The organism is Simplicispira lacusdiani, from assembly GCF_003604195.1.
In the GTDB taxonomy this organism is placed as follows: domain Bacteria; phylum Pseudomonadota; class Gammaproteobacteria; order Burkholderiales; family Burkholderiaceae_C; genus Simplicispira; species Simplicispira lacusdiani.
This window is the reverse complement of sequence record NZ_QXGR01000009.1, coordinates 111,925-153,801: the sequence shown is the minus strand read 5'-3', so window position 1 is coordinate 153,801 and position 41,877 is coordinate 111,925. Positions and strand designations below refer to the sequence as shown.

Genomic DNA, 41,877 nt, shown 5'->3' with positions numbered 1-41,877 from the left:
CTGGAAGTCTCCGTACCAAGCATTCCAGCAGTTCATGCAGGCCATTGCGCAGCGCCAGGGCGCTACCATTCGCTGATTCTCAATGGTGGTGTTGCACTTCAGATTTGAGACCGCCAAGTATAAAAATTCTGCGAAACCCGGCACGCGTCAACTCAGCAAACTATAGCTTGCCAGTAGGCAGAGACCGGGATTTCCAACAGCACGTTTGGGACTGTGGGCCAGCGGGCAGCAAATCAATGGCAGCTTCCGGGTGGCGCTTCTCAACGGTGGCTCAGGGTCGATTTGCGCCAATCAACCTAGCACCGTTACCACTTCCGCTGCCTACACCCCTTCCATCTCCCACCGCCCCGCCAGATTCTTCAGCAGCGCATTCACCGCAACCAACCGCCGGTTCCGCACATCAATCAAACTGCGCCGCGCCGACAGCACCGTCGCCTGCGCGCTCAGCACATTGAGGTAGCCCACCGTCCCGGCGCGGTACTGGTTCGTCACCACGTCCAGCGCGCGCTGCGCGGCGGCCACGGCCTCGGCTTGCAGTTCCTGCTCGCGCTCCAGTGCAGCGGCGGCGGCGAGGCTGTCTTCCACTTCCTGCAGGGCGGTCAGCACGGTCTGGCGGTAGGTGGCAACGGCCTGGTCGTGCGTGGCGCGGGCGGATTCCACGGCGGCGCTGCGGGCGCCGCCGTCGAACAGGGCGGCGGCCAGGGCCGGGCCGAGCGACCAGAAGCGGTGCGGGGCGCTGAGCAGATCGCCGAGCTGCGAGCCCCGGAAGCCCGCCGTGGCCGACAGGGTGATGGCGGGGAAGAAAGCGGCGCGGGCCACGCCGATCTGGGCGTTGGCGGCGGCCACGCGGCGTTCGGCGGCGGCGATGTCGGGGCGGCGCTCCAGCAGGCGCGAGGGCAGTTGCGCGGGCACGGCGGGCGGCGCGGGCAGCGTGGCCGTGGTGCCCAGGCTCACGGCCGCCGGGGCCTGGCCGGTGAGCGCGGCCAGGGCGTGCTCCAGCTGGGCGCGGCTGGTGCGCGCTTCGAGCAGCTGCACCTGGGTGGATTTGTACTGCGCCTCGGCCTGGGCCACGTCGGCTATCGAGACCACGCCCGCGCGCTGGCGATTGCGCGTGAGTTCCCAGCTGCGGTCGTAGGTGGCCAGGGTTTCCTCCAGCAGTTGCTGCTGCGCCTCGGCGGCGCGCAGGGCAAAGTAGGTTTGCGCCACCGTGGCCTGCACCGACAGGCGCATGGCGGCCAGGTCGTCGGCGCTGGCCTGGGCGTTGGCGCGCGCGGCGTCCACGCCGCCCGACAGGCGCCCCCACAGGTCCAGCTCCCAGCCGGCGCTCAAGCCCAGCGCGTGGCTGCTGGTGGTGCGCGCCGTGGTGCTGCCGTCCTGGGCGATGCTGCCGCTGCGCGCGCGGCTGCTGCTGGCGTTGGCACCCAGGCTGGGCAGGGTGGCGGTGCTGGCGCCGTCCACGGCCGCGCGGGCGGCGCGCAGGCGGGCCACGGCCAGGGCCACGTTCTGGTTGCCGCTGGCGGCGCGCTCCTGCAGGGCGTCGAGCGCGGGGTCGGCGAACAGGGTCCACCAGGCGTCGGGCACGCTGTCTTGCGGCTGGGCGGTTTGCCACATGGCGCTGCCGGGCGCGCCCTCCTTGTAAGCGGCGGGCACGTCCATGGCGGGGCGCTCGTGCGGCGGCTGCAGGCTGCCGCACGCGGCCAGTAGCGCCACATTTGCAAGCAAAATCGGCCTAAAGCCCTTATGGAAAAAGCGCGAGCAGCTATCAAAACAGGAGTATTCAAAAGGCATCAGGTATCTCCTTGCAGCGCGGGCGCCGGGGCGTGCGCCAGGCGGCGGCGCGCCGTGGCGCGTTGCACGCGGGCGCGCAGGCGGTCGAGGGCCACGTACACCACGGGCGTGGTGTAGAGCGTGAGCCATTGGCTCACCAGCAGGCCGCCGACGATGGCGATGCCCAGCGGCTGGCGCAGCTCGGCGCCGTCGCCCCGGCCCAGGGCCAGGGGCAGCGCGCCGAAGATGGCGGCCATGGTGGTCATGAGGATGGGGCGCAGGCGCAGGTGGCAGGCGCGGTAGATGGCCTGAGCGGCGCTCACCGGCCCCTTGCGTTGCCGCGCCAGGGCGAAGTCGATCATCATGATGGCGTTCTTCTTCACGATGCCGATGAGCAGGATGACGCCGATGAACGCGATGAGCGAGAACTCGGTCTTGAACAGCATCAGCGCCAGCAGCGCGCCCACGCCGGCCGAGGGCAGCGTGGAGAGGATGGTGATGGGGTGCACCAGGCTTTCGTACAGCATGCCCAGCACGAGGTAGATGGTGAGGATGGCGGCCAAAATCAGCAGCGGCTGCCCGGCCAGCGCCTGCTGGAAGGCCCCGGCCGTGCCGCTGAAGGTGCCCCGGATGGACACGGGCACGCCCAGTTCGGCCACGGCGTTGTTCACCGCCTCGGTGGCCTGCGAGAGCGAGACACCCTGCGCCAGGCTGAAGCTGATGCTGCTGGCCGGCGTGCCGCGTTCGTGGCTGACCGACAGCGGTGTGTTGGTGGTGGTGATGCGCGCGAACGCCGTGAGCGGAATCTGCTGCCCCTGGGCGTTGACGAAGAAGAAGCCGCGCAGCGTCTCGGGGCTTTGCAGGTAGCGCGGCGCGGCCTCCATGACCACGCGGTACTGGTTGAGCGGGTTGTAGATCACGCCCACCTGGCGCTGGCCGAAGGCGTCGTTGAGCGTGGCGTCGATCTGCGCCATGGCGAGGCCCAGGCGCGTGGCGGCGTCGCGGTCGATGACCAGCGTGGTCTGCAGGCCGTAGTCCTGCACGTCGCTGTTCACGTCTTCCAGCTCGGGCAACTGGCTCAGCGCCTGGCGGATGCGCGGCTCCCAGGTGCGCAGCTCGGCAATGTCGTCGGCCTGCAGGGTGTAGTCGAACGAGGCGCTGCTCTGGCGCCCGCCGATGCGCACGTCGCGCTGGGGCGTCATGAACAGGCGCGCGCCCGGCTCGTTCTTAAGCTGCTCGCGCAGCCGCGCGATGACCTTCTCGGACGGCTCCTGCCCCGGGCCGCGCTTGAGCGTCATGAACATCTGCGCGGCGTTGCGCTGCCAGCCGCCGGTGAAGCCGGTCACATGCTCCACGGCCGGGTCCGCCTGCACGATGGCCAGGAAGCGCTTCAGCCGCTGCTCCATGGCCTGGAACGAGGTGGCCTGGTCGGCCCGGATGAAGCCCGAGATGCGGCCGGTGTCCTGCTCGGGCATGAAACCCTTGTCGATGGCGGTGTAGAGGGTCACGTTGCAACCCACCACGCCCGCCAGCGCCAGCAGCAGCACGGGCTGGTGGCGCAGGCACCAGGCCAGGCTGCGCCGGTAGCCGCGCAGGCCGCGCGCGGCCAGCCGGTCGAACCAGCGGTTCACCCGGTGCAGCAGCCGCGCCCACGGCAAGCCGCCGGCCTGCGCCGCCGGCCCATGGGTTTTCAGCAGCGCCGCGCACATCATGGGCGTGGTGGTGAGCGAGACCACCATGGACACCAGGATGGCCGAGGACATGACGACGGCGAACTCGCGGAAGAACCGCCCCACGATGCCGCCCATGAACAGGATGGGCACGAACACGGCGATGAGCGACAGGCTCATGGACACCACGGTGAAGCCGATCTCGCGCGCGCCGTCGAGCGCGGCGCGCAGGGCCGTTTTGCCGCGCTCCATGTGGCGCATGATGTTCTCCAGCACCACGATGGCGTCGTCCACCACGAAGCCCGTGGCCACGGTGAGCGCCATGAGCGAGAGGTTGTCGAGCGTGTAGCCCGCCAGGTACATCACGCCGAAGGTGCCCGCCAGCGACACCGGCACCGCCACGCTGGGAATGAGCGTGGCGCGCGCGTTGCGCAGGAACAGGAACACCACCAGGATCACCAGCGCCACGGCGACGAGGAGCGCGCGCTCCACCTCGCGCACCGAGGCGCGCAGCGTGGGCGTGCGGTCGGAGACGATCTCGACGTCGATGGCAGGCGGAATGGACGCCTGGAGCTGCGGCAGCAGCGCGCGCACCCGGTCCACGGCCTCGATGATGTTGGCGCCCGGCTGCTTGTAGACCTGCAGCAGGATGGCGGGCTTGCCATTGGCCACGCCGTAGTTGCGCACGTCCTGCACCGAATCGACCACCTCGGCCACGTCCTGTAGGCGCACGGCGTTGCCGTTCTTCCAGCGCAGCACCAGCGGCGCGTAGTCGGCGGCCACGCGCGCCTGGTCGTTGGCGGCGATCTGCCAGTAGTGCTGATCGCGCTCCACGGCGCCCAGCGGCCGGTTGGCGTTGGTGCTGGTGATGGCCGCGCGCACCTGCTCCAGCGAGATGCCGTGGCTGGCCAGGCGCACCGGGTCCAGCTCCACCCGCACGGCGGGCAGCGCGCCGCCGCTCACCGTGGCCTGGCCCACGCCCTCGACCTGCGAGAGCTTTTGCGCCAGCACGGTGGAGGCGGCGTCGTACATCTGCCCGCGCGTGAGCCGGTCGGAGGTGAGCGCCAGGATCATGATGGGCGCGTCGGCCGGGTTGACCTTGCGGTAGGTCGGGTTGCTGGGCATGCCCGTGGGCAGCAGCGTGCGCGCGGCGTTGATGGCGGCCTGCACGTCGCGCGCGGCGCTGTCCACGTCGCGGCTCAGGTCGAACTGCAGCGTGATGGAGGTGCTGCCCAGGATGGAGCGCGAGGTGATCTCGTTGACGCCCGCGATGGCGCCGAGCGAGCGCTCCAGCGGCGTGGCCACGGTGGCGGCCATGGTGTCGGGGCTGGCGCCGGGCAGGCTGGCGCTGACGGAGATGGTGGGGTAGTCCACCTGCGGCAGCGGGGCCACGGGCAGCAGGAAGTACGACACCGCGCCGGCCAGGGCCAGGCCCAGGGTGAGGAGCATGGTGCCGATGGGGCGGTGGATGAAGGGGGTGGAGAGGCTCATTTTTCGCCTCTTTTGATATGTTTTTGGGGTCTAGCGCTTATGGGTGTTGCGCTGGTAGCTATCATTTTTGATAGCGTGCTTTGTTGGAGGGGAGAGGCCGGGATGTGCCCCCGGCAGGGCAGTAACTTTCTTTTGCTTCGCCAAAAGAAAGTCACCAAAGAAAAGGCGCCCCCCAGTCTGCGACCCCTGCGCTGCGCTCCGGGGCAAACCTGCGGCGGTGCGCTTGCGGGGTGCGCCGTGGAACTCGCTACGCGCTGGCGCGCTGCGCTCGAACAACCACGGCGAGTCAGTTCACGAAGCATGCGCGCTCCGACGCGCATGCCCACCCCACAACCGCCCCGCCGCAGGCGCAGCCAGCAGGGGGTGGACAGCCGAGCAGCCCCACGGGCCATCGCTACGCTCGGCCCGGTCTCGCGGGCGCACGCGCCTCGCGCTGCGAAAGCCAGGCCGAGCGCAGCGATGGCCCGTATGGCTGTCCGATCCCCGGGTTCCCTTCTGTGCGTGCCGAGAAGCGCAGGGCGCGGGGTGGCGGGTGTGCCGAAGGACACACCCGCTTCGTGAACTGACTCGCCGCGTTTGTTCGAACGGAGCTGCGCAGCAGCGCAGTGAGTTACGCGGCGCACCCCGCGCATGAGCATCGCAGGTTGCCCGCAGCGAAGCGGAGGGACACGCACAGCAGGGTCGCCTTTCTTTTGCTTACTTTTCTTTGGCGAAGCAAAGAAAAGTGAGTCGCCCGCCGGGGCGACATCCCGGCCTCTGCTCTCCGCAAAAGCACGAGAGCATGCTTCCAAAAACATAGCTGCCAGCGCGCATAAAACAAGCGCTTCAGGCACTTTTCACCTCAACCCGCCGATCCCGCCACCGCTGCGCCCACCCCTCGAACGTGAGGTAGATCACCGGCGTGGTGAACAGCGTGAGCAACTGGCTCAGGATCAGCCCGCCCACCATCGTCACCCCCAGCGGATGCCGCAGCTCGCTGCCCACCCCCGTGCCCACCATCATCGGCAGCGCCCCCAGCAATGCCGCCAGCGTGGTCATCAAGATCGGCCGGAACCGCAGCAGGCAGGCCTGGAAGATGGCGTCGCGCGCGCTCAGGCCCTCCTCGCGCTGCGCTTCGAGCGCAAAGTCGATCATCATGATCGCGTTCTTCTTCACGATGCCGATCAAGAGCACGATGCCGATGATGGCGATGATGTCCAGGTCCAGCCCCGCCGCCATCAGCGCCAGCAGCGCGCCCACGCCCGCCGACGGCAGCGTGGAGAGGATGGTGACCGGGTGCACCGTGCTCTCGTAGAGCACGCCCAGCACGATGTACATCGTCACCACCGCCGCCAGGATCAGCAGCAGCGTGGACGGCAGCGACGCCTGGAACGCCAGCGCCGCGCCCTGGAAGCGGGTGTCCACCGACAGCGGCAGCAGCCCCTCGGCCTGTGCGGCGGCCTTTTCGCGCTCGATGGCGGCCACGGCGTCGCCCAGCGAGACGCCCGGCGCGGTGTTGAACGAAATCGTGGCGGCCGGCAACTGGCCCACGTGGTTGACCACCAGGGGCATGCTGCGCTCCTCGATGCGCGCCACCGACGACAGCGGCACGGGCGCGCCGGCGCTTGACGGCACATGGATGCTCTGCAGCGCCTCGGGGCCGATCTTGAACTGCGGCGCCACCTCCAGCACCACGCGGTACTGGTTGGACTGGGTGAAGATGGTGGAGATGAGCCGCTGGCCGAAGGCGTTGTAGAGCGCGGTGTCGATGCCCGCCACCGTCACGCCCAGGCGGCTGGCCTGGGCGCGGTCGATCTGCACATAGGCCTGCTTGCCCTGGTCCTGCAGGTCGCTGGCCACGTCGGTCAGGCCGGGCAGCGCGCGCAGGCGCTGCAGCAGCGCGGCGGTGCTCTGGTAGAGCTGCTGCGTGTCGGGCGAGGACAGCAGCCACTGGTACTGCGTGCGCGCCACGCGGTCCTCGATGGTGAGGTCCTGCACCGGCTGGATGAACAGGCGGATGCCGGGCAGGTCGTGCACGCGCTCCAACAGCCGCTGCTGCACCACGGCGGCTTTGTCGCGCTGCGCGTGGGGCTGCAGGTCGATGAGCAGGCGCCCGGTATTCAGCGTGGTGTTGGCGCCGTCCACGCCGATGAAGGACGAGACGCTGCGCACGGCCGGGTCCTGCAGCAGGCGCTCGGCCACGGCCTGCTGGCGTTCGGCCATGCCGGCGAAGGAGATGGCCTGGTCGGCCTCGGTGGTGGCCTGCAGCGTGCCCGTGTCCTGCACCGGGAAGAAGCCCTTGGGAATGAACAGGTAGAGCAGTACGGTGAGCGCCAGCGTGGCCAGGAACACCACCCAGGTCCAGCCCCGGTGGTTCAGCACCCAGGCCAGCATGCGGCCATAGCCGGCGATGGTGCGCTCGAAGAAGCGGCCCGTGGCCTGGTACAGGCGGCCATGGCTTTCCTCGGGCGTGTGGCGCAGCAGCCGCGCGCACAGCATGGGCGTGAGCGTGAGCGAGACCACGGCCGAGATCAGGATGGCCACGGCCATGGTGATGGCGAACTCGTGGAACAGCCGACCCACCACGTCGCCCATGAACAGCAGCGGGATCAGCACCGCGATCAGCGAGATGGTGAGCGAGATGATGGTGAAGCCGATCTGCTTGGACCCGGCCAGCGCGGCCTGCAACGGTGGCTCGCCCTTCTCGACGTAGCGGGCGATGTTCTCGATCATCACGATGGCGTCGTCCACCACGAAGCCGGTGGAGATGGTCAGCGCCATCAGTGTGAGGTTGTTCACCGAGAAGCCCGCGAGGTACATCACGCCGCAGGTGCCGATGAGCGACAGCGGCACCGCCACGCTGGGGATGAGCGTGGCCGAGGGGCTGCGCAGAAAAACGAAGATCACGGCCACCACCAGCAGCACGGCCAGGCCCAGCTCCACCTGCATGTCGCGCACCGAGGCGCGCACGGTGACCGTTCGGTCGGTGAGCACCTGCACGTCGAGCGAGGCGGGCAGCGTGCTCTGCAGTTGCGGCAGCAGGGCCTTGATGCGGTCCACCGTGTCGATCACGTTGGCGCCGGGCTGGCGGCGGATGTTCAGGATCACGCCGGGCTTGGCGCCAGTGCCGGGCGCGCCGGCCCAGGCAGCCAGGCGCATGTTCTCGGCCTCGTCCACCGTCTGCGCCACGTCCTTGAGGCGCACGGGCGCGCCATTCTTGAAGGCGAGGATGAGGTCGCGGTACTCGGCGGCGGACTGGAGCTGGTCGTTGGCGTCGATGGTGGAGGCGCGCGCGGGGCCGTCGAAGCCGCCCTTGGCCTGCTTGACGTTGGCCGCCGCGATGGCGGCGCGCACGTCTTCGAGCGTCATGCCCAATTGCGCCAGCGCCGTGGGGTTGGCCTGGATGCGCACCGCCGGCCGGCGCCCGCCGACGATGGCCACCAGCCCCACGCCCTGCACCTGCGAGAGCTTGGGTGCGAGGCGGTTCTCCACCAGGTCATTGACGCGGATGACCGGCAGCGAGGGCGAGGTGATGGCCAGCGTGAGGATGGGCGCGTCCGCCGGGTTGACCTTGCTGTAGATCGGCGGCATGGGCAGGTCGTTCGGCAGCAGGTTGCCGCCGGCGTTGATGGCCGCCTGCACCTGCTGCTCGGCCACGTCGAGGTGCATGTCGAGCGCGAAGCGCAGCGTGATGACCGAGGCCCCGCCCGAGCTGGTGGACGACATCTGCGCCAGGCCCGGCATCTGGCCGAACTGGCGCTCCAGCGGCGCGGTGACGTTGGAGGTCATCACGTCGGGGCTGGCGCCCGGGTAGAGCGTGGTGACCTGGATCGTGGGGTAGTCGACCTCGGGCAGGGCCGAGGTGGGCAGCAGCCGGTAGGCCATCAGGCCCGCGATCAGGATGGCCACCATCAGCAGGGACGTGGCGATGGGGCGCAGGATGAAGATGCGCGAAAGGTTCATGGCGGCCTTGCCCGTGGGGTCGCTAAAGCGTCAGCGCGAGGCCGGCGCGGAGGCACCGGCGGCGCGCTGCTCGGCCATGCGCGCGCGGATGAAGGCGCGCCGCTCTTCGGGCGGCATGGCGGCAAGCTTCTCGCGCTCCTGCGCGGGCATCTGGCGCAGGAAGTCACGCACCTCGGGCGGCAGGCTGGCGGCCTGCGCGGGCGCGGCGCCGTCGGCCGGTGCAGGCACGCTGGCCGGCGCGCGGCGCGCGGGCTCCGAGGCCCCACCGCGCGCCGCTGGCGCGGCCGGTGCGGCCGATGTGGACGCGGCGAAGGCCGGCGCGGCGGGCGCTCCGGCGGCATCGCCCTGCTGCGCGCGGCGCGCGCGGATGAAGGCACGCCGCTCCTCGGGCGACATGGCGGCGAGCTTGTCGCGCTCTTCCTGCGTGAGGCTGCGCAGGAAGGCGGCGCGCCGGCCACCGTTCTCCTGCGCGGCCTCGTCGGCGCGCGCGGCGGCGCCCGCGTCGATAACGGCCACCTTGGCGCCCTCGCGCAGGCGGTCGATGCCGTCGGTGACGACCTGGTCGCCCTCCCGCAGCTCGCCCTCCACGCTCACGCGATCGCCATCGGCCACGCCCACGCGGATGCGCCGCTGTGTCACGGTGCCGTCCTGCTGCACGAGGTACACATAGTTGTTCTGCACCGCCGTGGCGGGCACGGTGAGCACGCCTTCAAGCAGGTTCACCTGCAGCTTGACGTTCACGAACTGGTTGGGGAACAGGGCGCCGTCGTCGTTGGCGAAGGCCGCCTTGACCTTCACGGTGCCGGTGGTGGTGTCGATGGCGTTGTCGAGCGCGGCCAGGCGCCCGCGCGCCAGCAGGCGCTTTTGCTCGCGGTCCCACAGCTCCACGGGCATGCGCGCGCCCTCGCCCAGGCGCTGGTTGATCTGCGCGAGGTGCACCTCGGGCACGGCGAAGGCGGCGTCGATGGGCCGGACCTGGTTGATGCTGACGATGCCGTTGGCGTCCGTCGGGCCGACCACGTTGCCCCGGTCGGCCTGGCGCAGGCCCAGGCGGCCGGCGAACGGCGCGGTGACCTTGGTGTAGCCCAGCTGCAGGCGCGCCGCGTCCACCTGCGCCTGCCCCGCCGCCACGGTGCCTTCGAGCTGGCGCACCAGGGCGGCCTGCGTGTCCACCTGCTGGCTGGCGATGGAATCCGTGGTCAGCAGCTCCTGGTAGCGCGCCAGGTCGAGCCGGGCATTCTTGAGCAGGGCCTGGTCGCGCTGCAGCGTGCCCTGCGCCTGGCCCAGCGCGGCCTGGAAGCTGCGCGGGTCGATCTCGGCCAGCAGCTGGCCGGCCTGCACCTCGTCGCCCTCCTTGAAGCGCAGCGCCATCAGCTCGCCGCTGACGCGCGCGCGCACCACGGCCGTGGCGCGGGCGCTCATGGTGCCGATGGCGCTGACAAGCACGCGCATGTCCCGGCGCTGCACCTCGCCCACCGAGACGGGCTGCACCTGGCCGCCGCCAAAGCGCCCCGGCCCGCCGGCCTTGCGCCCGTTCGCCGCCGGTGCGCCAGGGGCTGCCGTGGAGGCTGCATCGCCGGCCTGGCGTTGCTTCCACCACCAGCCGCCCGCGCCCGCCAGCGCCACGGCCAGCAGCAGGCCGGCGATCCACCATCGCGCGCGCCCCGCCTGGTGCGATGCGGGCCGGCGGCGCCGGTGGATCAGTGGGGAAGAACGCATGGTGAAAGCACAGCGGAGTGGAGCCAGCGCGTATGGTAGCCAGCCCCCGCGCCACCCCGCCCTTCGCAGGGGCGGGTTTTACCTTGGCTTTACCGAAGCAGCGGCGGTGCGGGCCCGTTCAGCGGTGGGTGGCCAGCAGCAGGCCGCCCGCGCCCATGAAGAAGCCGCCCGTGGCCTTGTTCAGACGCACCACGCCGCGCGAGGTGCGCACGAAGCGGCGGATCTGGCGCCCGCAGGTGGCATAGACCGCCGTGGAGACGAATTCGCCCGCGAGGTAGATGGAGCCGAGCACCAGGAACTGCCGCGCGGCTGGCTGCGCCGGGTCGATGAACTGCGGGAAGATGGCCGCGAACAGGATGATGGCCTTGGGGTTGGTGATGCCGAGCAGGAATTCCTGCGCGATCAGCGCGCGCAGGTTCACGGACCCGCTGGGCATGGGTGCATCGCCGGCGTCGTCGAGCGCCAACCCGCTGAAGTCGCGGCTGCGCCAGGCACGCCAGCCCAGCCAGAACAGGTAGCACGCGCCCACCCATTTCACGGCGGTGAACGCTGCCTCGGAGGCCAGCAGCATGGCGCCCAGGCCCACGGCCGAGATGGCGAGGAAGATCGCGAACGCCGCCACGCGCCCGAGCGTGGCCACCATCGCGGCCCCCACCCCGGCGCGGATGCCGTTGTTCAGGCCGCAGAAGTTGTTGGGGCCGGGCGTGAGCGAGATGGCGACGGCCACTGGCACGAAAAGAAGGGCATCCATGGCGGGACTCGTGGGGTGGTGAAAGGTGCGGCGAGCGGCCAGTCTACCCAGGAAGCAAAAGCGCGGCAGATTGGTGGACTTTCCCGGCACGGTGCACCGCGCAAGGGCCGTACCGCCGCAGGGAATGTTTCACGCGTCAGGCAATTCGAGCACCTGGGCCCAGGGCACGCCCGGCAGAGCTTCGTAGTGGGCCACCACCAGGGCACGCGGCTCTTGCGCATGGTGGGCCAGCGCCTGCTGCAGGTAGAGCACCGAGGGGCGGTCGAGCCCGCCCACGGGTTCATCGATGAGCGTGAGCGCCGCGCCCGAGGCCAGGGCCGCCGCCATCAGCGCCTTGCGCCGGCTGCCGGTGGACAGCATGTAGAAGCCCTTGTCCAGGTGCGGCTCCAGGCCGAAGCCCCGCACATGGCCGTCCAGGGCCTGCGCGTCCCATGCGGGGTACAGCGCGGGCAGCGACCGCAGCCAGTCCCGCACCGTGAGCGGGTCGATGGCATCCGAGCGCGGGTCTTCCCAGAACACCTGGCCGCGGTAGGCCTGCGGCGCATCGGCCAGCACCGCGCCGCGCAGCGCCAGGCGCCCGCCATCGACTGGCAGGGCGCCCGCCAGCAGGCGCAGCAGCGTGGTCTTGCCGCTGCTCTCGCCGCCCAGCACCAGCGTGGCGCCCCCACCCAGGCGGGCCGACCAGCCGGCGAACAGCGGGCGCTGCGGGTACGCGAAACACAGGCCGTCGACCTGCAGGAGCGTTGCCATTTCGTTCATGTGTCCTCTCTTTTCCTGGCTTGTTCCGGGCCGGCGCGCGGTGCCCGACAATGCGGCCTTGCCGCCTTGCACCACCCCACCGCCATGACCCTGCAATACCTCGATTTTGACTACAGCGAAGACGAAGAGGGAACGGGCACCTGGGATGCCATGGCCTCGGTCGCGCCCGGGCACCTGCCGGCGCTGCTGGCCGAACTGGAGCAAGTGCTCGCCTGGGCGCACCAGGCCTTTGCCGGGCGGCGCGGCCCCATCGACGAGGGCCATGCCTGGGACTACGACCTGCAGGCGCTGCACGAGGGCGCGGCGCCCGACCAATGGCATTACGACGAGGCCACGCGCCGCCTTGCGCGGCAGCCGGGCGAGGCAGGCCAGACGCGCCATACCGTGACCTTGTCGCTCAGCGGTACGCAAGCCTTCGGCGCGGCCCTGCGCGAGCGCTTCGGCATCGACTGACGCCGCCGACGCTCCGCGCACGGGCGCCGTGCGCCGCTGTCTCGCGCGGGACAGGGGTTTACATCACCGCCGGAAAACCCTTAGCGACAAGCCCCGGGTGCACCGCTATAAACCGGACACCAACAACCGGGAGACGGCAACGTGCAGTTTTTGCAGCTGGTCATCAGCGGCGTGTCGCAGGGGTGTATCTACGGCCTCATCGCGCTGGGCTTCGTGCTGATCTACAAGGGCACAGAGACCGTGAGTTTCGCCCAGGGCGAGCTGATGATGCTGGGCGCCTTCATGGGCTTGGCCTGCATGACGCTCATGGGTTTCCCGTTCTGGCTGGCGGTGCTCAGCGCCATCGCGGGCATGGCGCTTTTCGGCATGGTGATCGAGCGCGCCATCGTGCGCCCCATCCTCGGGCAACCGGCCTTCTCCATCGTGATGCTGACCATCGGCGTGGGCTACACGGCGCGCGGCATCATCACCATGATCCCCGGCATCGGCACCGAGACCTATGTGCTGCCCGTGCCCTACAAGGACGAGATCTGGACCCTCGGCGCGCTGGTGGTCAACGTCGAGCAGGTGGCCATCATCGCCGCCACCGCCGTGCTGTGCCTGCTGCTGTTCGTGCTGTTCAAGTACAGCAAGCTGGGCATCGCCATGCAGGCCTCTTCGCAGAACCAGCTCGCGGCCTACTACATGGGCATTCCGGTGCAACGCCTCAACGGCCTGGTGTGGGCGCTGGCGGCTGCCGTGGCGGCCATCGCCGGGTTGCTGCTCGCGCCCATCACCTTCGTGCACGCCAACATGGGCTTCATCGGGCTCAAGGCCTTTCCGGCGGCCGTGGTGGGCGGCTTCAGCAGCCTGCCGGGCGCCATCGTGGGCGGGCTGGTGATCGGGCTGGTCGAATCGTTCTCGGGCTTTTATCTGCCCGATGGCTTCAAGGACGTGGCGGCCTACGTGGTGGTGCTGATCATGCTGATGGTCAAGCCCAGCGGGCTCTTCGGCGAAAAGTTGCGCAAGAAAGTCTGACCGCATGCGTTTCATCTTCAAGACCGATTACCGCCAGGACATCCGCCTGGCCAAGCACCCCGGCCATGTGTTCTGGTATGGCGCCCTGGTGCTGGCCCTGTTGGCCGCGCCCTGGCTGCTGGCCGAGTATTGGCTGGCGCAACTCACCTTCGTGCTCATCTACGCCATCGCCGGCCTGGGGCTGATGCTGCTGGCGGGCTTCACCGGGCTGTTCTCGCTCGGGCATGCCGCCTTCCTCGGCGTGGGCGCCTATGCGCAGGCGGTGCTCACCAACGCGGGCTGGCCCTTCCCCCTGGCACTGGCCTGCGCCGCCGGGCTCTCGGCCGCGATGGGCCTGGTGGTGGGGCTGCCGGCGCTGCGCGTCAAGGGCATCTACCTGGGCATGGCCACGCTGTCGTTCGGCTTCATCATCGAGGAAGTGTTCGCGCGCTGGGAATCGGTCACGGGCGGCAACGCGGGCATGCACATCAAGGCGCCTTCGATGTTCGGCTGGACGGTCGCCAGCGGCGAGGCCTTCTACTTCCTGTGCCTGGCCATCACGGTGGCGGCGACGCTGGGCCTGCTCAACCTGCTGCGCGCGCCCACGGGGCGGGCCTTCGTCGCCATCCGCGACTCGGAGATCTCGGCCCAGAGCATGGGCATCCACCTGGCACGCTACAAGACGCTGTCGTTCGCGTTGTCGGCGGCGCTGGCCGGCATCGCCGGTGCGCTGTACGCGCACAAGCTGCAGTTCATCTCGCCCGACCAGTTCAACATCCTGCAGTCCATCGACCTGCTGCTGATGATCGTGATCGGCGGCCTGGGTTCGGTGCATGGCGTGTTCCTCGGCGCCCTCTTCCTCATCACCATGCCGCAGGCCATCAGCCTGGTGAAGGACCACCTGCCCGCCGCCATCGGCCAGGCGCCGGGCCTGCAGGCCGCCGTGTACGGCATGGTGCTGATCGCCTTCGTGCTGTTCGAGCCCATGGGGTTGTATGGCCGCTGGCTCAAGATCCGGACCTGGCTGCAGCTTTTCCCGTTCTACCGCAAGGGCATGTTCAAGCGGCAGAAGTCGTTCCAGAAATCGGACCGCTTGAAATGAAGCGCCACCCCGCGAGGAATCCCTGACATGAGCGATATCCTGCTCTCGGCCCGCAACCTCAGCGTGCGCTTCGGCGGCGTGCTGGCCGTCAACAACGTGAGCTTCGATGTGCGCAAGGGCGAGGTGTTCACGCTCATCGGGCCCAACGGTGCCGGCAAGACCACGGTGTTCAACCTCATCAGCCGGATCTACACGCCCACCACGGGCGAGATCGACTACCAGGGCCAAAGGCTCACCGCCCAGCCGCCGCATGCCATCGCCCGCCTGGGCATCGCGCGCACCTTCCAGAACATCGAGCTGTTCGAGCACGCCACGGTGCTGCACAACCTGCTGATCGGCCGGCACACGCACCGCCGCACGGGCTTGCTGCATGACCTGTTCTTCACCGCCACCGCGCGCGAGGCCGAACTGCAGGCCCGGCTGAAGGCCGAGGAGGTCATCGACCTGCTGCACCTGCAGCACTACCGCGACACCCTGGTGGCGGGCCTGCCCTATGGCGTGCGCAAGGTGGTGGAACTGGCGCGCGCGCTGTGCACCGAACCCCAGCTGCTGCTGCTCGACGAGCCTTCATCGGGCCTCAACGTGGAGGAGACCGACGACATGGCGTTCTGGATCCAGGACATCCAGCAGGAGCTGGGCATCACGGTGCTGATGGTGGAGCACGACATGTCGCTGGTGTCCAAGGTCTCGGACCGCGTGCTCGCGATGAACCAGGGCGAGGTGCTGGCCATGGGCACGCCGCGCGAGGTGCAGACCGACCCCGCCGTGATCGAGGCCTACCTGGGCACGGTGGACGATGTTTCTTCGCTGCGGAGGGCCGCATGAGCGCCATCACCCCCGTCACCGACAACCCGCCCGTGCTCAGGCTGCTCAACGTCGAGAGCGCCTACGGCCCGATCAAGGCGATCCGAGGCGTGAGCCTGCAGGTACGCAAGGGCGAGATCGCCACGGTGCTCGGCTCGAACGGCGCGGGAAAGTCCACTATTCTCAAAACCATCTCGGGCATCCTCGACCCGCGCAAGGGCTCGGTGGAGTTCAAGGGCCAGGACATCACGGCCCGCGACCCCGCCTTCATCGTGCAGCAAGGCCTGCTGCACGTGCCCGAGGGGCGCGAGGTGTTCCCGCTGCTCTCGGTGCGCGACAACCTGCTGATGGGCGCCTACACGCGCAAGGACCGCGACGGCGTGGCGCGCGACATGGAGATGGTGTTTGGCTACTTCCCCATCCTCAAGGAGCGCGCGCTGCAGGATGCGGGCCTGCTGTCGGGCGGGCAGCAGCAGATGCTGGCCATTTCGCGCGCGCTGATGGCCAACCCCGACCTGATCCTGCTCGACGAGCCCAGCCTGGGTCTGAGTCCGAAGCTCACCAAGGAGATCTTCGAGATCGTGGTGCGCATCAACCGCGAACGCGGCACCACCATCCTGCTGGTGGAGCAGAACGCCAACATGGCTCTCAACGCCTCGGACTACGGCTACGTGCTGGAGAACGGCCGCATCGTGATGGAAGACACCTGCGCTCGGCTGCGCGAGAAGGAGGACATCAAGGAGTTCTATCTCGGCATGAAGGAAACCGGCGTGCGCGGCGAGCGGCGCTGGAAGAAAAAGAAAACCTGGCGGTGACACCATGAGCAATCTCTGGAATTTGAGCCATATCCAGCCCGGTCGCGCCGACGTGGTGGCCGGTGACACCATCCCCGCCATGTTCTGGAACGCGGTGGCGCAGCGCGGCGACCAGGTCTGGCTGCGGCAGAAGGAGCTGGGCATCTGGCGCAGTTGGACTTGGCGGCAGACGGCAGAGGCGGTGCGCGAGATCGCCGCCGGCCTGCAGGCCCTGGGCCTGGAGCGCGGCCAGACCGCCTCCATCCTGGCCAACACGGTAGTGGAATGGGTGTTGGCCGACCTGGCGGTGCTGTGCTGCGGCGGCGTTTCCAATGGCATCTACCCCACCGACGCGGCCGCCCAGGTGCACTACCTGTGCGCGGACTCCGGCACGCGCGTGCTGTTCGTCGAGGATGATGAGCAACTGGACAAGGCCCTGGAAGTACGCGACCAGTTGCCGCTGCTGCGCAAGATTGTCGTCTTCGACATGAAGGGCCTGCGCGACCTGGACGACCCGGGCGTGATGTCGCTTGACGCGCTGCGGGCCCTGGGCCGGCAGTGGCTGGACCAGCACCCCGACTGCGTGGAGCGCAGCAGCGCGGCCTGCCAGCCCGGCGACCTCGCCATCCTGGTCTACACCTCGGGCACCACCGGCAAGCCCAAGGGCGCCATGCACAGCCACCGGGGCCTGGTCTACACCACGCGCGGCTTCAACACGCTGGTGGCCCAGGACGAGCGCGACGAGCGCATGTGCTTCCTGCCGCTGTGCCACATCGCCGAGCGCATGGGAGGCGAATACTTCGCGCTCTACACCGGCTCCAGGCTCAACTTCGTCGAGAACCCCGAAACCATCCCCGAGAACGTGCGCGAGATCGCGCCCACGGTGTTCACGGCCGTGCCGCGCGTGTGGGAGAAGTTCTATTCCGGCGTGATGATCGCGCTCAAGGAGTCGAGCATGCTGCAGCGCGCCGCCTACGCCTGGAGCATCGGCGTGGGCATGCGCATCGCCGAGAAGGTGATGGCGGGCGAGGCCGTGGGCGCCAGCCTGAAGCTGCGCTTCACGCTGGCGCGCTGGCTCGCGCTGAACAACGCGCGCAAGCTCATCGGCATCCACCGCGCGCGCTTCTGCATCACGGGCGCGGCGCCCATCTCGCCCGAGCTAATCAAGTGGTACCTGGCGCTGGGCGTGCCCATGCTGGAGGTCTGGGGCATGACGGAGACCTGTGGCGCCTCCACGGGCGTGCCGGCCACGCGCATCAAGCCCGGCTCCATCGGTCCGGCGGCGGCATTCAACGAGGTGCGGCTCGACCCCGCCACGGGCGAGATCCTGGTGCGCGGACCCAATGTGTTCATGGGCTACCTGAATCTGCCCGAGAAAACCGCCGAGACCATCGACAAGGATGGCTGGCTGCACACCGGCGACGTGGGCGTGGTGGACGGCGAAGGGTTCTTCCGGATCACCGACCGCATGAAGGACATCATCATCACGGCCGGTGGCAAGAACATCACGCCGAGCGAGCTGGAGAACGAACTCAAGTTTTCGCCCTATGTCACCGACGCGGTGGTCATCGGCGACAAGCGCCCCTACCTCACGGTGATCATCATGATCGACCAGGAGAACGTCGAGAAATTCGCCCAGGATGCGGACATACCCTTCAGTAATTACGCCAGTTTGACGCGCGCCCCCGAAGTGCAAGAATTGATCCAGAACGAGATCAACCGGGTGAACCAGAAGTTTGCCCGTGTCGAGCAGATCAAGAAATTCTTTCTGCTCGACACCCAGCTCACGGCCGAGGATGAGGAACTCACGCCGACCATGAAGCTCAAGCGCAAGCTGGTGGAAAAGAAATACGCGGCACAGATCGAGGCCATGTATTGACGACCTACATACAAAGGAGACAAAGCATGAAACGGAAATCAACCGCGATCCTGTCTGTGCTGGCATGTGCCGCAGCATGCACGGCACCCGCTCTCCAGGCCCAGGAGAGCCAGGGCGTCAGCAAGACCGAAATCACCCTGGGCACCATCCAGGATCTGTCCGGCCCTCTCGCGGGTTTCGGCAAGCAATTGCGCAACGGGATGATGCTGCGTGTCAACGAGGTGAATGAGCAGGGCGGCGTGAATGGCCGCAAGATCAACCTGCTGGTCGAGGACTCGGGTTACGACCCCAAGAAGGCCGTGCTGGCCGCGCAGAAGCTGGTCAACCAAAACAAGATCTTCATGATGGTCGGCCACCTGGGAACGGCACAGAACCTGGCCGCCATGCCAGTGCAGTTCGAGAAGAACGTCATCAACTTCTTCCCCGTGACTGCGGCGCGCGAAATGTACGAGCCCTTCCACAAGCTCAAGTACGCCTTCGCGGCCACTTATTACGACCAGATGCGCGCTGCCGTGCCCAAGCTGGTGAAGGAAAAAGGCTCCAAGAAAGTCTGCTCGATGTACCAGGACGACGAGTTCGGCCTGGAAGTGCAGCGTGGCGCCGAAGACGGTCTCAAGACCATGGGCATCACCATGGTGGAAAAGACCACCTTCAAGCGCGGCGCCACCGACTTTTCCTCGCAGATGGCCAAGCTCAAATCATCCGAGTGCGACATGGTGGTGATGGGCACCATCATCCGCGAAACCATCGGCGGCATCGGCACGGCGCGCAAGCTGGGCTTCAACCCGATCTTCGTGGCCTCCAGCGCCGCCTACACCGATCTCATCCACAAACTCGGGGGCAAGGCCATGGACGGGCTCTATGCCACCATGACGGTGCAGAACCCCTACCTGGACGACGCTTCGCAGCCGATCCGCTTCTGGGCCAACAAGTACAAGACGGCTTTCAACGAAGACCCGGCCGTCTTTTCCGTCTATGGCTACCTGGTGATCGACGGCTTCATCCGCGCTGCGCAGAAGGCAGGCCCGAACCTCAGCACCGATGCCTTCATCAAGGCCATGGACACGATGGAGACGCCGCGCGACATCTTCGGCAGCGCGCCGCAGAAGTTCGGCCCGCAGAAACGCCTGGGCAGCAATCTCTCGCGACTGTCGCAGCTGCATGATGGCCGCTGGACCATCGTGTCGAACTACATCACCGAGTAACGCCACATGCGGCGCAGCCCCCCGGGCTGCGCAAATGAAAACGCCCGGCCGGAACCCTCGGCCGGGCGTTTTTCTTGGTGTTCACAGGTCGTGCCAGATCACCTTCTTGCCCGATTCCTCCCAGGATTCATAACGGGCCGCATAGACCTCCTCGATGCGGTTGCGCTTGACCTTGAAGGTGGGGGTGATGAGGTCGTTGTCCACGGTCCAGGGCGTGCTCACCACGACGATGCACTGCAATTGCTCGTGCGGATCGAGCGTGGCGTTGAGCCCCCGCAGGTGCTGGCCCAGGGATGCCTCCAGCCGGGCGCGCCCCTCGGCCGTGGCGGCCTGCGCCGCCGCGTCGGCGTTGATCATCACGATGCCCAGGGGCTGGCCCAGGTTGGCCCCCGTGACCACGCAGGCCTCCACGGCCTCGTGCGTGCCCAGCATGTCCTCGATGGGCGCCGGAGCGACATACTTGCCCTTGCCGGTCTTGAACAGGTCCTTCACCCGGCCCGTGATGTGCAGATGCCCCTGCGTGTCGATATGCCCCTTGTCCCCTGTGCGCAGCCAGCCGTCGGCCGTGAACGCCTCCTGGCTCAGCACAGGTTCCTTGTAGTAGCCCAGCATGACGGCCGGGCTGCGCATCTGGATCTCGCCGGTCACCGGGTCGATGCGGTGCTCCACGCCTTCATAGGTAGGGCCCACGCTGCCCTGCTGGTTCTTGCCAGGCTCGGTGATGTGCGAGACGGCGAGGTTCTCCGTCATGCCGTAGCCTTCGTTGATGTGCAGGCCCAGCTTGCTGTACCACTGCATCAACGCCACGGGCATGGGCGCAGCCCCTCCCGCAGCGATACGGCACTGGTCCAGCCCCAGCGCCTTCTGCACCTTGCGCCGCACCAGGCCGCCCACGAAGGGGATCGACAGCAAAAGGTTGAGTCTGGATTCAGGCATCTTGTGGTGGATGCCCTGCTGGAATTTCACCCAGAGGCGCGGCACGGAGAAGAAGACCGTGGGACGGGCACGCTGCAGATCCAGCGTGAAGGTATCCAGCGTTTCGGCGAAGAACAGATGCATGCCCGTGCGCAGCCAGCCATGCTCGACCAGCACCCGCTCGACCACATGGGCCAGCGGCAGATAGGAGAGGATGCGGTCGTTCTCCCCCATGGGAATGCGTTGAATCCCGGCACCCAACGCCCAGGCGAAGTTGCCGAAGGTGTGCATCACCCCCTTGGGTTTACCCGTGGTGCCCGAGGTGTAGATCAGCGTTGCAAGCTCATCCGCCGCGCGCGTGGGCTGCCCCTGCAGCGGCTGGCTGCGCGCGCAGATCGCATCCCAGCCCTCGTAGCTGCGCACGGCATCGCTCGGCGACAAGGGGTAGCTGATGCAGTGCATGCCCTCAGGTACCCCGGGCTTCATGCCTTCCCAGCCATCGAGCTTGCCAATGAAACAGGCCTTGGCCTCGCTGTGGACGAGGATCTGGTGCACGGTATCGTGCGCCAGCGTCGGATACAAGGGAACGGAGACATACCCGGCCATCCAGATGGCCAGGTCGCTCATGAGCCACCAGGCGCAGTTCTTCGACAGGATGGCCACCTTGGTGCCAGGCTCCCAGCCCTGGGCCTGCAAGTGCGCCGCCATGCGCCGCACTTGGTCGGCCACCTGGCGCCAGGTGAAATCCTGCACCACGCCCTGACCGATGGGCTGGGATAGCGTGACGCGGTCCGGCGCCGTGGCCTCCCAGTGGTACAGACGCTGCAGGGCCAGGGTTTCAGGGGGAACGGAAAGGCTCATCAGGATACCTCCAGTCGGTAGGGCATGCGGACCAGCAGTGCGCATGGGAGCCAGTATCGGCTTTGTTCCAACGCAAGCATCCTGCCCTGCATGCCGTTTTCAGCCAACAGGCATTTACCCTGATAGCTATTAATTCGATAGCAAATGCAGGGACTGTCTTTCTATTGGCGACCGGACGTCGCCACGAAAGACGACGGGAAGGCATTGGACGGGAACCGTCAACGCAAGTGCCCGGAAGACGTGGCAAGCGGCCCCTCAGGGCGGAGCATCCTGGGCCAGCGGGTTCGACCCGTCAGCACCCTTGCCTGCATGGGCCGTGTAGATGTTCATCAAGGCCGCCATGACTTCCCGCGGAAATCCCTGTCGCCCCCCATCCCGGGTGTCATACAGCAGCGTGTCGATGTAATCGGTCACCTCCGGCGCCCCCCACATCTGCCGCAATACCTTGCCGATATGAGGGAAACTGTCGGTCACCACCTTCAGGTCGGGATTGTTTTCCATGCCCCACTATATTTCCGCGCCGGCATTCCGTCCATGCCCCCGATGCACGGGACAAAACAGCGCAAAAGGCACCCGGAAAGGCCAGGGGAAGTCCCCATCTTTCGGGAGAGGCAAAAAACAAAACGCGCCAAGCTTGGTAGCACTGGCGCGTTTCTTTATTTGGGGTGGCTGATGGGACTCGAACCCACGACGACAGGAATCACAATCCTGGACTCTACCAACTGAGCTACAGCCACCGTAGACTCAAATTATAACCTGTAAAAGCACCACCACTTCGAACAGCATCATTTTTCCGCGATGGAAGCTGTCGGACGTGGGACCTTGAACTGCACCTTGAACCGCGTCTTGAGCGTTTCGTAGTAGGCCATGCCTTCGGCATTGGACCACCACTGGGCATATTGCTGATGACGCTGCGCAGCCATGCCTGCTTCCGGGGCTTCGCCGGGGGCGATGCTGTTGACCTTGGCGACCACATAGCCCTGGGGCCCCAGATCCACGCCGGTCCATGCCGGCAAGGCATCGGCACCAACGCTCATGATGGCATCCACCACGGGGCGCGGCAGGTTCTGCGGCTTGTCACGCGCCACCATCACGGGTGCAGAGAGACCCGTGGCACCGCCCGCATTCTGCGACCAGGCTGCGCGCTTGGCCTCGCCTTCCTTGCGCGCCAGCTCGGCGGATTTTTCCGCCACGTAACGCTGGCGCACCTGGGCCTGCACCTCATCGAACGCACGGGTGCGGGCCGGCGTGTATTCGACCACCCGGCCCGCCACCATCTGGCTGGGACCGAACTCGACGGCCTCGGTATTGCGCTTGTTCTCCAGCGCGTCGGCCGAGAACAACGCCTCCAGGAACTTGGCGTTGGTCAGCGGGCCGGGCAGGCCCGGCATGGGGGTGCGCGCCACGCCCTTGGCGGTCTGGATCTTGAGCTTGAGCTTGTCGGCGACCGGCTGCAGGCTATCGGATTGTTCGTAGACGCTGTTGGAGAACGTCTCGGCCACTTCGGCGAACTTGCGTTGCGCCTGCTGCTGCTTGAGTTCAGCCTCCATGGAGGGACGCAGTTCCTCGAAGCTCGGCTTGCGCGGCGACTTGATGTCGGTCAGCAGAATGACGTGGTAGCCAAAATCGGTTTCCACCACATCGCTGATCTCGCCTTTCTTGAGCGCGTAGGCAGCCTCCTCGAAGGGCTTGACCATGGCGCCACGGGCGAAGAAGTTGAGGTCGCCGCCCTGCGCCGCCGAGCCTGGGTCCTGGGAGTTTTTCTTGGCCACCTCGGCGAAACTGGCTGGCGCCTTGCGCACTTGTGCCAGCAACTCCTCGGCCCGTGCCTTGGCCTTATCGCGGTCAGCCGGTGCGGCATCCTTGGAGGCCGTGATCAAGATGTGGCTGGCGCGGCGCTCCTCCTTGCCGGCGAGACGATCGACGTTTTCCTTGTAGTAGGTGCGCAGGTCATCCTCGTTGAGCGTGATGCTGGCGCGCAGGCTCTCCAGATCGAGAACCACGTATTCCACCGCGGCCTGTTCGGCCTGCTGGAACAATGCGGGATTGGCCTTGTAGTAAGCCTGCAGGTCCTCATCCGTGGGTTGGACCTTGGCGGCGAAATCAGCAGGCTTGAACACCACCGTCTGGACCTCACGGCGCTGGAACAGGGCATCGAGGGTGGCGCCAGCCTGCGCCGTGGAGGCAAAGCTCGACCCCATCACGCCCGCCAGCACCTGGCCGACCGCCAGATCACGGCGCATGGCGGCCTCGAAGCCCTCCGGGGTCATGCCCTGGGGCGCCACCAGAGCGCGGTAGGCCTCGGTATCGATACTGCCGTCAGGCTTCTTGAGCGCTGCGATCTGCGGAATCTCCTGCAGGCTGCGTGCAAGCCGGCTGTCACTGGTCACCATGTGCATCTTCTGGGCGGCGACCTGCAGGACGCGGTCACGCACCATGCGTTCCAGCGTGGCGTAGCGCGCCTCGGGCGTATCCAGCAGCTTGGCATCCATGTTGGGCTGCTCCGCGCGTCGGCGGTCCGACTCCATCTTGTGCGCGTTGTCCCAGTCGGCCTGCGTGATGTCATGCCCATCCACGCGGGCGACCACGGGGCTGCTGCTGGAGAAGTAGTTCCTGTCGATACCGACAAGCACGAACGAAGGAATGATCAGCAAGAACAGCAAGAACATCGCGATCTTGGTGTGCTTGCGGATGGATTCAAACATGGTCAATCTTTCAGTGACATAAAACAAAAGGCGAACTTTCGTTCGCCTTTGCATCAGTGTGGTGGGTGCTGACGGGGTCGAACCGCCGACCTACGCCTTGTAAGGGCGCCGCTCTACCAACTGAGCTAAGCACCCCACCTCGATCAGATGTCAGTTCAGGGCATCCTTCAATGCCTTGCCCGGACGGAACTTTGGAACTTTAGCAGCCTTGATTTTAATCGCAGCGCCCGTGCGGGGATTGCGGCCGGTGCGGGCGGCACGCTTGCCCACGGCAAAGGTGCCAAAACCGACGAGCGACACCGTACCGCCCTTTTTCAGCGTCTTCTTGACCGCCTCGATCGTGGATTCCAGTGCGCGCGCAGCTGCAGCCTTGGAGATGTCGGCGTTGTTCGCGATGTGCTCAATCAGTTCGGTTTTGTTCACAAGAAGCCTCTCGGGAAAAATGGGTGGATTGTCTCTTGGTCGCCTGGTCTCATCACACGTCCACGGTCTGCGACTGTGCCATTGGGGACGAATGATTGACTGGTATCCACAGCAAGCGCTGCCGTGTCAGATTAAAACCATCGACTCTCCGGGTGTCAATACAACACGCCGGATTGCAACGGCGCAACGGGCGATTCTAGTCGCATTTGTGTCGCCAATCAGGCGGAGCGTGGGTTTTTTGGCGCCACGACAGGGCTCGGCATCTTCCCTGATTGACACGCATCCGGGACGCCTTGCGCCTGCCCCCGCGCGCCTGCCAGAGGCAGTCGTCATTTGACGCGTGCACGGATCTCCGGCAAGGCTTTCTGCAGGTAGTAGACCATGGACCACACCGTGAGCACGGCGGCGATCCAGATCAGCCAGGTGCCCCACACCCCCGTGTCGATCACTCCCAGAACGCGCCCGTCGTAGAGCAGAAAGGGGATGGCCACCATCTGCACCGTGGTCTTGAGCTTGCCCAGCATGTGCACGGCCACGCTCTTGCTCGCGCCGATCTGCGCCATCCATTCGCGCAGGGCCGAGATGGCGATCTCGCGGCCGATGATGATGAGCGCCACGAACACGTCGGCGCGCTGCAGGTGCACCAGCACCAGCAGCGAGGCGCAGACGAGAAACTTGTCGGCCACCGGGTCGAGGAAGGCGCCGAACGACGAGGTCTGGTTGAGCTTGCGCGCCAGGTAACCGTCGAGCCAGTCGGTGGCCGCGAAGACGATGAACATCAACGCCGCAACGAGATTGCGCGTGGCCGGATCGAGGGGCGCGTAGAACACCCCCACGATCAAGGGTATCGCGACGATGCGCGTCCAGGTCATGATGGTGGGGATGGTCCAGAACATGGCTGCGATTGTGTCATGCCCAACCCGGCTGGCGACAAGGAATGCCCCTGGCCGTCAACGCAATGCGCGGTAGATCTCTTCGGCCAGCTCGCGGGAGATGCCCTCGACGCCGGCCAGATCCTCGACGCTGGCGTCCTGCACGCCGCGCACGCCGCCAAAGCGCTGCAGCAGGCGCGCGCGCTTCTTCGGCCCGATGCCGGGGATGTCCTCCAGCCGGCTGCCGCCCACGCGCACCTTGGCGCGCGCCGCGCGCATGCCGGTGATGGCGAAGCGGTGCGCCTCGTCGCGGATCTGCGCCACCAGCATGAGCGCGGCCGAATCCCGGCCCAGGTAGACCTTCTCGCGTCCGTCGGCGAACACCAGCTCCTCCAGGCCCACCTTGCGGCCCTCGCCCTTCTCCACCCCGACGATGCGCGCGACATCGAGCCCCAGCGCCATGAACACCTCGCGCGCCATCGCCACCTGGCCCTTGCCGCCATCGACCAGCACCAGGTCGGGCAGGCGCGCCTGGCCGGCCGCGGGCTCGGCGCCGCCGGCCTCGCGCTGTGCCTCGGCCACCTTGCTGTAGCGGCGCTGCAGCACCTGGCGCATGGCGGCGTAGTCGTCGCCGCCGGTGATGCCCTCGATCTTGTAGCGCCGGTACTCGCTGCCCTGCATCTTGTGGTGGTGGAACACCACGCACGAGGCCTGCGTAGCCTCGCCCGCCGTGTGCGAAATGTCGAAGCACTCGATCGTCAGCATGTCGAGGTCTTCCTGCGGCAAGTCCAGCGCCTCGGCCAGCGCGCGCGTGCGCGCCTGCTGCGAGCCCTCCTCGGCCAGCAGGCGGGCGAGCTGCAGCTCGGCATTCTGGCGTGCCATGTCGAGCCAGGCGCGGCGCTGGCCGCGCGGCTGGTGCACCACGGCCACGCGCTGGCCCACCTGTTCCGACAACGCCTGCGTCAGCTCTGGCGCCACGGGCTCGCTGGCGATGAGCATCGATGGCACGGGCACGTCGATGTAGTGCTGCGCGATGAAGGCTTCGAGCACCTGCTGCTCGACCGAGGGCGGCGCATCGGCCGCGTTCTCGGTGGCGTACACGGCAGCGGCATCGTCCACATGCACCGGAAAGTAGGCCCGGTCGCCCAGATGGCGGCCGCCACGCACCATGGCCAGGTTCACGCAGGCCCGCCCGCCCTGCACGCGCACGGCAAGAATGTCCACATCCTTGTCCGATGTGGTCTCCACCGCCTGCTGGTGCAGCACGCGCGCCAGCGCCGTGATCTGGTTGCGCAGCTCGGCCGCCAACTCGAACTCCAGCCGCTCGGCGTGCGCCATCATGCGCGCCTCCAACTCCTGCAGCAGTGCCTGGGTCTCGCCGCGCAACATCGCCTCGGCGTGCGCCACGTCCTGCGCATAGGCCTCGGGTGCAATCAGGCCCACGCAGGGCCCGGTGCAGCGCTTGATCTGGTAGAGCAGGCAGGGCCGCGTGCGGTTGGCGAACACCGTGTCCTCGCAGGTGCGCAGGCGGAACACCTTCTGCAGCAACTGGATGGTTTCCTTCACGGCCCAGGCGCTCGGGTAGGGGCCGAAGTAGCGGTGCCGCTTGTCGATGCTGCCGCGGTAATAGGCCATGCGAGGAAAGCGCTGGAGCGGCGCCTCGCCCTGCCCGTCCTTCGCGGCCACCCCGGTGATCTTCAGGAAGGGATAGCTCTTGTCGTCGCGGAACAGGATGTTGTAGCGCGGGTTCTGCGACTTGATGAGATTGTTTTCCAGCAGCAGCGCCTCGGCCTCGGAGCGCACCACCGTGGTCTCCAGCCGCGCGATCTTGCCCACCATGTGGCCGGTGCGCGTCCCGGCATGCTGCTTGGTGAAGTAGCTGGAGACGCGCTTCTTGAGGTTGCGCGCCTTGCCCACATAGAGCAGCGCGCCCTCGGCGTCGAAATAGCGGTACACGCCGGGCAGGGGGGGCAGCGCGGCCACCTGCGCCAGCAGTTCTTCGGGGTGCTCGTCAACCATGGCGCTATTGTGCGCAGACAATGCAGGCCATGAGTTCGCAAGCCCCTTCCGCCTCTCTGCAATGGGACATCTTCTGCCGCGTGATCGACAACTTCGGCGACATCGGCGTGTGCTGGCGCCTGTCCACCGACCTGGCGGCGCGCGGCCAACGGGTGCGCTTGTGGGTGGACGACGCCTCGGCCCTGGCCTGGCTCGCGCCGCAGGGCTGCCCGGGCGTGCAGGTGCGCGCCTGGGGCGGCGTGCTCGCGCCGCACGATGCCCCCACGCAGGTGCTGGTCGAGGCCTTCGGCTGCGAGGTGGCTCCCGAATTCATCGCTGACAGCGCCCGTGTTTCGAAGGCCGCAGGGCAAGAATACCTGTGGATCAACCTCGAATACCTGTCCGCCGAGGGCTACGTGGAACGCTGCCACCGCCTGCCCTCGCCCGTGCGCCAAGGCGCGGCCTTGGGCGGCGTGAAATGGTTCTTCTACCCCGGCTTCACGCCCGCCACGGGCGGGCTGCTGCGCGAACCCGGGCTGCTGGAACGCCAGGCGCGCTTCGATGGCCTGGCCTGGCGCGCGGCACGGCGCCCCGGCCCGACGGCCGTGCCGGATGAACGCTGGATCTCGCTGTTCTGCTACGAGCCCGCCGCCCTGCCAGCGCTGCTGGCCCAGTGCGCCCGGCAGCCCACGCGGCTGCTCGCCACGCCCGGCCGCGCCACGGCCGCCACGCGGGCCGCCCTGCAAGACATGGATAAAAATGGCCTGCAGGGCACGCCAGGCAAGCGCGGGCAGCTATCGATTTCATACCTCGACCCCTGCCCCCAACCAGCGTTCGACGAGATGCTCTGGGGCTGCGACCTGAACCTGGTGCGCGGCGAGGACTCGCTGGTGCGCGCGCTGTGGGCGGGCCGGCCGCTGGTCTGGCAGATCTACCCGCAGCACGACAACGCGCACCACGACAAGCTCCATGCCTTCCTGGACTGGCTGCATGCCCCCGCTTCTCTGCGCCGCTTCCACGCCGCCTGGAACGGACTGGAGGGCGCGCCGCCGCTGCACATCCCCGACGACGACGCCCTCGCCGAATGGACCGGCTGCGTGCAGGCCGCGCGCACCCGGCTGCTGGCGCAGGACGACCTCGTGACACAAATTCTGGGGTTTGTGCGCGAAAAACGGTAAAATCCAAGGCTTTGCGCAAATTGGCCGGGCGCCACCAGGCTCTGCCGCCACAGCGCATTCCCGCCGCGGAACATGCTCCGGCACGGCAGCCCATCGGGCTACAGGCCAGCGCATTGAGCGGCCCCAACCCAAGCAAATTGCTATGAAAATCGCTCAAGAAATCCGCGCCGGCAACGTCATCATGCACGGCAAGGACCCGATGGTCGTCCTGAAGACCGAATACGCACGCGGCGGCCGCAACGCCGCCACCGTGCGCATGAAGCTCAAGAGCCTGATCGCCAACTTCGGTACCGAAGTGGTGTTCAAGGCCGACGACAAGATGGACCAGATCATTCTGGACAAGAAGGAGTGCACCTACTCCTACTTCGCCGACCCCCTGTACGTGTGGATGGACGCCGACTACAACCAGTACGAAGTCGAAGCCGAAAACATGGGCGACTCGCTGAACTACCTGGAAGACGGCATGGCCGCCGAAGTGGTGTTCTACGACGGCAAGGCCATCTCGGTCGAACTGCCCACCAGCGTCGAGCGCGAGATCACCTGGACCGAACCCGCCGTCAAGGGCGACACGTCCGGCAAGGTGCTCAAGCCCGCCAAGATCGCCACCGGCTTCGAAGTGCCCGTGCCCCTGTTCGTGGACCAGGGCGACAAGATCGAAATCGACACCCGCACCGGCGAATACCGCAAGCGCGTGTGAGCGCCCCGCGCCCAGCAAAAAGGCTTCCCTCGGGAAGCCTTTTTTGTTTTTGAGCCTTTTGTGGCTATGGCGCCCGTCCAGCGGGCGCCATAAGCTATCAATTCAATAGCGTCAAATGGGCTGCGCCACCAGATCGTGGCCCTGCACGGCAACGATGCGCGCCTTGGTGAATTCGCCCACCTTGAGCTGCTTGCTGATCTTCTCGGGCGGCAGCAGGTGCACGTTGCCGTCGATCTCGGGCGCATCGGCATAGCTGCGGCCCACGCCGCCCTTGCGGCCCATGGCAGGCGCGTGGTCCACCAGCACCTGCATGGTCGCGCCCACGCGGCGCTGCAGCTTGGCCACCGACACTTCCTCGGCCACGGCCATGAAGCGCGCGCGGCGCGCCTCGCGCTCCTCCAGCGGCAGCATGCCGGGCAGGTTGTTGGCCTCGGCGCCGGTGACGTCGCTGTAAGCAAAGCAGCCGGCGCGGTCGATCTGCGCCTCGCGCATGAAGTCGAGCAGGTGCTGGAATTCCTCTTCCGTTTCGCCGGGGAAGCCGGCGATGAAGGTGCTGCGGATCACGATGTCGGGGCAGGCCTCGCGCCAGCGCTGGATGCGCTCCAGATTCTTCTCGCCGCTGGCCGGGCGCTTCATGCGCTTGAGCACATCGGGGTGGCTGTGCTGGAAGGGCACGTCCAGGTAAGGCAACACCAGGCCCTCGGCCATCAGCGGAATGATCTCGTCCACGCTCGGGTAGGGGTACACGTAGTGCAGGCGCACCCAGGCACCGTAGGGCGCGGCCATGGCACCCAGGGACTGCACCAGCTCCAGCAGGCGCGTCTTGACGGGCTTGCCGTCCCAGAAGCCGGTGCGGTACTTCACATCCACGCCGTAGGCCGAGGTGTCCTGGCTGATGACCAGCAGCTCTTTCACGCCACCCTCGAACAAGGCCTTGGCCTCTTTCAGCACATCGCCGATGGGGCGCGACACGAGGTCGCCGCGCATCGAGGGGATGATGCAGAAGGTGCAGCGGTGGTTGCAGCCCTCGCTGATCTTGAGGTAGGCGTAGTGGCGCGGCGTGAGCTTGATGCCCGCCTCGCCGAAGGCGCCAGGCACCAGGTCGATGAAAGGGTCGTGCGGCTTGGGCAGATTGCGGTGCACGGCGTCCATCACGTCCTGCGTGGCCTGCGGGCCGGTCACGGCCAGCACGCTGGGGTGCATCTGCTGCACGAAATTGCCACCGCCGTCGCCCGAGCGCGCGCCCAGGCAGCCGGTGACGATGACCTTGCCGTTCTCGGCCAGGGCGTCGCCAATGGTGTCCAGGCTTTCCTTGACGGCGTCGTCGATGAAGCCGCAGGTGTTGACGATGACCAGGTCCGCGCCCTCGAAGGTCTTGGCGGTCTGGTAGCCCTCGGCGCTGAGCTGCGTGAGGATGAGTTCGGAATCGGTCAGGTTCTTCGGGCAGCCAAGGCTGACGAACCCGACCTTGGGAATCTTCGCGGGGGATGGAGCTTCTGTCATCCCCGTATTGTCCCAGCATTGGGCCAGCACGGCGCGCCGCCGCCCAAAGGCCGCCCGCAGGCAGGGCCAGGCAGGTGCCCTGCCCGGGTCAGCGCTTGAGGCCGAAGGCGCCGAGCATCTGCTCGGTCTGCTTCTGCATCTGCTCCTGCATCTGCGTGAACATGGTGCGCGACTGCTCGGTGTAATTGCCCATCAGGCCCTGCACCATGGGCGACTGCGCGCCCATAAACTTGGCCCAGGCCTCGGGCGTCATGCCCTGCGACTGCTCGGCCAGGCGCGCCTGCATGTCGGTGAACATCTGCACGTTCTTTTCCAGGTAGCTGCCCATGAAGCCCTGCATGGCATGGCCATAGAAGCGGATGATGTTGGCCAGCACGGCCTCGGAGAACATGGGTGCGCCGCCGGCCTCCTCCTCCAGGATGATCTGCAGCAGGATGCTGCGCGTGATGTCCTCGCCCGTTTTGGCATCGCGCACGACGATGCTCTCGCTCGCCATCACCAACTGCTTGACCTCGGCCAGCGTGATGTAGGTGGACGTGTTGGTGTCATAGAGACGCCGGTTGGGGTACTTCTTGATGACCCGCGGAACCTGCTTGGCACCTGGCACGGCATTTTTTTCTTGCACTGCGGACTCCTCGGGCCCTCACGCCCATGTATTGCACTGCAACAGATTCTAGGAGCACATATCGTTTGCCTAGCGCAGGAATACCCTGACAGCGTGCGCGCCGCCCATGGCCCCGGTCGTGCGGGCCGCGCGGTGTAAACAATTTGCAACAAACCGGCGGTTCAGCAGTAGCATCAGGGAATCCCCCTCTCCCCAGATCCCCTTGGCCCTGTCAAAAACAAACAGGGGCACATGTGCAAACACCCCACCTGGGAGTCCTGTCATGTCACTGTTTTCCAATCTCTCGCTCAAGCTCCGGCTCACCATCACCACGGCAGCGCTGGTCGTACTCGGCGTCGCAGCCGTTTCAACATTCAACTTCTTCACCGTCCGCTCCTCGGCCATGGCCACCTTGACCGAGAGCACCGCCGGCCTGGCCAAGGCCCGGGCCGACGGCATCGCCGAATGGGTCAAGACCCGATCGGCGGTGGTGCAGTCGCTGGAGCCGGCCACACGCCTGAGCGAGCCGCTGCCCGCCCTGACCCAAGGCGTCAAGAGCGGCGGCTTCGACACCACCTATATCGGCTACGCCAACAAGACCGCTCTCTTCTCGACCCCGCAGAACCTGCCGGCCGACTGGGACCCGACCGCGCGGCCCTGGTACAAGCAGGCCGAGGCCACGCAGGGCGTGGCGCTGACCGAGCCCTATGTGGACGCCGGCAGCAAGAAGCTGGTGATGACCTTCGCGCTGGCCGTCAAGGACGGCGGCCAGACCACGGCCGTGGCCGCCGCCGACGTGTTCATGGATGCGGTGGCCAACAGCGTGACGGCCATCAACCCGACCCCGTCGAGCGACGCCTTCGTGGTCTCGCGCGCCGGCAAGGTGCTGGTGCACAAGAACCTCGACCTCGTGCTCAAGGAAGCGGTGGCGCTCTCGCCGGAGCTCACGCCCACGGCCATCGGCGCCATGGTCGATGCCCCGACGCTGGCCCGGGTATCGGTCAACGGCGTGCCCCGCCTTCTGCTGGGCCGGCCCATCGCGGGGACCGACTGGGTGCTCGTGGTCTCGCTGCACCGCGGCGAGGCCCTGGCCGGCGTCACGCAACTGCTGCTCAACTCCATCATCGGCGGGCTCGTGGTGGCCGGCCTCAGCGTGCTCGTGGCGGCGGCCGTCGTGGCGCGCTCGATGGCTGGCCTGGGCCGGCTGGAACGCGCCATGCAGGACGTGGCCTCGGGCGATGGCGACCTGACGCACCAGTTGCGCATCGATGGCAAGGACGAGCTGGCACGCATCGCCGACGCCTTCAACCATTTCGTCGAGAAGATCCGGCTGACCCTGGTCGACATCCGCAACACCAGCGCCTCGGTGCACCTGGCCTCGGAGGAGATCGCCACGGGCAACCACGATCTCTCGGCGCGCACCGAGCAGACCGCCTCCAGCCTGCAGGAAACCGCCTCGTCCATGGAGCAGATGACCAGCGCCGTCGGCCAGGCCGCGCAGACCGCCAGCGAGGCCAACCAGATCGCCGCCACGGCGGCCAAGTCCGCCCAACGCGGTGGCGACGTGGTGGCCAAGGTGGTGCAGAGCATGGAAGAGATCACGCACAGCTCGCGCAAGATCAACGACATCATCTCGGTGATCGATGGCATCGCCTTCCAGACCAACATCCTGGCGCTCAACGCCGCCGTGGAGGCCGCGCGCGCCGGCGACCAGGGCCGGGGTTTCGCGGTGGTGGCGGGCGAGGTGCGCACGCTCGCGCAGCGCTCGGCCGAGGCGGCCAAGGAGATCAAGGCACTGATCGGGAACTCGGTGTCGGCCGTGGAGGCCGGCTCGGGCCTGGTGAACGATGCCGGGCAATCGATGCAGGAGATCGTGGCCAACGTGGGCCGCGTGGCGCAGCTGATGCAGGAAATCTCCACCGCCGCCACCGAACAGCGCGCCGGCATCGCCCAGGTGGGCGCGGCCATCAACAACCTGGACCAGATGACCCAGCAGAACGCCGCACTGGTCGAGGAAAGCGCGGCCGCCGCCTCCAGCCTCAAGGACCAGGCCGAGCACCTGGCCCAGACGGTGGCGCAGTTCAAGGTGGGGGCATAGCCGAGCGGCCCCGGGACATCGCCGGCCTGCCGTGGCCAAGGCGGCGGGCCATCGATCCGGCAAAAGAAAAAGGGCCTGCAGTGCTGCAGGCCCTTTTGGATTACCAATGGTTAGTTGGTAGGCGCGATTGGACTCGAACCAACGACCCCCACCATGTCAAGGTGGTGCTCTAACCAGCTGAGCTACGCGCCTGTGTGTATTCGAGAGATGAGATTGTAGCAGCAAAAAACGGCGGTTCTGGCTTCATTGCAAAAAAGTGCGCCAAGCCGGCTCAGCGCCGGCGCGCCCAGCGCACGCCGGGCACCGATGCCACGATGCCCAGCACCTTGCCCAGGCGCCCGGAATCGGCCACCTCCACGGTGAAGGTCATCCACGCCGTGCCCTTGACGGACTGCGTCTGCACGCCGATGACGTTCATCTTCTCCTTGGCGAACACTTCCGAGATGTCGCGCAGCAGGCCCTGGCGGTCGGCCGCCTCGATGGCCACGTCCACCGGATACACCGATGCCGTGGCCGCCGCCTTGGAGGCGCCCCACTCCACGTCGATCACGCGCTCGGCGTTGCGCGCCGACATCTCCCGGAAGTTGCTGCAGTCCGCGCGGTGGATGCTGACTCCCTTGCCGCGCGTGACGAAGCCCCGGATGTCGTCCGGGGGCGCCGGCTTGCAGCACTTGGCCAGCTGCGTCATCAGCGAATCGACGCCCACCACCAGCACGCCCCCCTTGGGGGTCTTCTTGTCGGGCACGCGCGCTTTTTTCAGCAGCAGGTAGTCGTCGGGCTGCAACTGGGGTTCGGGCGGGCGCAGCAGCACCTCGATGTTGCGCAGTGAGAACTCGTCCTTGCCCACCACCTCGAACAGCGCATCGGCCGACTTGAAGCCGAGCTGGCCGGCCAGGTCGTCGAGCCGCATCGCGGTCTTGCCCTCGCGCTGCAGGAGCTTCTCGACCGCCTCGCGCCCGCGCGCCACGGTTTCGTGCAGCGCCAGCGCATTGAACCAGGCGCGCGCCTTGGCGCGGGCGCGGTGGCTGTTGAGGTAGCCCAGCTCGGCATTGAGCCAGTCGCGCGACGGGCCGCCTTCCTTGGCTGTGGTGATCTCCACCGTCTGGCCGTTCTGCAGCTGGGTGTTGAGCGGCACCATCACGCCGTCGACGCGCGCGCCCCGGCAGCGGTGGCCCACGTTGGTGTGCACGGCGTAGGCGAAGTCGACCGGCGTGGCGCCCTGGGGCAGCTCGACGATGGCCGCGTTGGGCGTGAGCACGTAGATACGATCCTCGAACAGCCCCGCATGCTGTGGCGTGCCCGCCAGGTCGCGCTCCCATGCCAGGAGCTGGCGCAGCACGGCGATCTTGGCGTCGTAGTCGCCGCTGGCCGATACGCCCGCATAGCCTTTGTGGCCCGCTTCCTTGTAGGCCCAGTGCGCGGCCACGCCGTGCTCGGCGTGGTCGTGCATGGCCTGCGTGCGGATCTGGATCTCGACGGGGCGCCCCGATTCATCGCGCACGATGGTGTGCAGCGACTGGTAGCCGTTGGGCTTGGGCTTGGCGATGTAGTCGTCGAACTCCTCCACCATGGGCGTGAACTGCGCGTGCACCCAGCTCAGCGCCGAGTAGCAGTCCTTCACCGTGGGGACGATGACGCGCAGCGCGCGGATGTCGAACACCTGGTCGAAGTTGAGCGACTTGCCGCGCATCTTCTTGACGATGCTGTAGATGTGCTTGGGCCGGCCCGTCACCGAGGCGCTGATGCTGTGCGCGCGCAACTGCGTTTCCACGCGCTCGCGCAGTTGCGCCATGTTGACCTCGCGCTCGCCACGTTTCTCGTCGAGCAGGCGCGCCACCTCCTTGTAGGTCTCGGGCTCCAGGAAACGGAAGGCCAGGTCTTCCATCTCCCATTTGATCTGCCAGATGCCCAGGCGGTTGGCCAGCGGTGCGAACACATGGAGTGCCTCGCGCGCGATGCCCGGCGAGACGGGGCGCTTGCTCGCCGCGTAGTAGCGCAGCGTCTGCAGGCGCGAGGCCAGGCGCAGCATGACCACGCGCAGGTCGCGCGAGAAGGCCAGCAGCATCTTGCGCACGTTCTCGGTCTGCACCGCGGGGTCGTCCACCAGTTGCCCGGAGGCCTGCGCCACGCGCGCCTGGTACTGCACGCGCATGAGCTGCGTGGTCTCCACGGCCAGCGTGGCGAAGTTCTCGCCGAAGGCCTTGGCGATCACCTCCTGCGGCTTGTTCAGGTGCTCGCAGGCGTGTACCAGATAGCAGGCCGCCTGCATGGCCTCGGAGCCGCCAATGGCCTTGAGGATGGCGGCCACCGCATCGGCGTGGGCCAGGGTGTTCTCGCCCGAATCAAGCTGCTCGCCCGCGATCAGGGGCTCGGCGAAATTACGCGCCCGCGCCAGGGCGTCCACCTGCTCGGGCAGGGTGGCCGAGGTGGCCGCGATGAGCTGCGGCACGGGTTCTGCGCCATGCGCGCCGGTGGGCGTGGCCTCCGGACGCGCGCTAGGGGTTTTCATGCCGGCCCCTTGCTGTCGTCGTCCAGAAGAAGAAAGCCCGCCACGGCGGCCACCTGGTCCGCCGCGACCAGGGTGGGCGCATGGCCCACGCCGTCGAACTCCACCAGCCGCGCCTTCGGCCCGCGCTCACCCATGGCCCGCGCCGTCTGCGGCGACAGCAGATCGGACTGCGCGCCGCGCAACAGCAGCGTGCGCGCCTGGATGTGGTCATAGAGCTGCCACAGCGCGGCCTCGCCCGCTGCGGCGGCCTCCTGCGTCAGCGCACGGAACGGCACGGCGATGGCCGGGTCGTAGTGGAGGCCAAAGCCGCCCTCGGGCAATGCACGCACCATGGGCCGCGTCAGCTCCAGCCACTGCTCGGGCGTGTGCGGTCCGAAGGTGGTGGAAAGGCTCCACAACACATCGGCCGCCTGCTGCAGCGAATCGAAGCGCACGCTCTGGCCCAGGTACTGGCCGATGCGCTGCAGCGCCTGCCATTCGATCACCGGCCCCACGTCGTTGAGCACCAGGCGGCGCACCGGCACAGGCAGCGGCAGCCCCGGCTGGCCGCACACGGCCATGCCGATCAGCCCACCCATGCTGGTGCCCACCCAGTCGATGGTCCGCAGCGGCGCCTGGCGGTGCAGGTGCGCCAGCAGGGTCAGCATGTCGGCGGCGTACTGGCCGAGCTGATAGGCCATGGGATCGGCCAGGCGGTCGCTTTCGCCGCGCCCCACGACATCAGGGCACACCACGCGCACCTTGCCGCACAGGGCCCGGGCCAGCGTGTCGAAGTCGCGCCCCTGGCGCGAGAGGCCATGCACGCACACCACCACATGCGGATGGTGCGGGTCGCCGGTCGCATTCCATTCCCACCAGGCCATGCGGTGCTCTTGCGCCGCAGTGTCCGCTTGCGGATGGGCTGCCGGGCCAGGGCAGGATACGTAGTTCAGCCTAGGTTCAATCATGGATGCGAATCCCAAAAGCGCTGCTCGATAATTCTTTCATTGCATCGTAATTCATTCGGAGATTGATCCATGCTCAAAGGCAAGACCGCCCTCGTCACCGGCTCCACCAGCGGCATTGGCCTGGGGATCGCCAAAAGCCTGGCGCGGCAGGGGGCGAACGTCGTGCTCAACGGTTTCGGCGATGCGGAAGGCCCGCGCGCCGAAGTGCTGGCCGCGGGTGCGCACGCCGGCGTCCGCGTGGCCTACCACGGCGCCGACATGGGCCGCGCCGCCGACATCGAGGACATGATGGCCTTCGCCGCCAAGGACTTCGGCGGCGTGGACATCCTGGTCAACAACGCCGGCATCCAGCATGTGGCCAACATCGAGGACTTCCCGGCCGAGCGCTGGGACGCCATCATCGCCATCAACCTCACCAGCGCCTTTCACACCACGCGCCTGGCGCTGCCCGCCATGAAGGCCGCCAACTGGGGCCGCATCATCAACGTGGCCTCGGTGCACGGCCTGGTGGCCTCGGCGCAGAAGTCGGCCTACGTGGCGGCCAAGCACGGCATCGTCGGCCTGACCAAGGTCACCGCGCTGGAGACCGCCACCACGGGTGTGACCTGCAACGCCATCTGCCCCGGCTGGGTGCTCACGCCCCTGGTGCAAAAGCAGGTGGACGCCAAGGCCGCCGCGCTGGGCATCTCAAACGAGGAAGCGAAAAAGCTGCTGCTGGGCGAGAAGGAGCCCTCCCAGCAATTCACCACACCCGAAGAGCTGGGCGAACTGGCCGTGTTCTTCTGCTCCAGCGCCGCCAACAACGTGCGCGGCGTGGCCTGGAACATGGACGGCGGCTGGGCCGCGCAGTGAACCTTTTGCTATTGATTCAATAGCTTATAGCGCTTGCCACACAAGCGCTACAGGCCTTTTTTATTCACGACTCAGTGCATCTGCACCGAACCCGACACGGTCACCTCCACCGTGCTCCTGCCGGGCTCCACGGCGATGGGCGCATCCTGCATGGCCGACTTGGCCATGGCGCGCATGGCCAGCGGACGCGGAACCGGCATGTGGCCCTGGCTGTTCACCGCCACCTCGCGCAAGGTGTAGCCTGAAAAACCGAAAGCCTGGGCCAGATCGGACGCCTGCCCCCGGAAGTTGCCGATGGCCTGCGCCTGAGCTTCGCGCTCGGCGCGCGAGCGTTCGCCCCGGCTCAGGCCAAAGCCCACCTGGGTGATCGCCAGGGTCGTGACGCGCGCCGCCGTGCCGGTGATGCGCGTGAAATCGCGCCCTTCAAGCACCAGTTCGGCGCTGCCCTGCCAGCCCGTGATCTGCCCGCTCTGCCCGTGGCGCGGGTACAGGCTGAACTGGCCGGTGCGCACATCCATCTTCCCCGGCTCCGCCTGGCGCCGCGCCTCCAGCACCGCGGCATCGAGGGCTTGGCGCAATTGCGCCTGCACGGCGGCGGCGTCCTTGCCATCGCGCGTGGTGCCGAGCGTGAGCACCAGCTGGTCCTGCTGCACCTCGACAGCCCCCACGGCCGACAACTGGACCACATTCTGCGGAGCCGCGGCCTGCGGTATTTGAGAGAAAACGGCTCCTGAGCCCATGAATAAAGCGCAAGCAGCTATTAATTTCATAGTGTTTTTCATGCATTCAACCTGTGTCACACGCCATGGCGGCGAACCACCATAACGGCATTGCGCGGACCGCCGTGTCAGCCAACTCCGCCAATCCGAAAATGTCTGTGCGCAGCCGGCAAAACTTGTAACCGTTGGTCAGATCGCCGTCCGCACCCCGGTTTTTCGCGCCCAAACTTGTAACAATGGCCGCTGTTACAAATTGGACCGAGGTAAGACATGGCCACGACAAGCACCCGTACCGACAAGATCCTGGTGGTGGACGACGACGCCCGCATCCGCGATCTGCTGCGCCGCTACCTGACCCAGGAAGGCCTGGAAGTCGTCCTGGCCGAGGACGGCAAGGCGCTCAACCGCATCCTGCTGCGCGACACGGTGGACCTCATCGTGCTCGACCTCATGATGCCGGGCGAGGACGGCCTCTCGATCTGCCGCCGCCTGCGCGCCGCCAACGACCGCACGCCCATCGTCATGCTCACGGCCAAGGGCGAGGACGTGGACCGCATCGTCGGCCTGGAGGTGGGCGCCGACGACTACCTCGGCAAGCCCTTCAACCCGCGCGAGCTGCTCGCCCGCATCCACGCCGTGCTGCGCCGCCGCCCGCCGCAAGAGGCCCCGGGCGCGCCCTCGGGCGACAACGAGGTCGTCACCTTCGGCCCCTTCACCTTCGACATGGGCACGCGCGCCCTGCAGAAAAACGGCGAGGAGCTGCCGCTGACCACGGGCGAATTCGCCATGCTCAAGGCCCTGGTGCGCCACCCGCGCCAGCCACTGTCGCGCGAGAAGCTGGCCCTGCTGGCGCGCGGCCGCGAGTTCGAGCCCTTCGACCGCAGCCTGGACGTGCAGGTCTCGCGCCTGCGCAAGCTCATCGAGGAAGATGCCGCCGCGCCACGCTACATCCAGACGGTATGGGGCGTGGGCTACGTGTTCGTGCCGGACGGCACGAGCTGAGCGCCCGCACGTTGACCGATCCATGAAGTCCTCCCGGTCTTCACGCCATCTCGACGGCGAGGCCACCAGCCCCGCCCCGCTCGAAACGCACGAGCGCCGGCGCGAGCCGCGCAAGCGGGTCGGGCTGAGCCTGTTCTGGCGCACCTTCTTCCTGCTCGGCGTGCTGCTGGTGGGAAGCATCCTGGCCTGGCTGCAGACCTTGCGCGCGCTCGAATTCGAGCCGCGCACGCTGCACACGGCCCAGCAAATCGCCTCGCTCGTCAACCTCAGCCGCGCGGCGCTGGTGCACGCCGACGCGATCGCGCGCGTCTCGCTCATCAAGACCATGGCCGACCAGGAGGGCGTGCGCATCCTGCCGCGCGAACCGGGCGACCGGTTCGAGGACCTCGACCCCTCCACCCTCGGCCAGCGCCTGACCGAGGAACTCACGCGCCGCCTGGGGCCGGACACCATCGTCGCGCAAAGCGTCAACGGCGAAAAAGGCCTGTGGGTGGGCTTCACCATCAATGGCGACCCCAACTGGCTGCTCATGGACCGCTCGCGTTTCAGCCCGGCGGGTGGCAAGACCTGGATGATCTGGCTGATCACTGCGGCGGCGCTGTCGCTCGCGGGTGCCGCCGTGATCGCTCGGCTCATCAACCAGCCGCTGCAGCAGCTGTCCTATGCCGCCAACCGCGTGCGCGACGGTGACTTCGCCGCCAGCCACCTCGACGAGGAGGCCGTGACCAGCGAGATCCGCGAGGTCAACATCGGCTTCAACCGCATGGCCCAGAAGCTCGCCAAGCTGGAGCAGGACCGCGCCGTCATGCTCGCCGGCATCTCGCACGACCTGCGCACGCCGCTGGCGCGCCTGCGCCTGGAAACCGAGATGAGCGTGGAGGACGATGTGGCGCGCGAACACATGGTGGCCGACATCGTGCAGCTCGACGCCACCATCGACAAGTTCCTCGACTACGCGCGGCCCGACCATGTCACGCTCACGCCGGTGAACCTGCATGCCGTGGTGTCGTCCTGCGTCTACGCGGTGCAGGACCACCGCGAGTTGCAGATCCACACCTCCATTCCCGAGGACCTGAACGTGCTGGCCGACGAGGTCGAACTGGCGCGCATCCTGTCCAACCTGCTGGAGAACGCGCGCCGCTACGGAAAGTCGCCCGAAACCGGCGTGACACGGGTGGACATCGCCGCCAAGGGCCGCGAGGACTGGGTGCTGATCAAGCTGCGCGACCATGGCCCCGGCGTCTCGCCCGAGCAACTGGCCAACCTGACCAAGCCTTTCTTCCGGGGCGACGCGGCGCGCACGGCCGCAGCCGGCGCCGGTTTGGGCCTGTCCATCGTGGACAAGACCATCCAGCGCATGGGCGGCATCTTCGCCCTGGCCAACTCCACCTCGGGCGGCCTGGTGGCCCATGTGCAACTGCAACGCGCCAGCGACCAGCCCGCCGGCACCGACCCGCAGCAGCGCCTGCAGCGCCCGCAGGTCAAGCGCAACCTGCCGCAAAAGAAGGGCTGACATCCCCCTGTGACGTGGCGGGGCGGCCCTTGCGCGGTGGCCGCTGGACTGGGCCGCGCCCGTTGCAAACGCCGTGGCGATACGCAGCCGGACGATTCGGTCGGAATCAGACCCTCAGGAGCAGGGCCACGGCCCGGGCCTCGATGGCCAGGCACTGGCCCACCGGGCCCATGCGCTCGGCCGTCTTGGCCTTCACGTTCACCTGGTCCTGCGCCAGCCCCAAGGCGCTGGCGATGCGCTCGCGCATGGCCGGAATGTGCGCTACCAGGCGTGGTGCCTGCGCCACCACGGTGCTGTCGATGTTGCCGATCTCATGGCCATGCGCGCGCACGCGGCGCGCCGCTTCCTGCAGCAGCGCCACAGAATCGGCGCCACGGAACTGCGCATCGGTGTCGGGAAAATGCGAGCCGATGTCGCCCAGCGCCGCCGCGCCCAGCAGCGCGTCGGTGATGGCGTGCAGCAGCACGTCGGCGTCGGAATGCCCCAGCAGGCCTGCGGAGTGCGGAATGTTCACCCCGCCGATGACAAGCCGGCGCCCCGGCACCAGCGCATGCACGTCCCAGCCTTCGCCAATCCTGAATTTCATGTTCGTGGTCCCTGCTGCGTCAGAAAATCTTGCCCGAAGCCGTGCCCGCCTGGCCACGCGCGCCGCCAAAGCGCTCCAGCGTGGCGCCATGCCCGCGCTGCGCCAGCACGGCCTGGGCCAGCGCGAAATCCTCGGGGTAGGTCACCTTGAAGTTCAGGGCGCTGCCAGGCACCAGGCGCGGGTGCAGGCCCATGGCCTCCATGGCACTGGCCTCGTCCGTGACGACCGGCCCCACATGCTCCAGCGCCTTGCGCAGCGGGCCGATGCGGAACATCTGCGGCGTCTGGGCCAGCCACTTGTCGGCACGGTCCACCGTGGAGGCCACGCGGATGCCCCCCGGCCCGGCCGAGGCCGTCTTGAGGGTGTCGGCCAGTTTGTGCGCCAGCAGCCCGCCCACGCCATCGTGCGCGCAGGCGTCGATGAGCGCGTCGATCTGCTCGGGCGTCACCAGGCAGCGCGCGGCATCGTGCACCAGCACCCAATCGAGTTCGCGCGCGCCGCGCTCCTGCAGGGCGCGCAGGCCGCCGAGCACGGTGTCGGCGCGCGTCGGGCCGCCGCAGTCC

Annotated in this window: 32 protein-coding genes and 3 tRNA genes (1 of these 35 only partly in view); 13 read left to right on the top strand and 22 right to left on the bottom strand. The window is 67.5% G+C overall.

The window, feature by feature from the left end; all coding sequences use genetic code 11:
- Window positions 1-321: 321 nt before the first annotated feature.
- The 6 genes from D8S75_RS13730 to D8S75_RS13705 form a co-directional block, all read right to left on the bottom strand.
- The gene (locus D8S75_RS13730; protein ID WP_119966912.1) at window positions 322-1,788 is read right to left on the bottom strand and encodes an efflux transporter outer membrane subunit; all 1,467 of its coding nucleotides are present in this window, start codon (window positions 1,786-1,788) and stop codon (window positions 322-324) included.
- Window positions 1,788-4,928 carry an efflux RND transporter permease subunit gene (locus tag D8S75_RS13725; RefSeq protein WP_119966911.1) on the bottom strand — a complete coding sequence of 1,047 codons (3,141 nt, stop codon included), beginning with the start codon at window positions 4,926-4,928 and terminating at the stop codon, window positions 1,788-1,790. The genes D8S75_RS13730 and D8S75_RS13725 overlap by 1 nt, the downstream gene beginning before the upstream one ends.
- Before the next feature lie 825 nt (window positions 4,929-5,753).
- Complete coding sequence (locus tag D8S75_RS13720; protein WP_119966910.1) at window positions 5,754-8,870, bottom strand: MdtB/MuxB family multidrug efflux RND transporter permease subunit; 3,117 nt, start codon at window positions 8,868-8,870, stop codon at window positions 5,754-5,756.
- Between the two features lie 30 nt (window positions 8,871-8,900).
- Window positions 8,901-10,589 (bottom strand): MdtA/MuxA family multidrug efflux RND transporter periplasmic adaptor subunit, encoded by a 1,689-nt coding sequence (locus D8S75_RS13715; RefSeq protein ID WP_119966909.1) that lies wholly within the window; start codon window positions 10,587-10,589, stop codon window positions 8,901-8,903.
- Window positions 10,590-10,707: 118 nt separating this feature from the next.
- On the bottom strand, window positions 10,708-11,340 hold the full coding sequence (locus D8S75_RS13710) for a LysE family translocator (RefSeq protein WP_119966908.1): 633 nt from the start codon (window positions 11,338-11,340) through the stop codon (window positions 10,708-10,710).
- 129 nt (window positions 11,341-11,469) lie between these two features.
- Window positions 11,470-12,099, bottom strand: coding sequence for an ABC transporter ATP-binding protein (locus tag D8S75_RS13705; RefSeq protein ID WP_119966907.1), 630 nt, complete (start codon window positions 12,097-12,099; stop codon window positions 11,470-11,472).
- 84 nt (window positions 12,100-12,183) lie between these two features.
- Here D8S75_RS13705 and D8S75_RS13700 point away from each other — a divergent pair, with 84 nt between their 5' ends.
- The 7 genes from D8S75_RS13700 (at window position 12,184) to D8S75_RS13670 (ending at window position 19,332) form a co-directional block, all read left to right on the top strand.
- The gene (locus tag D8S75_RS13700) at window positions 12,184-12,552 is read left to right on the top strand and encodes a hypothetical protein (RefSeq protein WP_119966906.1); all 369 of its coding nucleotides are present in this window, start codon (window positions 12,184-12,186) and stop codon (window positions 12,550-12,552) included.
- Window positions 12,553-12,693: 141 nt separating this feature from the next.
- Window positions 12,694-13,569, top strand: coding sequence for a branched-chain amino acid ABC transporter permease (locus D8S75_RS13695; protein ID WP_119966905.1), 876 nt, complete (start codon window positions 12,694-12,696; stop codon window positions 13,567-13,569).
- 4 nt (window positions 13,570-13,573) lie between these two features.
- Window positions 13,574-14,650 carry a branched-chain amino acid ABC transporter permease gene (locus tag D8S75_RS13690; RefSeq protein ID WP_119966904.1) on the top strand — a complete coding sequence of 359 codons (1,077 nt, stop codon included), beginning with the start codon at window positions 13,574-13,576 and terminating at the stop codon, window positions 14,648-14,650.
- A 27-nt stretch (window positions 14,651-14,677) separates the two neighbouring features.
- Entirely contained in the window at window positions 14,678-15,475 is a 798-nt protein-coding gene (locus D8S75_RS13685) for an ABC transporter ATP-binding protein (RefSeq protein WP_119966903.1), read from the top strand.
- On the top strand, window positions 15,472-16,269 hold the full coding sequence (locus D8S75_RS13680; RefSeq protein ID WP_119966902.1) for an ABC transporter ATP-binding protein: 798 nt from the start codon (window positions 15,472-15,474) through the stop codon (window positions 16,267-16,269). The genes D8S75_RS13685 and D8S75_RS13680 overlap by 4 nt, the downstream gene beginning before the upstream one ends.
- Window positions 16,270-16,273: 4 nt before the next feature.
- Entirely contained in the window at window positions 16,274-18,127 is a 1,854-nt protein-coding gene (locus D8S75_RS13675; protein ID WP_119966901.1) for an AMP-dependent synthetase/ligase, read from the top strand.
- A gap of 26 nt (window positions 18,128-18,153) precedes the next feature.
- A complete protein-coding gene (locus D8S75_RS13670) occupies window positions 18,154-19,332 on the top strand; it encodes an ABC transporter substrate-binding protein (RefSeq protein ID WP_119966900.1) in 1,179 nt (392 codons plus the stop codon).
- An 81-nt stretch (window positions 19,333-19,413) separates the two neighbouring features.
- On the opposite strand, the gene D8S75_RS13665 is transcribed toward D8S75_RS13670, so the two are convergent.
- The 8 genes from D8S75_RS13665 to uvrC all read right to left on the bottom strand — a co-directional run bounded on the left by D8S75_RS13665 (window position 19,414) and on the right by uvrC (window position 27,127).
- On the bottom strand, window positions 19,414-21,108 hold the full coding sequence (locus D8S75_RS13665) for an AMP-binding protein (RefSeq protein WP_119966899.1): 1,695 nt from the start codon (window positions 21,106-21,108) through the stop codon (window positions 19,414-19,416).
- A 255-nt stretch (window positions 21,109-21,363) separates the two neighbouring features.
- Window positions 21,364-21,609 carry a hypothetical protein gene (locus D8S75_RS13660; protein WP_119966898.1) on the bottom strand — a complete coding sequence of 82 codons (246 nt, stop codon included), beginning with the start codon at window positions 21,607-21,609 and terminating at the stop codon, window positions 21,364-21,366.
- Window positions 21,610-21,769: 160 nt separating this feature from the next.
- Window positions 21,770-21,845 (bottom strand) — tRNA-His (locus D8S75_RS13655).
- A 48-nt stretch (window positions 21,846-21,893) separates the two neighbouring features.
- Entirely contained in the window at window positions 21,894-23,813 is a 1,920-nt protein-coding gene (locus D8S75_RS13650; protein ID WP_119966897.1) for a SurA N-terminal domain-containing protein, read from the bottom strand.
- Window positions 23,814-23,872: 59 nt separating this feature from the next.
- Window positions 23,873-23,948: transfer RNA gene (locus tag D8S75_RS13645), tRNA-Val, on the bottom strand.
- Between the two features lie 15 nt (window positions 23,949-23,963).
- A complete protein-coding gene (locus D8S75_RS13640) occupies window positions 23,964-24,236 on the bottom strand; it encodes an HU family DNA-binding protein (RefSeq protein ID WP_005793966.1) in 273 nt (90 codons plus the stop codon).
- A gap of 329 nt (window positions 24,237-24,565) precedes the next feature.
- The gene (pgsA, locus tag D8S75_RS13635; protein WP_119966896.1) at window positions 24,566-25,132 is read right to left on the bottom strand and encodes a CDP-diacylglycerol--glycerol-3-phosphate 3-phosphatidyltransferase; all 567 of its coding nucleotides are present in this window, start codon (window positions 25,130-25,132) and stop codon (window positions 24,566-24,568) included.
- A gap of 54 nt (window positions 25,133-25,186) precedes the next feature.
- Entirely contained in the window at window positions 25,187-27,127 is a 1,941-nt protein-coding gene (gene uvrC, locus D8S75_RS13630) for an excinuclease ABC subunit UvrC (protein WP_119966895.1), read from the bottom strand.
- 29 nt (window positions 27,128-27,156) lie between these two features.
- Here uvrC and earP point away from each other — a divergent pair, with 29 nt between their 5' ends.
- Entirely contained in the window at window positions 27,157-28,284 is a 1,128-nt protein-coding gene (earP, locus tag D8S75_RS13625) for an elongation factor P maturation arginine rhamnosyltransferase EarP (protein ID WP_119966924.1), read from the top strand.
- A 142-nt stretch (window positions 28,285-28,426) separates the two neighbouring features.
- Window positions 28,427-28,981: an elongation factor P gene (gene efp, locus D8S75_RS13620; RefSeq protein ID WP_119966894.1), complete on the top strand. Its 555-nt coding sequence runs from the start codon at window positions 28,427-28,429 to the stop codon at window positions 28,979-28,981.
- A gap of 111 nt (window positions 28,982-29,092) precedes the next feature.
- Here efp and rimO read toward each other — a convergent pair whose 3' ends face one another.
- On the bottom strand, window positions 29,093-30,484 hold the full coding sequence (gene rimO, locus D8S75_RS13615) for a 30S ribosomal protein S12 methylthiotransferase RimO (protein WP_119966893.1): 1,392 nt from the start codon (window positions 30,482-30,484) through the stop codon (window positions 29,093-29,095).
- Between the two features lie 88 nt (window positions 30,485-30,572).
- Window positions 30,573-31,109 (bottom strand): polyhydroxyalkanoate synthesis repressor PhaR, encoded by a 537-nt coding sequence (gene phaR, locus D8S75_RS13610; RefSeq protein ID WP_119966892.1) that lies wholly within the window; start codon window positions 31,107-31,109, stop codon window positions 30,573-30,575.
- A 262-nt stretch (window positions 31,110-31,371) separates the two neighbouring features.
- Between phaR and D8S75_RS17875 the strand changes: the two genes are divergently transcribed.
- Complete coding sequence (locus D8S75_RS17875) at window positions 31,372-33,186, top strand: methyl-accepting chemotaxis protein (RefSeq protein ID WP_119966890.1); 1,815 nt, start codon at window positions 31,372-31,374, stop codon at window positions 33,184-33,186.
- A gap of 115 nt (window positions 33,187-33,301) precedes the next feature.
- On the opposite strand, the gene D8S75_RS13595 is transcribed toward D8S75_RS17875, so the two are convergent.
- The 3 genes from D8S75_RS13595 to D8S75_RS13585 form a co-directional block, all read right to left on the bottom strand.
- A tRNA-Val gene (locus D8S75_RS13595) sits at window positions 33,302-33,378 on the bottom strand.
- A gap of 79 nt (window positions 33,379-33,457) precedes the next feature.
- Window positions 33,458-35,695 carry a RelA/SpoT family protein gene (locus D8S75_RS13590; RefSeq protein ID WP_119966889.1) on the bottom strand — a complete coding sequence of 746 codons (2,238 nt, stop codon included), beginning with the start codon at window positions 35,693-35,695 and terminating at the stop codon, window positions 33,458-33,460.
- The gene (locus D8S75_RS13585) at window positions 35,692-36,642 is read right to left on the bottom strand and encodes an alpha/beta fold hydrolase (RefSeq protein WP_119966888.1); all 951 of its coding nucleotides are present in this window, start codon (window positions 36,640-36,642) and stop codon (window positions 35,692-35,694) included. Before D8S75_RS13585 ends, D8S75_RS13590 begins: the two co-directional genes overlap by 4 nt.
- A gap of 69 nt (window positions 36,643-36,711) precedes the next feature.
- Between D8S75_RS13585 and D8S75_RS13580 the strand changes: the two genes are divergently transcribed.
- Window positions 36,712-37,494 carry a 3-hydroxybutyrate dehydrogenase gene (locus D8S75_RS13580; RefSeq protein ID WP_119966887.1) on the top strand — a complete coding sequence of 261 codons (783 nt, stop codon included), beginning with the start codon at window positions 36,712-36,714 and terminating at the stop codon, window positions 37,492-37,494.
- A gap of 71 nt (window positions 37,495-37,565) precedes the next feature.
- Here the strand turns inward: D8S75_RS13580 and D8S75_RS13575 are convergent, their stop codons facing one another.
- The gene (locus D8S75_RS13575) at window positions 37,566-38,276 is read right to left on the bottom strand and encodes an SIMPL domain-containing protein (RefSeq protein WP_119966886.1); all 711 of its coding nucleotides are present in this window, start codon (window positions 38,274-38,276) and stop codon (window positions 37,566-37,568) included.
- 207 nt (window positions 38,277-38,483) lie between these two features.
- Here D8S75_RS13575 and ompR point away from each other — a divergent pair, with 207 nt between their 5' ends.
- Together ompR and D8S75_RS13565 are read left to right on the top strand one after the other, a co-directional pair.
- The gene (ompR, locus tag D8S75_RS13570) at window positions 38,484-39,215 is read left to right on the top strand and encodes an osmolarity response regulator transcription factor OmpR (RefSeq protein WP_119966885.1); all 732 of its coding nucleotides are present in this window, start codon (window positions 38,484-38,486) and stop codon (window positions 39,213-39,215) included.
- A gap of 22 nt (window positions 39,216-39,237) precedes the next feature.
- Complete coding sequence (locus D8S75_RS13565) at window positions 39,238-40,728, top strand: ATP-binding protein (protein WP_119966884.1); 1,491 nt, start codon at window positions 39,238-39,240, stop codon at window positions 40,726-40,728.
- Window positions 40,729-40,834: 106 nt separating this feature from the next.
- Here the strand turns inward: D8S75_RS13565 and ispF are convergent, their stop codons facing one another.
- Window positions 40,835-41,314, bottom strand: coding sequence for a 2-C-methyl-D-erythritol 2,4-cyclodiphosphate synthase (gene ispF, locus D8S75_RS13560; RefSeq protein WP_119966883.1), 480 nt, complete (start codon window positions 41,312-41,314; stop codon window positions 40,835-40,837).
- Window positions 41,315-41,333: 19 nt separating this feature from the next.
- Window positions 41,334-41,877 carry the 3' portion of a 2-C-methyl-D-erythritol 4-phosphate cytidylyltransferase gene (ispD, locus tag D8S75_RS13555; RefSeq protein WP_119966882.1) on the bottom strand. 296 nt of this gene lie beyond the right edge of the window, so the window shows 544 of its 840 coding nt (coding positions 297-840); its start codon lies beyond the right edge, outside the window — the gene reads right to left on this strand; the stop codon is at window positions 41,334-41,336.

Bases quoted from the DNA above. Each gene is read 5' to 3' on its own strand.
- earP (WP_119966924.1), top strand. From the start codon at position 27,157: ATGAGTTCGCAAGCCCCTTCCGCCTCTCTGCAATGGGACATCTTCTGC.
- D8S75_RS13670 (WP_119966900.1), top strand. From the start codon at position 18,154: ATGAAACGGAAATCAACCGCGATCCTGTCTGTGCTGGCATGTGCCGCA.
- ompR (WP_119966885.1), top strand. From the start codon at position 38,484: ATGGCCACGACAAGCACCCGTACCGACAAGATCCTGGTGGTGGACGAC.
- D8S75_RS13590 (WP_119966889.1), bottom strand. From the start codon at position 35,695: ATGAAAACCCCTAGCGCGCGTCCGGAGGCCACGCCCACCGGCGCGCAT.
- D8S75_RS13730 (WP_119966912.1), bottom strand. From the start codon at position 1,788: ATGCCTTTTGAATACTCCTGTTTTGATAGCTGCTCGCGCTTTTTCCAT.
- uvrC (WP_119966895.1), bottom strand. From the start codon at position 27,127: ATGGTTGACGAGCACCCCGAAGAACTGCTGGCGCAGGTGGCCGCGCTG.
- ispF (WP_119966883.1), bottom strand. From the start codon at position 41,314: ATGAAATTCAGGATTGGCGAAGGCTGGGACGTGCATGCGCTGGTGCCG.
- D8S75_RS13685 (WP_119966903.1), top strand. From the start codon at position 14,678: ATGAGCGATATCCTGCTCTCGGCCCGCAACCTCAGCGTGCGCTTCGGC.
- D8S75_RS13650 (WP_119966897.1), bottom strand. From the start codon at position 23,813: ATGTTTGAATCCATCCGCAAGCACACCAAGATCGCGATGTTCTTGCTG.
- pgsA (WP_119966896.1), bottom strand. From the start codon at position 25,132: ATGTTCTGGACCATCCCCACCATCATGACCTGGACGCGCATCGTCGCG.
- D8S75_RS13690 (WP_119966904.1), top strand. From the start codon at position 13,574: ATGCGTTTCATCTTCAAGACCGATTACCGCCAGGACATCCGCCTGGCC.
- D8S75_RS13660 (WP_119966898.1), bottom strand. From the start codon at position 21,609: ATGGAAAACAATCCCGACCTGAAGGTGGTGACCGACAGTTTCCCTCAT.
- D8S75_RS13575 (WP_119966886.1), bottom strand. From the start codon at position 38,276: ATGAAAAACACTATGAAATTAATAGCTGCTTGCGCTTTATTCATGGGC.
- D8S75_RS13585 (WP_119966888.1), bottom strand. From the start codon at position 36,642: ATGATTGAACCTAGGCTGAACTACGTATCCTGCCCTGGCCCGGCAGCC.
- D8S75_RS13665 (WP_119966899.1), bottom strand. From the start codon at position 21,108: ATGAGCCTTTCCGTTCCCCCTGAAACCCTGGCCCTGCAGCGTCTGTAC.
- D8S75_RS13700 (WP_119966906.1), top strand. From the start codon at position 12,184: ATGACCCTGCAATACCTCGATTTTGACTACAGCGAAGACGAAGAGGGA.
- D8S75_RS13580 (WP_119966887.1), top strand. From the start codon at position 36,712: ATGCTCAAAGGCAAGACCGCCCTCGTCACCGGCTCCACCAGCGGCATT.
- D8S75_RS13705 (WP_119966907.1), bottom strand. From the start codon at position 12,099: ATGAACGAAATGGCAACGCTCCTGCAGGTCGACGGCCTGTGTTTCGCG.
- D8S75_RS13565 (WP_119966884.1), top strand. From the start codon at position 39,238: ATGAAGTCCTCCCGGTCTTCACGCCATCTCGACGGCGAGGCCACCAGC.
- D8S75_RS13710 (WP_119966908.1), bottom strand. From the start codon at position 11,340: ATGGATGCCCTTCTTTTCGTGCCAGTGGCCGTCGCCATCTCGCTCACG.
- rimO (WP_119966893.1), bottom strand. From the start codon at position 30,484: ATGACAGAAGCTCCATCCCCCGCGAAGATTCCCAAGGTCGGGTTCGTC.
- D8S75_RS17875 (WP_119966890.1), top strand. From the start codon at position 31,372: ATGTCACTGTTTTCCAATCTCTCGCTCAAGCTCCGGCTCACCATCACC.
- D8S75_RS13720 (WP_119966910.1), bottom strand. From the start codon at position 8,870: ATGAACCTTTCGCGCATCTTCATCCTGCGCCCCATCGCCACGTCCCTG.
- D8S75_RS13680 (WP_119966902.1), top strand. From the start codon at position 15,472: ATGAGCGCCATCACCCCCGTCACCGACAACCCGCCCGTGCTCAGGCTG.
- D8S75_RS13675 (WP_119966901.1), top strand. From the start codon at position 16,274: ATGAGCAATCTCTGGAATTTGAGCCATATCCAGCCCGGTCGCGCCGAC.
- D8S75_RS13715 (WP_119966909.1), bottom strand. From the start codon at position 10,589: ATGCGTTCTTCCCCACTGATCCACCGGCGCCGCCGGCCCGCATCGCAC.
- efp (WP_119966894.1), top strand. From the start codon at position 28,427: ATGAAAATCGCTCAAGAAATCCGCGCCGGCAACGTCATCATGCACGGC.
- D8S75_RS13725 (WP_119966911.1), bottom strand. From the start codon at position 4,928: ATGAGCCTCTCCACCCCCTTCATCCACCGCCCCATCGGCACCATGCTC.